We start from the raw sequence: 57,671 nt of genomic DNA, 5'->3' as shown, positions 1-57,671 counted from the left end.
GTTGAGGCCCGCAATCGCCGTCGCGTCGGCGGCGGCATCCCACGCCACGAAGCCCGTCGGCGCGTCCGCGCCCGAGGCGTCGTTCGCCAGCACGTTCCCGGACACCAGGCCCGCGCCGTCCTCGGTCACTCCGGACGGCCCGTCATTGGCCGCCAGCGGCACGTCGTCCTGCACGGTGACGTTGACCGTCCCCGTCGTGATGTCGCCGTCAGTGTCGGCGGCAACCACGCCCACGCTGCCGATCGAACTGATCTGCGCGCCATTCGCCAGAACATGCTGCAGGTTGTCGCTCAGCGTCGCCGTCACCGTGACCGTGCCGGTTGCTCCCGCCGCAATCGAGGCCGGCGCACTCAGGTCCAGCGTCACCGCAAGCCGCGCGTGACCCGCGTCGAGATAGCCCTTGATCTGCGTTGTCGATACCAGGTTCCAGAAGATGTCCTGGCCGCCCGTCCCGTTCAGGTCAGTCACCAGACCGGCCGTGCTCGTGAACGCAAACGACGTCAGATTGTCCGAACCCGCCGTAAACGACAGCGATGGTGTGCTGTCCACTTCCGACGTCAGCCCCGGATTCGAGCCTGTCGCACCTCCCGTCAACAGCGCAGCCTCGTTCAGCTCCAGCGTCACCGCCACCGGCGTCGCCGCAACCGCCCCGTCGTTGATCGTGATCGCCTGCGTCGCCGTCGAGGTGTCGCCGTCGCCGTCCGTGATCCGGTAGGTGAAGCCGGCGCTGATGCCGGAAGCATTGTTCAGGTTCGCGTTCGGATCGAACGACCAAGTGCCGTCCGCCTGGAACGTGTAAGTGCCATTGGCGTTCGACAGCACGGTCGCTCCGATCGCCGCTATCGCCTGGAAGCCGCTGCCGATATTGACCGCGGTCACCGTCGCGCCGTCCGCTCCCTGCGTGTCGTTGGCCAGAAGATTGGTTCCGGGAGTGATGCCATCGGTCTCCACGACCGTCAGCCCAGGCCCCGCTGCCGCCGTCGGAACGTCGTCCACGATGGCGATATTGACCGATGACGTCGCAGAGTCGCCGTCGACGTCCGTGACAATCACGCTCAGGCTTTCGAGCAAGGTATTGCTACCTTGCACCAACGCATGCTGTTCGTTGTCAAGAAGGGTATAGCTATAGCTTACCGTGGTGCCATCGAACCCGGTGACCGCGAAAGTATTGCCGGTTGCCGTCAGGAAGGACGTGGCTGCAAAAAAGCCGTTCGTGACGATGGCGTGACCATCGATCGTCAAATCGTCCAGCCCGTCCGGGGTCGAAACCGTAAACGTTCCCGTCTTTGTGAGAGTGGCGGAATTCGGGCTCGAGCCGTCCGACTCGCCGACCGCCCGGCTTGCCGACAGATCGTTCTCCAGGACGGTGACGTCGCCGCCCTGCGCGCCGATGCCCGAGATCGTCACGCCCCGATCGGAGATGCTGACTGTCAGCGTCGCGGTCGAGAAATCGCCATCGCCGTCGGTCAGCGTGTATGTAAACACGTCGTTGGCGACGACCGGCGAACCGTTAAAGCGCGTGTAAGTGTAGTTGCCGTTCTCGTTAATGACCAGCGTGCCGTATTGGCCGGTGACCTGGAAGTTGAGCGAACCGTCCGGTGACACATCGGTGGTAACGCCGGCGACCTCGGTGATCTTCGCCCCGTCGGTACCCTTGGTATCGGCATTGCCGTCGGTCGCGTTGGCGTCGAAGCCGACCGCGATATCCACGCCGGTAATCGCGTTGCCGGTCGCGGTGAGCACCGCGCCGTTGGCGGAATCGACGTCGTTGACCGCAAGCGGTCCATCGTCCTGGAACTGGACCTGCAGCGCCACGCCGGACACGACGCTCGTCGAGTCGCCATCAAAATCCGTAAGCGTGGCCTTGATGTGAAGGGCGGCCGTAACCGACGCTATGTCGTCGTGCGTGGCTGGGCTCGATCCGTCGAGACTGTGGGCGATCGGCTGATACTGGCCGATCCAGACGAAACCGTCGCTATCGACGTAGACCTTGAATATTTCGGTCTGGCCGACGGAACCAACCACGGCCCCGTTTACGTCGGTGGACAGCATGATGTGGCTGCCGTCCAGCGTCGTCAGGCCGGAATCAACCGAAGTGATCGGATTCCCGGCGCTGTCGGTAATCGCGAACGAATAGGTGCCCTCTTCGTCGGCGCCGACGCTGCCTGCGAACAACGAGCCGGTAGCAAGCACGCTGGTCGGCGATTTCGCGTAACCGATGGCATTCGCTTCAGCGATCGCGCCAGGCGGAACATCAACCAATGGATTGACGTCATTGGCGGCGTTCGGATCGGCCGCGGTATTCACTCCGGGGCTCTCGTCTTCACTGATCTTGAACGTCTCGGTGACTACGGTTGTCGTCGTGATCGTCGATTCGATTCCGAAGACCTTGAACGAGCCACCGTCGGTGAACGTGACGGGGCTGCCGAGCGATGTCGTGTTGAACTGATAATCGTCGTAATTTCCGACGTTCAGCGTGTCGAAAACCGCGCCCCCCTGGCCGGTAGCGACAACCGTCGCAAGATCCGGCACGCCGTGCAGGACGTAGCCCACCTGCACGCCGCCCTGAAACACGGCGGTCGCCGCGAACGGCGAGCCGTCCACTGTGAAGTTCAGCGCAGCGAAATTATCGCTCACGCCGTCCGTTGCCGACACGAACACAACCGCGCTTTCGATGCCATGGGCTTCCGCCACATCGATCTTGAAGCTGGCGGAGCCGACTTGGTAAGTATTGGTATTTGGAACACCGACAACAAAATTGCTGAGGAATTCCATTGTCAGGATCTCGGGGCCGGAATCCTGCCCCTGCGACTCGAAGCCGTCAACGCTCTGAGCATCGCCAACACCGATCTTGATGCCGGTCGTGTTGACGCTGTCATCATTGTCGTTCAGATCGACGCCACTCAGCCTGATATCATGATCGTTCTGGCCATCCATGCCGCGGACATCGGTGTTGCCCGCCTGCAGCGTGTAGCTAAACGTCTCAGTGGTAGTAACCGTCGTCTCATTCGGCGCACGCGCGGTGATAACCGGAATATCGTCGAGCACTGAAACGGTGAACGTGCCAGCACCGAGAGAAACGCTGTCGCCGTCGCCGTCTGTCGCCACCACATAGGACGACAGGTCAATGGCCTGGGTGTTTTCCGTGTTGTCGCCGACTTGCGCGCCATCCAGCGTCGGGTGGTCGATCTGGTCCTTGAGCGTGAACGTGTAAGATCCGTCTGAACCGACCGTCAGTGTGAACACTTCACGATCGCCGCCGTCGAAGCCCGGCGTAAGGTTATCGACATAGCCGTGCAAGCCGTCTGCGTCGGTTACGATGAGAATTGGCTTGCCGCCCGAAGTCAGCCCACTATCGACCGGTACGGCGATGGGCTTGAGACCGAAACTGCCAAAACCATCGGTGCCGAAATTGATCAGCGCGCCGAGTGTTCCAAACACAGCAGAGGTCGCGACGGCGGATTCGTTGCCATCGACTTCGCCGTCGCGGGAATTATCGAGATTGGAATCCGACAGACCCGGCGCATGCAGGCCATCTTCGTCAACGTTCGCAACAATTGTCCCGGACGCGACCGTAGTCGGACCGTCATCATCGAACGCGATGAACGAATTCTCGTTGCCGATCAGATTGACCTGGACTGATGAACTGGCCTGATCGCCGTCACCATCGGTCGCCGTCGTGGTGAGCTGCAGGTTGAGCGTGCCCTCACCAACGAGGCGCAGGAACGTCTGCTCGTCGAAGACTGATGGATTTTCCGAACCGCCATGGTCGATCGCCAGGAACTGGTCCACCGTAATCTTGGCTGTCGCCGGATCGCTGCCACCCTCAAGGGTGATGCGGAAGGCGACGAACTCGTCGCCAGCAGCGGCCGTGCCAGCAATCCGTCCCTCAACCGTGTTGGCGTCTATTTGGACAAGTACAATCGCGCGTTCGGCCGCGGAAAGGCCTTCGAGCTGAGTGCCTTCCAGCGCCGTCGCAGTGAGATTCGTGGCAACGCTTTCATCCGAAAGAACCAGCGTCAAAACGTTGCTGATGCCACCCTTCGCCCCGGCACCGTCCGTTCCAAAATCGACGTTTGCGGCCGCGAACAGGTCGCCCAGCGCACCCGCCGAGGTCGACAACTCACCGATCGCCTGGCCCTGAACCGGCGTCGTCGACACCGTGATCGTGGAGATGCCGGTGTCGTCCAGACCGCCGTTCGACGGCCCGCCGTTCGATTCAGCTTCGGCGCTGGGCAGCAACGCGGCGTTGTAGTGATCGGCGCCGATCGTCTCGTCGAGATTGAGTGTTGCCAGAGACGACGTCTCTCCTCCACCCTCTCCATGTGTGATCGTCGGACCGTCATCATCGAACGCGATGAACGAGTTCTCGTTGCCGATCAGATTGACCTGGATTGATGAACCGACCTGATCGCCGTCGCCATCGGTCGCCGTGGTGGTGAGCTGCAGGTTGAGCGTGCCCTCGCCGACCAGATTCAGGAGCGTCTGCTCGTCGAAAACCGATGGATTCTCCGAACTGCCATGGTCGATCGCCAGGAACTGATCGACCGTGATCGTGGCTGTGGCCGGATCGCTGCCGCCCTCGAGGGTGATGCGGAAGGCGACGAACTCGTCGCCGGCAGCGACCGTGCCGGCAATTCTGCCCTCGATCGTGTCGGCATCCACCTGAACCAGTACAATAGCGCGTTCGGCTGCGGACATGCCGGCGAGCGCGGTGCCCTCCAGCGCGGTTGCCGTCAGCGTCGTGGCAACGCTTTCTTCCGAAAGAACCAGCGTTAATACGTTGCTGATACCACTCTCAGGCCCGGCACCATCCGTTCCAAAATCGACGTTCGCGGCCGCGAACAGGTCGGCCAGCGCACCCGCCGAGGTCGACAACTCACCGATCGCCTGGCCCTGAACCGGCGTCGTCGACACCGTGACTGTGGAAACGCCAGTGTCGTCGAGACCGCCGTTCGACGGCCCACCATTCGATTCACCTTCGGCGCTCGGCAGCAACGCAGCGTTGTAGCGATCGGCGCCGATCGTCTCGTCGAGATTGAGTGTTGCCAGAGACGACGTCTCTCCGACCTCTCCATGTGTGACCGTCGGACCGTCATCGTCGAACGCGATGAACGAGTTCTCGTTGCCGATCAGATTGACCTGGACTGATGAACTGGCTTGATCGCCGTCGCCATCGGTGACCGTGCTGGTGAGCTGCAGGTTGAGCGTGCCCTCGCCGACCAGATTCAGGAACGTCTGCTCGTCCAGAACTGACGGATTCTCCGAACCGCCATGGTCGATCGCCAGGAACTGGTCGACCGTAATCTTGGCTGTCGCCGGATCGCTGCCACCCTCGAGGGTGATGCGGAAGGCGACGAACTCGTCGCCTTCGGCGGCTGTGCCAGCGATACGTCCTTCGAGCGTAGTGGCGTTCACCTGAACCAGTACAATCGCCCGTTCGGCTGCGGACATGCCGGCAAGCGCGGTGCCCTCCAGCGCGGTCGCCGTCAGAGTCGTGGCGACACTTTCTCCCGAAAGAACCAGCGTTAGTGCGTTGCTGATGCCGCCCTGCGGCCCGGCGCCATCCGTTCCAAAATCGACATTCGCGGCCGCGAACAGATTGGCCAGCGCTCCCGCCGGGGTCGACAATTCACCGATCGCCTGGGTTTGGGCCGGCGTCGTCGACACCGTGATTGTGGAAACGCCGGTGTCGTCGAGACTGCCGTTCGACGGCCCACCATTCGATTCACCTTCGGCGCTCGGCAGCAACGCAGCGTTGTAGCGATCGGCGCCGATCGTCTCGTCGAGATTGAGCGTTGTCAGAGACGGGGTCTCCCCGCCCTCTCCACGTGTGATCGTCGGGCCGTCATCGTCGAACGCGATGAACGAAATCTCGTTGCTGACCAGATTGACCTGGACCGGCGAGCTGACCTGGTCGCCGTCGCCATCGGTGACCGTGGTGGTGAGCTGCAGGTTGAGCGTACCCGTACCAACCAGACGCAGGAACGCCTGCTCGTCGAAGACTGATGGATTTTCCGAACCGCCATGGTCGATCGCCAGGAACTGGTCGACCGTAATCTTCGCAGTCGCCGAATCGCTGCCGCCCTCAAGGGTGATACGGAAGGCGACAAACTCGTCGCCGGCAGCGGCCGTGCTGGCAATCCTGCCCTCGATCGTGTCGGCATCCACCTGAACCAGTACGATCGCCCGCTCCGCTGCGGACATGCCGGCAAGCGCGGTGCCCTCCAGCGCGGTTGCCGTCAGCGTCGTGCCGACAGTCCCGTCCGAAAGAACCAGCGTCAAGACGTTAGTGACACCGCCGTTTGCTCCCGGGCCATCGGTCCCGAACGCAATATTTGCAGCGGGAAACAAAGCAGCCAGTGCACCCGCCGAGGTCGACAGTTCACCAATCGCCTGACCCTGGAGGGGTACCGTCGACACCGTGATTGTGGGAACGCCGGTATCGTCGAGGATTCCGTTCGACGGTCCGCCGTTCGATTCGGATTCACCCGAATTGTAGCGGTCGGCCTGCGGACTCTCGCCCTGGCCGATTGTTTCATCGAGTTCAAGAAATCCCGCCGACGAAGGCCGCTCACCGCCGTCATCGCGGCTGATGCTCGGGCCGTCGTCGAGGAATGCCACGCCCAACGAATTGGACGACACCGCCGTAGCGGTAAGTCCGAGACTGTCGGTAACGGTCTGCTGAACGAAGACCACGTTGGCGAGTGAGGCGATGTCGTTTGGATCTGACGTTCCGCCATGCTGGATCGCCTCGTACTGGGCGACATTGAGGAGGAGCGTGTCGGGATCCAGATAGAGCTGGAATGCGACCGCACCGCCCGCGTTGGCGACGTTGCCGTTACCTTCGCGACCAACGATCAGATTGCCCTCGGTGAAGAGGAAAATCGTGTTTCCGGTTATCGTCGCCTGTAGCCCGGAGGCTACGCCATTGAACGCTCCGCCCGACGCAGTTGTCAGCGCATAGGTGACGGACCCTGCTCCGTTTGTCCCGAAGTCTACTGTCGTAGAGGCAATCTCCGAAACAGAACTCTGCGCCCAACCGATCAGTCCATTTTGCTGGAATACCGAAGGCAGCGCGCTTCCCTGATCGTTTGCGCCAAACGCGGTTTGAACATCAAAGGTTTCGTCGTGTATCAGCAATGCATTCGAGAGCGTGAAGCCCGCAGAAGGCGCCGTTGTCGGTGTCGGCGTATCATTCGGTAGTCCTGCAAACTGCTGCAGAGCCGAAGCGAAATTGCCGAGCGACTCCTGCCCGAGGAGGTCGAGCGGACCGCCCGTGCTCAGTTGATCAACAGCGCTGTTGTTGAAGTTCCCGCCGCTCGCCTGAGCATTGCCATTGCCTTCACCGGCCGCAGGCAAGACGGACTGATCCGTCGTGATCGGAAACAGGCTCGCGAATTCGCTGACCGAAACGTCCCGGCCCGGCGCCACCTCGACCGAGAGATTGTTAAGGGCGTCGTGCCTTGAATCGAAGAACGGCTCAACCGTCACCGTCGACTTGTTGTCGAACAGGATGATCAGCTTTTCGCCTACACGTACGAGCGTGATCTTTTCGTTGGCAATGCCGGAGAAGTCGACTTTGACCTTCTGTTCGTATCCGAGATTGACGACGACGGCCTGATCACCGAGCGGTTTCGTTAGCGTGAAGATACGAGGCGCCGCGTTGTTGTTGCCGATTCCCACGCCGGAAGCCTGAGCAACCTGAAAAGGTCCGTTCATGAAATATCTCCGAAGCGAAAGGCAGACGTTTGAATCAAAGATCTAGAAAACTGGCTTCAAAATTGAGCGTTAAGGTATTGTTAACCGCAAGGAGGGTCAACAAAACTGTTTGGTTAATCAATGCTTTCGGTGGGAATGTGGTAAAGACAGCGCACCCGAGGCGAGTCAGCCAGCGGATCGGGAAAAATCAGTAAAACTACGGATCAACGAGGTGCGGTCGCTCACGCCCTTAACCCGTTGTTTTTGTTCAATGGAGAGCTTGCTGGCAAACCCGACGTGGCGTTGGCGTCCCCAATGTCGCAACCAGCGCACGATCTACCAGTCGAAACACGTGCCCATGGACACAGATGAACCAAGGACTGCACGACGGTGATCCTGCGAGCGCCTCGATTGGCCTTCTCCAAGACTCGGGAAGGATGACGGGCTAAGTCTGCGATTGTTCAGGCTGCGGCTACCAAATCGATCGTCGCCAAAGCAGACAGTCAGGCTAAATCAGCGAACTATGACCGGGTAAAACTGGCAGAACAACGAGTCGGCGGAGTACTTCGTTTCCGCCTCATGGAGCCCCCTCGATGCGCACACTATCGCTGGCACTTGTCGCCAGCGCGCAGACTCAAATGGTCGAACGCTCGGTCAAGGCGTTGTCAACAAGGACGCGTAAACGCGGGATCTGCCTAAACGTCCTCCCCGACTGCACGTCGGGTACCTTGCCGACCATTCGGCTGGCCAGCCCCCAACCTCGAGAAAGGTCACGGTCAAAACTCCGGAAGTGAAGGCCACCAACTACAAAACGTGCCTTGCGCTCGAAGTGCCGGCCGACGTCACGTTCTACAAATCACCGCCGGAATTCGCGGGCGACGATGTTTTGACGATTGAAGTCAAGTACCCGGCGGGCGAACGCAAATCCAAAAAATTACAGTGAGCGTATCTGGGGTTGGGGCACAGCAGGAAATCTTACCGTTAGGTGAGCGATGGATCTGGCCCTTGCGTCGGTCTCGGACTGGACCTGAGCCAACACGCACACCGGGCAGACTGCCGAAGATACGTTTGACCTTTTGAGCGATTCTTGCTCTGTTGATCCATATTTTACAGCTAGGGGGCAGCGATGGGCGCGGGATTTGGCAAGTTTGTATTGATTGCAGCCTGCTTCGGATTTGCTGTTGGCATCGGTCCGCAGCCGAGCGCCGCTGCGGACCTCGGCTTGATGACGACGGGCCGAGGCGGCTGTTCCGAAATTGTCTTCGCTTGCGAGAACGGCCGGGAGTATCCGCTTTGTCCGATCGCCGTAAGTATCGTTGGTGAGGTTGTTACCGCTTCCCTGTTCACTTCGCCACGCCGCTCGATGCATGTGCGGCTTGTCCCGATGGGTGTGGGGTATCGCTATGCAGGCCGAGGGCTCTGGTTGGACGGCTTCAGGGAAAACGCGCTGCTGAACTTCGGCAAGCACAACCAGGTCGCTTGTACAATTCAGCGTTCCTGATCTGATCAAGAAAACAACTTCCAGAGCGAACTGAGAATGATCAGACGCGCAATCTGGCATTAACCCCGTGTTCGCAAGACCACGCGACGCGATCGCGGATACATGTATGCCTTGGGATTAACATAGACCGGACAGTGATTGTCCCAATGATATTGCTGCCAATTCCACTTCCAGCACCCGGGTTGTATCTCGGGGTCATATCCCCAATTCAGGCGATACGGTTCATCTCCGAAGGGATAGGTGCCGCAGTAGGCGCCGCTGCTTGAAAGAACAACAATCGAAAAAGCCGCGCCGATGATTGCAAAGAATGATTTTCGCATAAAAAAACCTCGATGCTGGAGGGCGCTCACCAAAGAGTGCCAAATGGCTTGACGCTTATCAAGCGCTTTAGTGATACCTATACCGCCGTTGTGATACCTAGACCGCCGTTCTAAACGCTTTGAGACTTTCGAGGAGCTGTCTCGATTGCTTATCAAACGCATCTGCAAATCGGCGCGCAGCACTAGGACCGAGCCGCGGTAGAAGGCGAAGGGAATGTCTAGGTCGAAAAAGGGGAGACGAATGTAGGCGAAGCCAAATTGGCTATCGGAGTGCACGGCGCCTCCGATAAAGATGTCCGGTCTTCGAGAGCTGCAACCACGTCGATGGCAGGAATTGCGAAGGCTTTGATGTTCCCTCGCCGATCATTCGCCGCATGGTGAACACGCCGCCCGGCGAAGTGGAATGGCTTACTCTTGCAGATCTTCGATCGATGGGAGCGAATGTCAGTCGCGCCGAGCCAGAGCGATAAAGGAGCCAGGTGACCGGCGATGAACACGCTAACCGCTGCAGAGACGCTTACCGTTCCTCACCCTAGGCGCCGCTGCCGTAGCTGCGTGGATCACCTACGTCGTTTTTCCAATCCCGCCACAGCTTATCGAAGCAAATCAGCAAATGCCGACTGCGTCTAAATCGACAGGTCGTCAGGATTCGGCGTCATCGAGCGTTCAGACACCCAGCACAGAAGACGACGTGACCGCCTATCAACGAGCCGCGGAGGCTATCCTGAAGGCATGCCAGGTTCCGCCATTTGCGGAGCTAGCGCGTCGCCGCCTCAGTGGCGGCCTCTTTCGCTAACCGACTCTTAGGTTTTCCGCGGATGTTTTGCCGCGGTTTTCGGTTTCCTCGTAGCTAACCTTTGCCCTCGTTGAGGCTGCTTAAACCGGCTCGCTCCACAGCCGAGATGTGCACGAAGACATCCTTGCCGCCGTTGTCCGGCGGAATAAACCCATAACCCTTGGCCGAGTTGAACCACTTCACAGTACCAGTGGCCACGTCCGCACTCCCCGTTTGAACCAATGGCGACAAACCTAGATTGGTTGTGGCGCGCTGCAAGAAACTAAGCAACCGCGGAAGGCCGCATCCGGTCCCGCGCCCGACGACGTCGGCCGCGCCGGTTTACGACAACTAGCCTAACCGGCGTCAACGCCTGCGGCGATACCGGCATGGCAACAGCGGCTTCTGTCGGCTGTTCGTTATCCGCCGTCACCTGGATCGGGGTTTCGACCGAAGCGAGAAACACTCGACCGGCATCGGTGATTTGCCAGCCCGCATCATCGCGCAGGACGAATGATTGACTGAATATTTCGAGGCCTGGGGCGCGCGCAGCAAGGCGTTTTGTTCGGTCGGTCCAGTCCCGTCCGCTCGACATTAGAATGGCGACCGCGCGCGTGAGCTCGGCGAGTGAGGCGCGTCCGCCCGGGTGACCGGCTAATACCTTCAATACTGTAATTTGAAAACTCACCACACGCCCCGAGACGCAACGGAAGTTTTGTAAGAAGCAAAAGCTATCTCGCGCTCTCCGCCAGGTCTGCCGAATTGTGAACTTACACCCGACGGGCGAACACTTTTGAGGCTGGTGTGCTAAGTACGCAACACCGGTAGTATTACCAGGTTTTCCCGAATCGCCTTTTCCGCAAGGGAACCGGCTGGTAGCTTTCGGATGCGCGCTCCCGCAGAGCGCGGGGTTTTATAAATCACGCCTCCATCAACCCTAAAACGCCGGTGGCGGTTGGACGGTGCAGCCGATGATCCGCGATGATCGGGGAACCAACCGATACTTTGAAGTCGGTCTGCTTGTTGCCGCCCTCGTTGGGGTTGGCATGATGGTATATTGGGGCTTGACGTAAGACCGCCTCAGTTGTCGGCCTTCCGGTCCAAGGCTCGCCCCTCGTCCGGCTGCTTAATCTGACGCTCCAACCGCCATAGTGCTGGGGCCGTTGCCTAGCTGCTAAGACCGCGCCTCAATGGGTCATGACAAACCCGCCGCCCTCAGCCCGAACGGTCTGACTGCTGGCACGTCTTTTATGGTGACGTTCAGGTCGGCACGAGCCGGTCAAAGCCAAGCGATGGCGATGGGACTGCATTTTCTATTCGTCATCACATCGTGGCCACACCCGCAGCGGCTACGCATCATGCTTCGATGAGGCGCGAGCCGGCTTCGAAACCGCGTGACCGTGTCACGTCTACGAAAATATCCTCTGTTTTCAGATAGTTAGCCGTTTCAATTCGCACAATTTACACTTTATGCGAGCATTCACTACTTTTTGCCTTTTTGCCGTTTTGACTTTTTGGGAGCCTCGATCTGTAGCGTAGGGGCGTTCTTCAACTGCTTCTCGCTGGATCCCGTGACTTGCTTCATGAACTTCATTTGAGCGAGCCTACGCATCGCGCGATCGACCATCGCGTCCAACCGCTCTTCCAGAGCGATGTCTTCGATTATTAGATCAGTCGTCATAAACTCTGCAGCCTTAGCGGCGAGATAATCGGGACTATCCATCTCAGCGCGCGCGCGAGGCAGCAATACGTCGTCTACTTCGCGCTTTACTGCCCGGACCCATTCTGGGGTTGTTGAATATTTCTCCTTTGGTACCTCACGCTTCAAATGGTTCGAGAACTCGTCGCCAACCATGCTTATCTTCAGTTCGAGCAATCTTTCGTCTAACGTTCCATACAATGAAGAACTAAAGCCAACGAGATGTTGAACTTTGCCATCGTAGCGCGGGCGACCATCAGATTTCGGCCTATGCTTCAAAGCGTATATGCTGCCCTCTTGCTTGGTATCGAAAAACGGGCGAGGCATTTCGGACAGCAGTTCTAATTCTTTGTGTTGCAAAGCCGCTAACGTATCTAGGTTGCGTTTATCGCGGATCCGACGCTTCCGCCAAATGCATGTCAGGATAGTATAGACAGCATCTTCCTCAAGCGCGCCCGTCGGATCCCACTCCTCCCTGAGGCTGCGGTGCAAGGCGTCGAATTCGTCAGCATCCTCCCACGGAAACAAGACAGTTTTGGAAAAGCCACCATGCTTGTAGGCGCTGGGGGGGCGAAACGGTTTCTTTGCCAAATCTCGTTCCTAACAATGTATTCGCATTTGTGAAAAACCATTTTCATGGCAACCTTCAGAAGGCCGGTTCATTAGGGAGCGTAGGATCGCCACGCTAAAGAAGAATTCCAAAAGCCGGCTGAAGAAAGATGTGACAACCAACAGACGCCACCTCAGCGGTAAGAAAACCAAATCGCCAGAAAAGCCAAGCCTTAAAAAGGCCCGGTACAACGTAGCGCAACAGATCGTAAGTAAGCGATAGAAATGAAATCTGTTCTGAAGAAATGGCGAACGTGTTAATGTCGATTGACCAATTGCGCCACTCCCACCGCGGTGACTATCAATGATGGAGAACTTCTTTTCGGACCGCCCGCAAAGAAATCAGATAAAGCAGGCGGGAGAAAACAAACGGTCGATAAATTACTTTTTCGTTGAACGCGCGCAACATGAAATAGGTCATGCGTGTTGGCAGGGACGACGTCTGCAGAAATTTCGTATGTTCAGCAGACAGCAGATGTCGAAACAGGTAGCAGTCCAGGGCAACGACATAGGCAGCCATGATAAGCGCCATCATAATACCAATTAGGGCCCAGCTCGACTGGCTACAGACACCTGATCAGTACCTCTCGCCAGCCAACGGGCCCGCCGGCGGCGAACGAACGCGTTTTCCGCTCTCGCATCGACAAAGTGTGTTGGCCCTGCCGGAGCCCCTACGGCTGCGCGACAAGCAGCACCTTGCATTTCGTCGTGAGGCAGCCCTGCCTGGTGTGCGGGCGGCGGCCCCACGATCCCCATCACCTTTTGCCAGCCCCGCGGGCTGGCCCAGAAGGTTTGCGACGAATTCACCGTCCCACTCTGCCGCGTCCAACACCGCGAGCTCCATTCGTGGTCCAGGACGGGTTTGAAGCCACTAGCGATCGCGCCCGAACCGCTTATATCGAGAACCAATTTGCTGACGCAGCAACTGATCTTGTAAGAGCAGCCGGTCCGGGCTAAGCGAAACCCACGGCATGTTAAGGAACGATTCCAAGTGGCAGAGACTGCAGCATAAATATGCAGATCAGTGCCGCTGCCACAGACGGCGCGAACGGAATGCGCCGGCGACCGCCGGCGGCGACTTGACTTTTTACCCAACCGAGCTTCGCGGCCAAGCTGTGGGCGGTGCTGAAGAGCGCGAGCAGAATTGCAAACGGCAGCGCGCCGGACAAACCGGTCCATAGAAACGCGACCGCCAGGATTTTCACGTCGCCGCCGCCCATCCAGCGCCGGCTGTAAAACGCCAGCAGGAGCGCGAACATCAAAGCGGCGAATGGAACGTTCCACTTTAAATCAGCCCAGTGACCTGTCAGCGCCGTGTAGAGCACAAACAGCGCTGCGAGAGCGAGGATCAGTTCGTTGCGGATCTTGTATTCCCGCAAGTCTGTCCATGCGGCCCAAAACAGCAGGGCGCTGGTGACGACCAGAACGAAATAGGCCCAAATCGGGGGAAAAGCCGTCAAATTTCCGAACGCGCGGCGCGCAGGTAAAGCAGATGCGAAACTGCGAACGACAGCAACGAGGTACCGAGGATGCCGGCCAGCACATAGAAACCTGCCCCTGACGGCACCGCGATAGAGCCCAGGGAGGCCTGGGTGGTAGGCGCCCCGGGGCTTTGCCAGCACAGAAGAAGCAGAGCCGCATATCCGAGGCCGAGGTTACTCGCCACCGCCAACGGAAGTCTGCGCCTTGCGGCAAGCCCATAACATGCCAGCAGGAATATCGGCAGCGCGATACCGATGAGCTGAAAGCTCTGTATGCTAACAACATCGCTCAGCACGTAATAGCTGCGCTGGAAGATCCCGAACATCTTGAGATTGACGAACCAGAGCAGCTCGGAGCTGGGCGCATAAGCCAGCGCCCGGACCGCAAGCTCAGCACTCAGGGTGGCGAGAAACAGCGCCAAGGGCCCAAGAAACTGCAATTTGAAAAGCCGGCTCATGCGAAAGACCTACGCCAGAAAAGTTTACCTTGTCTTAAAGGTTCCAACCCAGCGGAGAGCCAAGTCGAGATAGCGAGGGAAACCGTGCTGGCCCTTCGACTCGACGCAAACTATTACTTTTCAGATGCTTGGAGTGTCAGACGCTTAAAGTTGATTCGGCGGTCTGTCGATCAATTTTCTGCTTAGAGAGCGTTCGGCGATCTTTCGATGAATTTTCGACTGCCATTAAGCAACTGGAGGTTGTTGGCGATCGTGGGATTGCCAGGGTCCAGCTCGTACGCCTTGGCGAACTTCCTGCGCGCCCGGCTCAGGTCCCCGCGCAGCATATAAGAGTATCCTTGATTGTTGAGGATCTGAACGGTTTCGCCCCCCAGGCGGATCGCCTGCGCATAAGCCTGATCGGCAAGGTCGAACCGCCGCAACCGGTCATAGCTCGCGCCCAGCCCGACCCATGCGGTGACATCCTTCGGCGCCTTTTCGACCGCGTCCTTGAAATAGCGCTGAGCGATACCGTAGCTACCGCGGTTGAAGTGCTCCAGGCCCATACGCAACGGTTCGTCAGAGGCGTAGTACTTGACGTCGGTGGGTTCCTGCACGGGGTCCGGCCCCGCCGGGATCGCTGGCGCCACGACGGAGGCGTCCCGCACCGTCGGCGGTGCCTCGACAGCGGTCTCACGTACGGTTTCGCAGGCCGTCAATGCTGTCGCCAGCCAGACGCATACCAGCGATAAAGGAAGGCGCCGCATACCCGTTATCCCCCGCCCCGCCCGGGGCTACTACCCCGCGTTCGAAATATCGTCCGCCAGCTTTACCATGAGCAGGCCTTAAGACCTGTTACCAGCCAGCAACAGGTCGGCATTAGAAAAGGCGCCACATGACCCGATCCCCCCACCCTGGCCCCCAGGCACGAGTTCACTGCACTGTTCGAAATACGGTCATCAACTTAACCATGACCGGAAGCAAGATAACCAAGAGAATTACCGGAAAAATGCAGGTTCCCAACGGAATTACCATTTTTACCGGCAGCTTGTTGGCCTGCTCCTCGGCGCGTAACAGGCGTTTGTCCCGCATCTCGTCGCCGAACACACGGAGCGCATCGCCGACGTCGCTGCCCAGCTCGATCGATTGCCGGAGCGTGCCCACAAACGCACGCGCTTCATCGAGGCCCAGACGATCCGCGAAGGACGCGAGCGCATCGATCGTGCTGCGGCCGGCGCGGGTCTCTGCACCCAGCAGCAGCAGGTTCATGCCGAGCGCGCGACTCTTCTTGATGATCTCTCCGCTGATCCGATCGAGTGCGGCCTCGAGACCAAGACCGGCATCGACGCAGACAACCATCAGATCCAGCAGATCAGGAAACGCGGTCGCATATTCATCGGTCAGGACCCGCTGGCGCCGGGCGATGTAGGCATCCGGACCCAGAATGGCGAGCACCACCATAAGCACCACAAGCCCGAGCTTGGCGAGCGGACCATAGCCAGACAGCAGGATCACTGCGATCGCATAACCGAGCAGCGGCAAAGCAATGACGAGACCAATCCGCCAGAAGATGTAGTAGTTTATTGCGTTGGCGTGGAAGAACCCTGCCCGAAGCAACTCCTGGCGCAGCTTGGATCGTACGGGTCCATCGACCTTGAACCTCTTCTCGTCGAAATATTTTACAACGATCGAATTAAGGCCTTCGAGGAGCTTGGAGCTCGAGTCGCGCTCGCGCAGCGGCGCAGCTATCCGTTGCTGAACCTTGATTTCCCTCACCAGATATTGGCCAGCGACGAATACCAGGCCGCTCACAGCCGCAAAGGCCATGAAAGCGATCAGAACTGGTGAGACTTCGACCATGTTCAAAACTTGAAGTTGACCATCCGGAAGATCACGAAATTTCCAATTCCCAACAGCATCAGACCGGCCACCACCGCGGGCACGACCAGAGCATGATCTCTCACCTCTGCGAAATAATTCGGACTGATCAGGCTTACGATCACGAAGAGGATAAACGGCATCGCTGTCATGAAAATACCCGACAACCTGCCCTCCGAGGTCAGCGCCCGGACTTTCAGCCGCAATTTCGAGCGGTTGCGCAACACGCGTGAGAGGCCTTGCAGTATCTCTGCGAGATTACCGCCAGTCTGACTCTGGATATTGATGGCGATGGAAACGAAAGTGAGATCCTCCTGGCCGACGCGCGCCGCGAGGTGATCGACGGCAACCTGCTGATCAGCACCGAGACTGATTTCGTCGATCAGAATGCCGAATTCGGTCCCTATCGGATCGGGCAGTTCGCGCGCCACGAGCCCGAGCGCGACACGGAATGGATGCCCGGCGCGGAGGCCGCGAACGACAATATCCAGCGCCTCGGGAAGCTGTTCGCTGAACCGGCCGATCCTGCGCGCCCGCGCCCTTCTTAGAATCAGATAGCCGGTCAGCAACCCGGCAGCAACAGCCATGACGATCGCCAGCGGGCCGAGCTTAAGCCAGAAGGCCAACGGCAAGTAAAACACACCGCTCAGCACCGCAATCCAAACAAAAATACGGACCGGATTGACCTTCCATCCGGTTTGCATCACCAGTTCATCGAGCCACTGCAATCCCGGCACATTGCCGAGGTTGCCAAGTCCTCTTTCGCGACGGAGCACGTCCAGTACTGCGACCGGGTCAGAAAGCTCGCTGCTCAGCGCCAGACGGCGGTTGATGATTTTTCGTTCCGCACGTGACCGGAACACCAGCCAATAGAGTGCCTGGAAGCCAAGCAGCGCCGCCCCGAACACGAGGGCGTAGATGATCCAAAGTTCGTTGTTGACCATGTCGCTACAAAGGCCGAGTTGGATCGAAGTAAGTTGCAGGCAGATCGATGCCGGCGTGTTTCAGATCGGCAAGGAACGTCGGTCGAATGCCGGTGGCTCGGAAACTTCCCCGGATCATGCCGCGCTCGTCGGTGGATTCCTTGACGTACTTGTACAGTTCCTGCATCTGCAGGACTTCGCCTTCCATGCCGGTGATTTCACTCACGCTGGTGACGCGACGGCTGCCATCCGGCAATCGCTGCAACTGGACGATGATCCGCACCGCCGAAGCGATCTGGTTCCTGACGCTCGCTATCGTCATCGATGCGCCGGCCATGCCAACCATCTGCTCCAGGCGCTTGACCGCGTCCCGCGGGGTATTGGCATGAACTGTTGTCATCGATCCTTCGTGGCCGGTATTCATCGCCTGCAGCATGTCGAAGGCTTCTTCGCCACGACACTCACCGATGATGATGCGGTCGGGCCGCATGCGCAGAGCATTCTTCACCAATTCGCGCTGACGCAGTTCGCCCTTTCCTTCGGCATTGGCGGGGCGGGTTTCGAGCCGGCCTACGTGCGGCAGTTGCAACTGCAATTCCGCGGCGTCTTCAATCGTAATGATGCGCTCATCGGCTGGAATGTGGCTAGACAGGGCATTGAGCAATGTCGTTTTGCCGCTGCCCGTGCCGCCGGAGATGATCATCGAAATTCGGCCATGAACCGCGGCTTGCAATACCTCCGCGATCGGAATTCGCAGCGCGCCCAGTTCGATCAAACGATCCATTGAGAACGGTCGTTTGGAGAACTTGCGGATCGACACCAGAGGGCCGTCGACGGCAATCGGCCGGATTGCGACGTTGACGCGTGACCCGTCGGGCAAGCGGGCGTCGACCGTCGGGGAAGACTCGTCCACGCGGCGGCCGACTGCGGCGACGATCTTGTGAACGATGCGAAGCAGGTGACCCTCGTCCTTGAAATGAACCGTGGTCTCCTCGAGCTTGCCGAACCGTTCGACGAAGCATTTCTTGTGCGTGTTGATCAGAATGTCGGTGATCGTGGGATCCTTGAGCAACGGCTCGATCGGGCCGAATCCAATCATCTCGTCGACGAGATCTTCGACAAAAGCCTGCATCTCGCGCTGATTGAGCGGGATCTTCTCGGTCCGAACGTATTCGCCGACATACACGCGGAGCTCTTTGACCAGCTCTTCGCGCGGCATCCTTTCCAGCACAGCCAGATTGAATTCGTCGATGATTTTTGCGTGGAGCTTGACCTTTTCATCCAGCAGGGCGGGGCGTTGCGCGATCAGCTCGTGATAAAGCCGTTCGTCCTGCTGCACAGGAGGCGGAGCGCTAACACGCGTGCTCAAATTAGAGCGCTCGCGCGCGGCGGTGCCCGTAGAAAAAAAGTTACTCATCCAAATACTCGCGACTGACGCTGTGACGCTAACAAGTCGGCAATATTAATATTTACGTTACCCAATCACTACGCCGATGTCACGTAACTCAATGAAATGAGGTAAACGCGCCGGCTGGCGTCCGCAGCGGGAACTCCTGCTCCTATCGTGGAACTGCTGCAGGGACCGGCTTGGCCTCGGAGGCAAGCAGCGTAATCGGCGCGATATCCTTGCTTACCTTTCCATGTCCCTGGACAGATATAGGTATTCCCGTATTGACACTTTGCACGGCATTTTCGACATCGTCGCGCACATAGAACACTTCCTCGGAGCCAAGCAGATTTTTCACGTGCTTTCGCCGCGCGATCCCCCCGACCAAGCGGTACTCACACCGGTTGAGCACGACGGCGACCTTTGCGGGGACACGCTCCACTGCCCTCACAGCAGTCAGCGACTGCGCCACCTGGCGCAGGCCCGGAATGGTGTTCAGCCCAGAGACAAAGACGACCTCCACTGCCGACAGCAGTTGCCGAGTCCAATTGAACCACGGCACCGGCAGGTCTAGCAAAATCAGATCGTACCGCGCAGCGATCATCCGGAACAGCACCTCGAGTGTCTGAGCATCGAGATCGGGTGCATTATCCTTGTTTCGCGGCGCAGCAAGAACGTCCAGTCCGCTCTTGTGGTGGCTGACGAAAAGATCAAACAATTGCGCGTCCAGCCGCTCCGGGTTGGCGGCGATCTCGTCGATCTGCATGCGCGGCTCGATGTCGAGATAATCGCAGACATGGCTGCCCTGAAAATCGAGATCGAGCAGGCAGACGCGGCGACTCCGCGTTCGCTTGGTGGTCTTGATCTGAATGCCGACCTCGATAGCCAGCGTGCTGTTTCCCACGCCACCGGCGCTCGGTAAGAACGCCACCATGACCGGCTCTGTCAGCGTCGGCTCGCCGACATCGGCAGTGCTGACACCCCTGCCAACCCGCGCGATAATATCGACGATTTCTTCCGGCGCGCCCCGCGTCGAGGCCCAATCGGCCCCGCCGGTTTGCACCAGGCGCTTGTAGTCGCTGGCCGGGATGTCGTCGCTGATGAAGATGAAAAACAGCGAGTCCCGGTATTCCGTCGCGATCGAGACCATCCGATCGAACGACCCCGGCGCGCTCAAGACGACCGGAAACAGGATGCACGCAAGCGCAGTGTCACCTCCCGCGGTCTTCGGCAAGGCCCTGGTGATCTCTTCCATCCGGGCCACGGACTGCATTTCCGGCAGTTTCGTCCTGATGCGTCGTTCGAGGTCTTTCGACTGGTTCGAATCGACATCCGCATTGAACAGAAATATTCTCATTGTTCCAATAACGCCGCCAAAGCACCAGCGCCTGTGTGGCGCGCACATCAAGCAAAAACGCTCGACAAATATCGTCCCTCACAATCATCATCGCAGCAAGCAAAATCGAGGCCGTGGTCGCGGCAGAGGCAATTAGCGTTAAAGCCATTCACTGAGAATGTCGGGCCGTTAGAGGGTCCGTGAGTCTATCGGTACAGTTGCACTTGGTTCATGATCCTGACCTCATCCAGCGAGCCGACGAGGCCGGACATTTCGCCGTAGAGAACGCCAGCGCCGTCGGCAGCTGTCGCGTCTACCGGCTGTGTCATAAAAAACTTACCGAAGTCGGCGACCGGAATATTGTTAGCCGTGGAGCCGCCGGTAATCAGGCCGCTGTGCGCCAGGCAATTGATGATCGCGGCGTGAATGATGCGACGCTTGGCGACGCCGTTATTGGGGCCGGCACAATAAGGCGCTCCCGATTCGCCATTGCCCTGGGTTCCTCCGCCCGTATTCGGCAGACCGTTCCCCGACCAGTCGCCGACGAGGTTGTTCGCGATTTCATAGTTGTAGACATCGTAACGGCTGGTCGTGGGCGGGGTGGTGTAGCAGCCGGGCGGGGGATTCCCAACCTGAGCAGGATGGTTCAGCTTCCAGTAATTTGTGCAGTCCCAGTTGCCGTCTCCCTCAATACAACTGCCATCGGCGCAAATCCCGGTCCAGCTTTTGTCTTGCGGAAAGCCGCTGGTTTTCCATTTAATGGTCAAGGGTGCGCTCCCCGCCGTCGCTGCTACTTTCGACATCAGCAAAGACGTTGTTGGAGCGCTCCCAGGGCCATCAATGTCTGTATTGGGTTGGATATTGGCACCGGAAACCATCTGCTTGTCGTCGTTATTCCCTCCGGTCGTGAATGCATTGCTGACATCCGCGGCCGGTACTGACGTGATCGTCTTCTTCTCTGTCGCGTTACCACTCGTCGTGGTCGTTCCTGTCGTCTCGATGATCGGCGGACGCGGGTTGGTCGAATCAGGATAGTCGGTCGTATGGTAGACGGGTGATGAAGCTGCGGCGGTGCACCAGTTGCCGTTTTTGGGCAAATAACCCTTCCGCACATTGACGTCAGGAGCATAATCGACGCTGTAATTCAGGCTGCCGCTGTAAATGTCGAAGCGGACGTTGAAGGCGTCCGAGACGGCGGTTTTGTTTCCGGTGTTCAGATCAACACCTGGAGTCTGATAGCAGGCGGGCGGATGGGTTCTGGCGATCCAGTCCTTCAGGCAACTCGCACCATTGCAGCTATCCGGCGGGACGAGATAGCCGAAGTGGCCAGGGCTGGTCTTCGACATGTTCATGCGCAGCATGCGCTTCGTCGCCGGCGCCCCCGGGACGTCCAGCGCCGCCCGCAGCGCGGCGGTCGCCGCACTGTCGCTCATCCCCGACGTCTCGTAAGGGTTGCAGATGAACACTGGCGGCATGTCGCAAACAGCCCTGCCGAGAAACCCGGCGATCGCGCGCGCGCCGGTGCTGATGTTGTTCACGCCGGCACTCTGAAAGAATCTGATGGGCATGATGGTCGGGACCGTTACCGGGTTGACGGTGACCGCCACGAACTTCGCATCGAGGTCGGATGTCGCCGGCGTGCCGGTGAAGCCGGCGGTCGCGACCGGCAGCGCGCTGTAGAATACCGGCGCGGCATGGGTGATCGCACCGCTATAGCCCATCCCGGTGAGGCCATTGCTGACGAGAGTGTCGATCGCGCTGGCGGCACGCGCGCGCGCGCCGGATCGCTGATTGAGTTCGCGCGCACCGGCGAGAGCAAGTCCGTCGGCGACGGCCTGCATCTGGGTTTGCATGCTCATATAGCGTCCGCCGTCCAGCGCCAGCGCGCCGAAGCCGACGAAGACGACCAGCATGATCGTCACATAGGGCAAAATGGCGCCGCGGGTATCGTCGCGAAAGGTGGTGACGAGCCGGCGCAAGCGCATGATCAGGGCTGTCATTGGGAAATCCTCTTACTCTACATACGACCTCTACATACGAACCAAATCTCTATTGAGTTGCTGCGGACGACAGCGCTTCGCCGGTGAACGTCGTCGTAAACGCCGGCATGGCGAGATTTGCGAAGCCGCTCAGCCCGTTCAAAAAGAAGAATTGAAATGTCAGGTTCTGCAACGACACGGCGATCGTCGGCACCGGCCCGGCGACGCGCCCGGCGAAGCCGAGCCCGGTCTGGTCATAGACGATCCGGACATTCGCCGCGGTGAGCCTCGGAAAGATGTCGCACATGCCGGCATTGTAATAGTTCGTTGCATCGGTGCATGAGGTGCTGCCGCGGCCAAACAGGATCGTGTTCATCGCCGCTGCACTGTAAGCTCCCATTCCCGTGCATGTGCCGCGCGTGCAGGTGCACCCCCCCGATCCTCCGTCGTTACATGTCACCTGGAAATCGGGCATGGGGTCTCCGGTAAAGACCGTGGTGCCATCAACGGCGGATTTGGCAATATTTGTGGTGCCGGTCATACCGGTAGCGACCGGATCCGACACCGCTGCGAGACGGGCACCAACTTGCATCGCCTTGGTGGCCGCGGTCCATTGATAGAAGGCGTGGAGAAAATCCACCGATCCGAGCAGGAACACGAACAGGATCGGAATCAGGACCGTCGCTTCCACAAGCGCCCCGCCCGCCTCGTCACGCCACAAATGCCTCTTCGCCATGATCGGCCCCCTAACCCGGACCGATCGAGCGCTCGCTATGCGACGCCGACAGGTTCGGTGTGGTGAGTCCCAGGAGCCCGAAATACCCCAGGGCCGGATCGACGAAATTCGTCGTGGCGGTGATGATGTAGAGGGTCGAATAACCCTCATAGGCCCCGCCGCTGTTGTTGAACGGGGCGCATGAGATAGTCACTTGTCCGGTGGTCCAGCCGGGCACGCGCGCCGTGCCTCCGGTGGCAGCGCCGGTTACCGCGATATTTTGTGCTCTCGCCCTGAAGTCGACGGGGGTAGTGAGCGTGCAGGGATCGGTACCGTCGTCGGGCGCCGTTCGAGCCAAATAACGCGCGGCATCGCGTACGCCACTCTCCACGAGCTGTTGCTTGTGGAAGTACCAGGAAAACTCAAATAACCCGAACATCAGTGTGACGAGAAAGGGCATCAGGATCGTTGCCTCGACGAGCACTGATCCCTCGGTATCCCGCCATACCGACGCGACTGATCGCGTGAACATGGCTTGCCTCGAAATTCAACTAAAACTCTCGCGCTCAAAAATTCCCTATTAGCCTCTACTTAATCGGCACCGATACCCCAGCAGACCCTGCCCCGGATCCACTGATGTTGATATTCTGGTTGCTTGCGGGCGGCTGACCCATCGCCTTCGTCGGATCCCCCAGATCGGGAAGCTGATCGACGGGCCTCTGGGTGTTGCTATAACGCGTGACCGCGCTGCCTGAGCGGCGAGCGTCGGTGATGATCCTGCGGTCGCCGACATTGCGCGGCCATGGATGGATGGTATGGGTTACGGCGTTGGCCTGTTTGGCGTCGCCCGCACTCAGGGTGATGGTCTCGGAGCGCTGGAAGTAACGATCCATCTCGTCGTGGCCGGCCAATCCGTTGCAGGAACCGAGCGTGAAGACCGCAAGTAGCACTGTGCAGGTCATTTCCGAGATCCTTTAATTGAGGGTCCTGACGACGGGCTGGCCGGGTGCGACCGGCGGTGCGGACACGCGGACATCGGGAGCGATGATGTGCCCGTAGGGTCCTTTGATATCGCCGCCGCTATCGACATAATCGTTATAGCGCTTGCGCACTTCCATCTGGCCGTTGAGGAAGAAATCGACATCGTTCGCAGGCAAGCGGGAATCCAACGGCGAAGCCAATACCTGACCCGGCGCCGCCGGGGCCACCAGGCGCGGCGTCACGATGATGACGAGATCGGTCTCGCGTTGCTGATAGGATGAGCTGCGAAACAGGGCCCCGAGCACCGGAACGGAGCCGATCCATGGCAACTGAGAGACATCCTGCACATTGCGGGTTTGCAGCAGGCCGGCAATGGCAAAACTCTGGCCGTCGCGCAGTTCAACCGTGGTCCGCGCATCGCGGCGCGTGAGCGCCGGGATCGTGGTGCCGGCAATGGTCACGGCGTTGGTGAAATCGAGCTCGCTGACCGAGGGTTCGACCCGCAGATTGATGACGCCGCGCGATAGCACGGTGGGAACGAACCCCAGCTCAACGCCGAACTTCTTGAATTCGATGGTGACGGTCTGGAAGTTGCCGTTAGGCGACGAGGCGACCGGCACCGGAAATTCGCCGCCAGCCAGGAATCTCGCCGCGTCGCCGGAGAGCGCGATCAGATTCGGTTCGGCCAGCCGGCGGACCAGGCCTTTGGTTTCGAGCGCGGTCAGCAGCAGGTCGACCGACATACCGTTATTCAGTCTCAAGACGCTGGTGAGGAGGCTGCCGAACGGAGCCGCTCCGCTTACAAGCGTGCCGACCGTGCCAAGCAGGGGAAGGCTGCCCGTAGGATTAGCGCCAACATCAGTCCTAGGCGGCCCGCCTTGGGGATTTATGCCGCCGATGGGAAACCGCCCGACCGTCGTAGCTCCACCAAGACCCGTGTTACCAACGTTAGTGCCGTTCGCATTGGCGGCGGCGAGATTGACCCCCAGCTCGCGTCCCGCCTCCCGATTGACCTCCAGGAAGCGCACCTCCAGCATCACCTGCTGCGGCGACGCCACATTCATGGCGTTGACCACGATGGCGCCCTTGGGGACGGAGCCTGTGGCAATGGCCATCGCTCGCTCGGCAGCGACCGCATCCACAGCCGTTCCGGTCAGTACTACCTGGCCCTCAGCGGCAGAGACGCGAATACCGCGGGCGCCGGTGCTGGACTGGATGTTCTGCTGCAGATTGCTGGTGTCGATCGTCACCTGGACATCGAGGACCCCGATCTGCCGCGCGGCGTCATCGAACAGGACGACGTTGGTGGTTCCGGTTTGCTTGCCGAGGATATAAATCGAGCGGTCGCCCAATGCCTTCACGTCCGCGATGTCAGGCGAGCCGGCGACAATCGTTGCGAACGGCCGCTCGACCTTGAACGTGCGCGACTTGTTGACGATCACGGTCACCCGGCGCACGTCGGAAACTTCGCTGATAAACACGCCGTCCGATTTCCGGTCCGCGGCTACGGCGCGGTCGGCGGCATGGTTCCATGTCAGCGCGGCTGCGACGATTGCACCGAGGGTGAACAGCTTTCGGCAGGTTTTCCGCGAACCGCGCACTCCAAACATGCTCCCCGCCCCCATTTGTCGCTATTTCCGGCGTCCTGCACCCGCGTCCGCCTCAGAAACAGCAGCCTGCTCTTTGGCCTGGTGCATCACCTCGTACTTCTTTTCGTCGGTCCCATGGTAGATGGTAACCTTCACGGTGTCCGATTTAAACGCCTGAAGTAGCGGCGACGTCGCTTTTTCGGCCACTGGTACCTTTTCGGCAACAGGCAGCAGCTTGGCTGCCGCCTCGCGCCGGGCAAACCCGGGGCCCAGATCGCTGTCGGTGATACGCCCGCTCTCGGCTAGGCGAGCCTCGCCGGGCTGCCGCAGCACCAGCGATAGCTTTCCGATATTGCCGGCGAGCAGAATCTTCTGTGCCTGCGAGGGGCTGACCTGCAAGGTGACCGCCTTGGCAACCGTAGCCACAGCCGGCTGATCCTGACGCTCATTGACAAGCTGATCGATCGCCAGAACCTTGACATACTCGATCAGGACATTGGCCGAGTTTTCCGTCTCGCCCTTCTGTGTCTCGGTGCGAAGCAGCACGACGTCGACGCGATCGCCAGGCAGGATGAATCCCGCCACACCCCTGATGTCGTCGACGCGCACCGTGACCGCGCGCTGGCCTTCCTCGAGCAGGACGGAAAGCGATGCACGCTGGCCGGGCGCGGTGACCTTCGGCCGGACGATCATTTCGCTGCGTTCCATGGCGGTCAGTACCACGCGGCGGCCGTCCTTCAACAGATCCGTCTTGGTTGCGAATGCGCCTTCGGGCAGTTGCGGCTCGGTCCAGGGAATCTCCGAGACGTTATCGGGCGTCAGAACGGTCCCGAAAGGCAACGGGGCCGTGGCCACCACGATGGTGCCGGTCGCTGACGCAGCCTGGGGCGAGCCGTGCTGCGCGATCCAGCTGCGCGCCATCAGCGCAGCAACAAGGCCCATCGCCAGCGCGAGGAACAAGATAATCAAATTGCTTCTGCGCATCGCACAAATTCCCCACGTTGATCAGAGCCAAGCTGGGGTCTGATTGAATAAATGGTCAGCAACGAGGAATGCCGTATACGGCTGAGGATACGTCAGCTTCGTGAAGCGCACGAAGCTGACGTTCAACAATCAATTTGCAAAACCGATTTAGGAAGTATTCTTGCGCGACCCGGTTGCCCGGGAGCGGCTCATGGCAGCGCGGCTTGAAGGGCCGTCCACTGAGTGCCGATCCATCCGCCTACGAGAACGATCGTCGCAATCACGGCAACCAACATGATGCCGAGCAACACGGTGTACTCGATGAGTGCCGCGCCTTCTTCGTCCTTAGCGAGCTTCTTCAGAGTGCCAAGATTCTTCAGGGTGCCAAGAAATTTACTCATTTGCTTCACGCCTCCTAATAATGTTTACTTTCAATTTTCCCGTTCGCGATGGGGCACAAAATTTGCGATCCACCATAAAATGAATTTTCGGTTAAATGAGAGACCGAGTCAATGATGCGGCGATTTTTAGGCGACTTATCGTTAATTGCTTGGGGGTTACCCCTTTGTAAGTAGAGGGGTCATTTGCCCCGTAAAAATACGGTCATTCCTTCACGGCGGATTTTGAACCTGAATAAAACCCGGCAAGTAGTGCAGGCGCCACGCGAGGAGTCCGCGCAGCATAGGCGCGGTATTCTGGAAATGCCGAGTTCAAAACAGCTTCCTCGTTGATCATGCGCCGAAATTGAATCAGCGCAATGATGAGCGTCATCGCAACTGCTAACGGTGAAATCACCTGGAGCACGACGCCGAGGAGTGCAACTCCCTCGCAGAGGTAGAGCGGATGGCGCACGACCTTGTAGGGTCCGGTCGTAACCAGCCGCCGCGCTTCCGCCAGGATACTGAAGGATTTACCCAGCCATCGAAGCACGATGAACGACAACACCGCACCGGTGATGATCAGCAAAGTGGATATGATCGACAAGACCGGACCGAGTTCCGTCTTCGGAAGCAGAACAAGCCCCGCGGAAATAAACGTGCCTAGCAACGCCGATACCCGCGGCTCGATCCCCTTTGCTTTCAGTACCGGCGACAGCCGAGTCAGCGCCGTTGCCGCAACCAAAATCAGAAACATGAAGTTGGCAAACCGTGCAGCAACCGCTAACAGCCATTCAGGGCCATCAAGCGGCGCCATATGATAGATACCTGCCAGGTTGAGGGCGGCCAGCGCGGTAAATATCGCAACGATCGCAGCTCGGGCACCCCACTCAAGCACGAACGCCGCGCGCGAGCTAACAATCACCTGCTCGCCAGACGGTCGTTCCGTCATCGCTTCATCTGCACCCATAAGGATTGAACCTCGCTGATCTGCCGCCGCATCCCGCCACGATAGATTATTGGCGAACGGCTTCAAAGACGGAATTAACGGTTGGTTAACCGCGCGCGGACTGCGGACGAACGGCGCTGGCGCGCTCCGACCCCGGGGTGGCGGGCCCCGGCTGCTCCTCGTCCGTCGCCGTTGACGCCGGCACCGATTGACGCACCTGATCGGAGAGAAATGGGTACAGCAGTTGGAAAGCGTAGCGGTGAGGGATCGGCTGGTCCAACCCATACGCTGTCGGCATTTGCCCCCGGGGCATATGCAAAGTCCCGAACAACGCATCTAGGCATGACAGCTGCCCGGCGAAATTCCGGTCCCTCGCCTCGATATCGCTGCTGTGATGCCAGTGATGAAACTCCGGCGAAGCAAACAGCTGGCGCAGTGGGCCAAATCCGACGCGGACATTGGCATGAATCAGAACCGACTGCCACTGATAGAGCAGCGCATAGGCGCCGATCGCCCATTCGGAAAACCCTAGCGCAACGACCGGTACCAGCGAGACTCCCTTGGTCACTATCTGATCGACGGGATGAACCCGCGCTGCCGCCAGCCAATCAAGCTCTTCGATGCTGTGATGAATGGCGTGGAACCGCCACAACCAGGGAACCGCATGAAACATGCGATGGGTCCAATAGAATCCCAGATCGGACAGCACGATGACCAGCGGAATTTGAACCCAGTACGGCAGGCCGCCGACCGTGCCTTGAATGGACGCGGGGACGATCGATGCGGCGGCAAAAATGCTCAGCGCGATAACGGCGAGAAGGCCAAGCTTTATCAAGATGCCGTTTACGAGCAGGAAGACGAGATCGTTCGCCCAGCCCCGCCGAAAAATTTTCTGCTCCTTATGCAAGGCGAACAGGCGCTCGAGCGGCACAAACACAAGACAGGTGATCAGAATAACTTTCAGGCCTAGCGGGTCCATATCGGTAACCTCAAAGAAGGCTAACCTATCAGAGCCGACGCATTTCGGCCACGCAACAAATCACCTGCGCGGCGCGCTCAAGCGGCCTTGGTTGTTGCGCGGGCCAATATGGCGGCTACGATGGCTCGGATGATCTGGTCGCTACAAATCTTGCGTTTTGTCGCCGCAGCGATCGTCGTCTACGTCCACGCAGCGCAAACGGCTTTTGATGTCACCGGCTCCGTGGGTCTTGTTCCGTACCCGATTGCGGGACTGGGGCTTACTGGCGTCGATATCTTCTTTGTTATTTCGGGCGTCGTCATCGCCAGAACGGCGCCCGGTCTGACGCCGGCCCAATTCGCGTGGCGGCGAATTCGGCGGATCGTCCCACTCTATTTCGTGTGCTGTATCCCCGCCGTGCTCGTCGCAGCGCCCGCGGGCTTCGGCTGGCGCGAACTAGTGGCAACATTCCTGCTATGGCCCGCCACCGACGTGATGACCGCGCCACTACTGGATGTGGCATGGACACTCAGTTTCGAAATGCTGTTTTATGCGTCGGCAACACTGGTCCTGTTCAACCGGTGGTGGGTATTGGCGCTGGCAGGCCTTTACGTTGCGGCCTTTTGCCTTCGATCTTTTGGGCCGATCTTTCAGTTTCTCGGCAATCCGATCATCATCGAGTTTCTGTTTGGTGTCGCGATAGCGCGCGCGCCGAAACTGGGCGTCGGCATCCCGGCCATTTTCGCCGGAGCGGCCCTGCTGCTTCTCGCAGGCGTCCTCGGACTTGCTCCGGTTGGGGGCACTATGGATTTTCTGCGCGGCGACGACAATCTGCGCCGGGTCGTCGTTTGCGGAATCCCCGCGACGATCATTGTCTACGGCACGATGCAGATCACGGTCGCTCGCAGCGTCTGGACATATCTCGGCGACGCCTCATACGCGCTCTATCTGGTCCACACCTTCATGGTTACGCCGCTGCAAGCGCTTTGGACAAGATTCCCGATTCCGCCCGACGCAATCATTGCGATCGGCTTGATTACATCCGTGCTTTTTGCCTGGCGGGTCCACGAACTGGTGGAAAAGCCGATGCTGAGCAGATTGGGGCGTGGGCCGACCAAAAACAAGGCCGCCATGGAATGAAACGAGGGATTCCAGCGCCCGAACGAACGACTTCGCCGAGGCTGCCGTCGTTACCTGTACCCACCCCGTCGCAGCGGCTCCAGGGATTGGCCGGAAAGAGCGTTGGCTGGTTGCAGGCGGTCCTTCAGACAGAGCATGGGTCATTCTCGAGCGATTTGAATCCAATCGCCCTTCGTGTTTTTTGTGTCGCGGTGCTTTGCTCCGGAATCCCAATCCACGCAGATTCTTACGTCGTCAGAGCGATTGAACTCGCACACTTCTCTTCGCACGGTTTTGCCGTTCGCATCTTGTATGACTACGGCGAGCCCCTGCCTTCCATCCACCAGCAAATATGCCAATCCCAAAACGCAGTTTTTAAGCTCGGGCTGACAAAGCCTGGAAAGAGCCGCATTGCCTTCATTCTGATCCGCTGATAGTTTTGCGGCATTGTCTATGAATTCATTCCAGGCGGAGGCACTTTTTGGAGCTGCTCTCGCCTGCGGTGTCAGCGCCGCCAGCGACGCGAATTCTGCCGGTGTTTGCTGGACCGGCAATTGGTCCGTTGCAACCGGTCTTGCTTGCGCGGGGGGACCTGCCATCTTTACCCCCATGGACTGAAGATCCCCCGAGCTGAGCCACACGATCTTTGTCGGCGGCGTCATCATCATCCGAGTTATGATTGCGGATGGAACGCCAAGCTCTTTTGCGAAGTGGGCCATCGAGACGGTCGCCACGCCCGACAGCACGGTCTCCCGGCCGCCTTCATGGGAGGCTTTGTGCACACCGATCTGTGCGCTGTGGTCTACGAATTTCGGATCCCCTGCGGCGAACGCCAGGAAGCACGCTGATGCGCAAACCGCCCCCTGCCCGACCGTGGTTGAAATCTTCCCTTCCCTAATTGCTCCTGCCAGCTTTACGCCTTCGAGGAGTTTGCCGCCGGCCGAATCTAACTGAACGTTCTCGATGTACTTGCCTGCAGCGGTCGCCTGCTTCACTTCGCTGATGAATGCATCGGCGTCGCCCGTTGTGAACCGACCGGATATCTGGATGGTCACACCCCCGTGTTTGCCCGGAAGACTCTTTATTGTCGCTGACGAGGCCGACGCGCCCCAACAAAGGGCGGCCGCCATTCCCAGAAAAATCGCGCTGCCTGAGGACATCGTGGCGTTCACCAGATCCGTTGCGCCAAGCTTTCCGCAAGCTTCAGGCGAGCGCAAGAGATTTTTCCGATGAGGGATTATCGATTGGGTTCACCGCCCGCGGGATATGCTATGCTGCTACGACCGCCAAATGGCTAGTCCATCGGCGTTAGGAGTGAGCGTTTTTGGCCAAGTATTGCTCAATATCCAACCACATGAGTGTTGGCGTCAATTGACGAGGTCGCCGGCAACCGGAATGTGAGCAATGCGTCCGCGCTCTTCGTGAGCGCCTACGATCGCTGCATTACGAATTTGAACGGCCTTACGGAAACAAAGGCTGGAACTATTCTCTCCAGAACTTCCGCCGTGCATCCTCCGTCGCGAGGGTGGTCGACGTCACTCCGCCTCGAGACCGGACGAGTTGGCACGCGCCAGTCATTGAACTGGATGCAATGCAGCAAAATTCCTGCGAACACGCTTTCACTCTCCCGAATATTGAGTTTGATGCCCTCATATTTCTTGATTGAAAGACCGCCGCATTGAACAGCAATTTGTTTCTGGAGTTTTTCCCCATCGTGCTGACCGTCGATCGATGGTTGAAGCGAAGGCGGAGGATCGAAGCGCATCCGCATGAAAGTGCAGAACATTAGCGTGGACTGATTGGTTGGATCGGAACGGCTATCGCCTTGCTGCGCACGGAATGTGGCGCACCCGGCCTGAAAGCTTAGTGCCGAAGTGACGGATCGGGCGCGCCGAGCGGGCCTTGCCCACGAAGCCTTTAGCTCGTGGGGTCCGGATACGTCAGCAGCCTGGTGATGGGCTCACGACCATGTTCGGAATTGGCGCGATCGACGCCTTGCACGGTGATCGCGAGCGTGCCGTTTTCAAGTTTTGCGATCCAGCCTTTTGCTCTCAGGTACCAGAGATGAAATTCCAGATGCTCCCGCGGACAGCCTGACAGGCGTTCAAGTTCGAACTCGCCGATGCCGGGATCGTTGATGTTTTGCCGGCGTTTGACATAAAGCATCGACAGTAGCTTCTCCTGAACGACGACATCCCGTTCGATGCCTTTGGTGTCGCTGGCTTCTTCGACCAATTTCCAGCGGACGCCCAGATGGTCCCTGTGCTGAATATCGTACTGGGCGCGTTTAACCGGATCCTTGAGCGTATTATGGGCCTCCACCAGTTCGCTGAAGCGGGCCAGATCGCCAGTACTCTGATTGTCGGGATGGTAGCGCAGAGCAAGAAAACGAAAGACCCGTTCGATCGTTTCCGAGTTGGCGTTCGGGCTGATTTCGAGAATTTCGTAATAGTCGGTGAACATAGGGGTTTCCAGAATGTGAGTGCGCGTGCACGCTTAACCTTGCCCCTCATTGCGCAGCGAGAACGGCGTAAGGCGCCTAGTCATGTGCCGCCCAACGATGCCGATTGTAAAGCACTCGCGCAACGTCTCTAAACGGCTTGCAATATTGCCGCCCGGCGACAAACAGCCGTCGGGGTTGGATAGCGCTTCGCAGTCGCTCTATTTCGATCGCGCAGGCCTCTGTGCCTTCCGCAGACGAACGCCCGGTCCCCCACCATTCTCCTCAATAAACTCGACGCCGGCGGTTTCCAACGCCTGTTGAATCGCTTCGAGGTTGTTCGTCACAGGTATACTCCTGCTTGCCTCGAAATTTCGGACGGTACTTTCGCCGACCTTTGCTCTGGCCGCCAACTCGCTTTGGGAGAACTCGATAAGGGCGCGCGCGGCGCGGCATTGGGCTGGTGTCATCCCTCCATTTAATTCAGGCAACGATTTTCTACAAGATGAACGAATAGCGTTGACGAGGAGCAAAGTAACGATTATCGTTCTGTCTAACGAAAATCGTTATTTCAGAGGAAGTCACGTATGTCCCAGGCAGCACCTACTTTTCAAAGACGACACTTCATCGGCGGGTCCGACGCCCGGATCATCATGGGCAAAGATGAGAAAGCTCTCGTTCGCCTTTGGAAGGAAAAGCGAGGTGAGAGCGCTCCGGTCGATCTTTCGAGGGAATTGATCGTTCAGCTCGGACTCGTAACCGAGGACCTCAATCGACGTTGGTACGAGTCCAGTTCGGGCTACCGGATTGCCCAAGTCCAACGCCACGTAGTTCACCGGACAATCCCCTGGATGGCCGCCACCCTCGACGGCGTCATCAAAGAAACGGGCGCCGTCTTCGAAGCCAAGTTCATGCTGCCCTGGTCGTTTTCAGAGGTGGCCGCAGCGGAGAAGCACATGGCCCAACTCCAGCACAACATGCTGGTCGCCAACACCAAGACCTCCGTGCTGTCGATCATTACCGGAGGCGGCAATTGGGTCGAACTCACCATCGAGGCCGACCCGATCTACCAGACGGTCCTGATCGCGGCAGAGAAAGCCTTCTGGCAGGCCGTCAAGACCGGCGAAACTCCCGCATTGTTCGATTGCGAGCCGCCGAAGCCACGGATCCAAGCGGTTCGGGTGGTCGATATGAATGCCTCCAATTCGTGGGCGGAATTCGCCGGACTGTTCCGGGACACGCAACAAGCCCACACCGACCACGAGCGAGCCAAGAGCGAACTGAAAGGTCTGATGCCGGAAGACGCCAAGGAAGCCATGGGCCACGGCATCCGAGCGAAACGGTCAAAATCAGGAGCTATTAGTTTCGACCGCGTCGAGATGGAGGCCGCCCATGCATCGGTCCAGTGAGAATGTCGCGGCCATCGCCACCGCGTTAGCGAAGGCTCAGATTGACCTCTCGAATCCAGAGAAGGCATTGATCGGGACGGTCTACAACAACCGATCAGACAGTCCCCAGACCTTTCGCTACGCTTCGCTAGCAAGCGGTCTGGACATTGTCAGAAGGGCCTTGGGCGGCCAGCAGATTGCCATCACGCAGACGACCGATATCGACTGGGCCAATAGCGTGGTCAACCTGACAACCCTGTTGTTGCATACGTCAGGAGAGTGGATCTCCTCAGACTGGCCGGTTTGCCAGCTATCGGAGACATCCGCACCTCGCCGCATGGGAGCGGCCCTCACCTACGCCCGGCGTTACGCCCTCTTTACGATGGTCGGTATTGCCGGGGAGGATGATCTCGACGCACCGCCCGATGTGGCCAACATCCGGGCCGAAGATCAAATGGTCGATGCCGGCCTCCAGCCCAATCTTGGCATCGTGCGGGGGTCCGCTCAGGATAAGCAATCGCGACCCCGTGGCTTCGGCACGATCCCGTTACGGGAAAAGCTTTCAGCCTCTGAGTCCGCATTGGCCGCGACGCAGCTTATCGAAGAAATCGAGACCCTTTCGGAAGAGGATCTGCCCGCCCGAGCGATAGCCATCCTAAAGAGCAAAAATCGCCTCTCGGCCGATGATGCGCGACGGGTCGAGTGCGCCTTCTCGGCCAAGAGCGTCCCCACAGAAGCATTGCCCGAGCCAATCACGGCGGCTGAACCTGCGATCGTTCCTCCTGATCCGACGGTACCTGTGCAACCCTCCGCCAACCCTGCGGCCGAGATGGTGCTGCGACCCAGAGGCCGGCCGCGAAAGATCAAACCTGCAACCGAGCAAACCGTTTCTGCGTTCGTGACACAAGAAGGCATCGTCGTTAGCGATATCCCCACTACCTCCGCCGAGGAAACCAAGGTCGAAAGCGGAGCCTTGGCCATCCCCAAACTGCGCTACCTCCGCGACAAGGCCCATCTAAGATTTGTAGCATCTCGTCCCTGCCTGATCTGCGAACGTAGCCCCGCGGACGCTCACCATGTGAGGTTCGCACAACCACAGGCACTAGGACGGAAGGTCAGTGACGAATTCACGGTGCCGCTGTGCCGCGCCCATCACCGAGACAATCACCGCTTTGGGGACGAACGAGCTTGGTGGTCAAGAGTCTCGATCGACCCGATTGCGGTCTCACAGAACCTTTGGACGAAGAGCCATAATCGATTAGTTCCGAATCCGATGCCTCGAATGACTGACCCACACGTGTCGGACGGTGACGTGCGTGGCGAATTGCCCGAGGCCTAGGGTTATTTGTTGTTCGCGGAAAGCGATTGGACTAAGCGTGAGTCCGTAAATTCAGGGCGGTCGGCGGACGTCCGCTTTGGTGCGCATTCCGGACTCAAGTCGGACCTCGCGCGAGGTCCAACAGTGCCGATTTTGTTGCGCAAGTCCGCTGTAACCGATGGGTGTCGCTCGGTCACTTCACTATGAGCGACCGGCTTTGATCCGCAACTCTGACGCTACGCAATACACAGAGCCCCAGCGGGTGCGGCCGAGCGACCAGCGATGCGAGCCGCCCAGATTCTGGGCGATGGCGGCCAGAACGAACTCATCCTGGGCGCCTAGTGGACCGCAGTCAAAGCCTGCCGAGCTTCATGATGCGCTTGATGTGTGCAAACCGCATCTCGATCTTCTTGCGCTCGCGCCGACGAACGACGATCGGGCGACGTCGCGGGCATGCTCCTGGATGTTGCGCGGGATCTTGCGTGATGGCTCTTTTGGGAAGTTTGAGCGGGCATAAATCACAGTCGAGCTGGCCGGCGCGATACAGAAGCTTCTTGCCCTCCTGCACGGTGCCACTTGTCCCAAGTAGCTTTCGGGAAACCGCGTCACTAAGATGAAAACCGTACAACAGTTGACCTTGGTCACTCTTCAAATTATTCGACGCGCATCCGTATTGGGCTCACTTGTTTAGTTCGCCGGCAACCGGGGATGCTAGCAATGCATCCGCGCTCTTGGTCAGCCCCGCAGCTACTTGTCGTGCGGCATCCGGAGACAGCGCATAGCCTTCCTGGTTTTCCAGCCGGTGATTGAGAATAAGCAGGACCAGGCCCCTGCCTTCGGTGTCCGCCGTCACGGCGAAGGTCTTCGGGATTTCAAATCTGACTTCATTCGGGTTGCCCCCCGATCGAGCACTCAGCTTGGGAACCACGGCGGAGCCCGCGCCGGGACCTGCTACTGACCCAAGCGTGCCCCGCGCGCTGACCAGGGCGTCGATAAAATCGTCCAGGCACTCGCGCGCGATTTTCAGCTCCACGTCGCCAATGTACTTCCCGCTTCCATCGACGATGACTTCCTTCTTGTCATCCGAGAGCCTGGACGACTTTACCTCGCCGATCCTGATCGCCATTTATGAACGCTCCGGGCCAAGCCTACCCTGCCCTGATCATACTCTTTCTCACGTTCCAGGACCATCGTCGGGCATCGCCCCATCAGCTCCGCACTGTATCCAAAGCATTCTGTCGGTTAGCTAGATCAGATCATCACGGTATGACAGAAGTGTGCCCGTAGTGGCGTCTGCCGAGAATACGAAGCCGTCCGCCGAGTAGTCGCCGAACAACGAGATGTTGGCGGTGTGAACGCCGTCGCTCACCGTCAGGGTTCCGCCGGTCTCCTCCGAATTCTCAGCGTAACTTACGCTGGTGCCTTCCCCAAATGTGACATCGAGCAGATCGATCTGGTCATCCTCGTCAAATCCCGAAACAATTCCGCTGAAGTCGAAGGAGTCGCCAAGCTTGAGCGTCCCCGTCGCCTCGGCAGCAAACGTTACGTTAGCTGATGACGCTGCTTCGAACTCGATCGTGGCTACACCATCGATCAATGCAGTGCCGCTGCCAGTTACGGTGCCGTTGAAGGTGATGTCTCCTCCATTCGCCCACAGCAATCCGGAATTATCAAGGTTGCTGTCAATCACCAGCCCGCCGCTACCGGTCGCTTCAAGTGTTCCGGAATTCACGATGGTATTCGCACCGGTATCGATCTCGAGGGAATTGGTGCCGGTGGCGATGATCGTGCCTTCGTTAACCAGGATCATCTGCCCTGCGCCGAGCTGTCCGGCGCCCGAGATCGTGTTGTCCACATTCGTCAGCGTGACGTCCGAGACCGTTCCGGTGATCACATTCTCGGTGCTGTCGGACAGAATGACCTGCCCGTGCCCCTCGAGCGTGATGCCATACTGGATCAGCTGGAGGTCGGTTTCGGCGCTCGTCGAGTTCAATTGGATCGTGCCGGTGTTTTCGATGATGCCGCTCAGCGGCATGATCGCCCCGTCTCCGATCACCATGTTGTCGGCGTTCTGCACAACCGGAGTTTGATTGAACACGAAATCATCGGCCGAGAGCGAGTTCGCATCGACGCCATGCAGGGTGATCGATTGGCCCTCTCCCAGCGTAATCACTGCATCGCCGAGATCATTGTTGATCGTGTGCGATTGAACATCGACGAAGGAGGTGAATCCGGCGTACCCGATGAGGTCAATTTGGTCATGTGCGGTGTCGAAATTGTAGATCGTGTCAATGCCTATCGGTTGCGAGAACACCAGCAGATCGTCTCCGCTCGAGGCGGTCAGGAAGTCGTCGCCGGACAGCGCAAAGATCGGTGAGCCTTGCGCATAGGCTTCGACATTGCTGGAGACATACGCACTGTCGATACTGCCGTCTGCATTGGTCCAGCTCATACTGACGCCGAGCACCACAGCGCCACAGAAATCCGCCGGCGTGGTAACCGTCAACGCGCCCGGATCGTTTGTCTGCACGGTCCATGTACCGTCGCCGTTATTGGTGCCTGCGTTAAGGATCCACCCCGCCGGAACGTTGGCTACCGTCGCCGTAATCAGGCCATCGACCACCGACGGAGTAGCCAGTGCCAGGTTGATCGGCGAGCCGGCAATCCCGGCCGGATCGACCGTGTTTGAGCTGATCAATGTCAGCAGGCTTGTGCCGCCGCTCGTTAGCGTAACACCAACAAGGTCTACGAGGATGTCATTCGCGGCATTCGCCGTCGCTCCGAGTTGATCATAAATGTAAGTGTGAGCGGTTCCGCCAATGGTTGCCGTGAAGGCAACCACGTTATTGCCCGCGCCGAAGTCTTGACGCTGCAGATAGTCGACCACGGCTGCCACTTGGGCAACGGTTGTTATGTTAAGCGCCGACGCATAGCCCAGCTGGTCATCGAACGTGATGATGCCGTTCGATATGGCATGCGACTTGATCGTGGCGCCGCCAATCGTCAAGACGGAGGCCGAGCCATTAGTCCCTGCCGTATTGGTCGGTATGTTTGCCGGGGTTAGCGTGGTGGGCAGATTCAAGATGTCGGTGGCTGGATCGAAGTCGGTGATAACGTCGTAGCCGGAAACCGTGCCGGCGTCGCCTGCCCCCCCGATGATGCCGAGTGATTCACCACTGCTGAGAGTGAACGTGTCGACGCCGGTTCCTCCCGTCATGGTGTCGGCGCCTGCTCCGCCGGTGATGCCGTCAGCGCCGCCGCCACCATCAATGGTGTCGTTCAATGCACCGGTCGTAAGGGTGTTGACGCCACCTGTGCCCGTTAGATTGTACTGAAGGCGAGCTTCGAAGTTCGCTTCGGTCAAAGCAACCGACGGGCTGGCGAAGGTCACTGCGATATCACTCGCATCAGTGACGTCTCCGTCATTGTTGAGATTTACCAGACCAGTGGAAGTCGCAAAGGTGCTCGTCAAGCCCGCGCCGCCCCCTGTTCCGATTGCAGTGTTAGTGCCATGGACAAAGGCGTTCACATTAGAGGCGACAATTCTCAGAGTGTCGCCACCTCCTGACGTCAGATCAAAACCTGTGATCGTATCTTGGGCGGTATCATCGCCAGCCTGCACAATCCGTATCGAATCACTCGAAGTCCCTACAACGGCGTTTACAATGATCACATCATTGCCGGCACCGCCGTTGATGGCATCAACGCCTGCCCCGCCTGCAATGGTGTCGTTGCCAGAACCGCCCGTGATGTTGTCGGCGCCGGCGCTGCCCGTGATCGTGAAGCCCTCTGTCTGATTGCTCAGATTGATCGTGGCTGCCGCGCTGGCCGTGACGGCCTCAACATTGACGATCCGTGCATCGGTCGCAGCATTCAAGTCCGCTGATGTCCCGGTCAGGGTAATCGTGTCCGATCCGCCTCCGCCATCAAGCGAGTCAGCGCCGACAAACCCGACTAACGTGTCGTCCGCCGCTCCGCCCTTCAGAACGTTCGCGCCACTCGATCCGGTCAACGTCAACGCCCCGGTCGAGCGGCTCCCGTCAACATTTTCCATGCCGGTAACGACGGTATCGGCAGCAGGTGCTTGGTCGACCGCATTGGACAAGTTGATAGCGGTTGACGTCGTCTGAATTAGAATAAGTGTGTCGTTGTCAGTGCCCGCCGCGGCCGCAGCAGCGTCACCATGGATCGTTACCGACCCCGCTCCGCTATTCACACCTGAAAAGTAAACGATTTGGTCGTCTCCGGTGTTACCGATGTAGGTTCCACCACCTGACTTACCAATGATGATATCGTTGCCTCCGGCTCCATCGAAATTGTCTTTGTTGCCGGTACCTATCATAATCTCATTATTGGCGGTGCCTGTGATGCTGTTTCCAGAGCTGCCGCGGTTATCAATCGTCACCGTTGCCGACGAACCAGGAGTCGTTCCGTTGGTTGCTCGATACTGGAACGAGCCTGCTGCGGTAGTGTCGTCGGTGAACGTGACAAAACCGTTTGAGCCTGAACCGGCGGTATGATTGGCTGATCCGCTGACAGCACTTCCAACACTTCCGTCGAGCACATCGAGCGGTGCGTTGTTCGGATCGGTGTCATTCGCGAGAATGGCCCACTCTGGAATATCAAATAACGCGTTATTGCCGGCACTTGTAATAACGAACTGATCGGCGTTCGTCGTCGGCCCGTCATTGCTGCCGGTGATGGTGATGGTGACGGTCTGATCGTCGAACGCCAGGCTGTCGTCGGTCGCCCGCACCGTATAGGTCAGCGTCAGCGTCTCGCCGTCGTCGAGATAGTCGAACGCCTCGGTTCCGGAATTGAAGGTCCAGGCCAAGTTGTGGGTATCGGCGGGATCCGCGGCAAGACCCGACGTCGGCGCGACGCCGAGCATCGCCAGCAGCTGTACGTTGTTCAGCCCAAGCCCCGTGGTGGTGCCCGAGGCCACCACCGTTGTCACCGACGAGCTTACGGTGTTGGACAGGTCCGCATCATTCACCGTCAGCGTGCCGTTGGTGGTCAGACCCGCGTTGGTCTCGGCGAGCGTCATCGCCGCGCTGTCGGGTGTTCCCGTCGCGACTAAAGCGATGACCGGGGCGTCGTTGGTGCCGGTGACGGTGACCCGCACGGTGGCGGTATCGTTGAGCGGCACGCCGTTGTCGTCGGTGACCGTGACGGTGAACTCTTCCACCCTGGTCTCGCCATCGGCGAGGTAAGCGACATCGGCGGCATTGACCGCGTAGGTCCACGACACGGTGCCGTCGCCGGCGCCGGTGGCCGGATCGGAAACCGAGAGCGCCGAGAGCGTGCCGAGGGTCGTGCCAACCGGCACGAAGCTCACACTATGGGCGTCGGTCAGATCGGCGTCGTCGAAGGTGAAGGTGCCGTTGGCGCCGATCGAGCCGGTGTCGACGTTGGAGCCGAGTTCGGTGACGGCGCCGGTGAACAGCTCGCCGGCGATGACCGGGGCGTCGTTGGTGCCGGTGACGGTGACGGTGACGAGCTGGTCGACGAAGCCGCCCTGGTTGTCGTTGATGCGGATGGTGAAGCTCTCGGTCGCCGTCTCGGTCGCCGCCAGATACTGCGTGGCGCTGTTGGCGACGGCGTAGGTCCAGCTCACCGTTCCGTCGGTCGCACCTGTGGCGCTGTCGGTCACGGATGCGGTCAGCGTGCCGCCGAGGGTGTTGCCGAGGGCCGGCGTCACCGCCGTCGAATGGATGTCGATCAGATCGACGTCGTCGAAGGTGATGGTGCCGCTGTCGGAGAGATAGCTGCCGGTCTCGACCGTCGGGGTGTTGGGATTGTCGGCAACAATGGCGGTGTCTTCGGTGACGGCGCCGGAGCCGTCGGCGAGCGAAATCGTCGGGGCGTCGTTGGTGCCGGTGATCGTGATGGTCAGCTGCGCGGTATCCGTAAGCCCGTTAGGATCGCGCACGGTGTACGTAAACACCTCCGTGACCGTCACCCCGTCAGCCAATGCGTTGGTGTCGGCGTCGCTGTTGCTAAGGGTGTAAGTCCAGGTGCCATTGGCGTTCAGAGTTAGTGAGCCGTAAGTGCCTACCAGTGCAGTCCCTACGGTGCCGCCGGTTCCCGAGCCGGATTCTGGTCCGGTCCGCACTGCGGACACCACGAGCGACGCCTGGCCGTTGTCGGAATCCGTATCATTAGTGAGCACATTGCCTATGGCCGAAGAATCGCCGGCAAACGGCGTATTACCCGGGCCCACGCCCGCCTCTCGGACAAGATCGAGCCCGTTGGTATCGTTCACGCCAACCGGAGACGTGGGATCGAGAGCGAAAGTAACCTGCTCGATCGCTGAGACTTTGAGATTGATACTCGTAAACGTAAATTCTGCCTGGCCTGCTTGGCCGGTGTTTCGATTTGAGTTGGCGATAATGAAGGCCTGAAAGTTAGCCATGTCATTATTAAACGCAGTCATAAACGCGGAGCTGGCTAGTTGTGCGTTGCTCAAATAGATAACGAGCCTATCGATTTCGGCAGTGCCCTGGGCAGCATTGCCGTTGCCGCCGTCGTAGATGTCGTAGCCGGAAAAGGCGGTTTGTGTGGCCGTTGTCCCTACCCCGTAGACTTGGCTACCGATCTTGTATTGGTTTTCCCACGCTCGATAGATAAGCGTATCCGCGCCTGACCCACCGAGGACGGTGTCAAAACCACTGCCGCCATCAAGCGTATCGGCCCCTGATCCGCCGTTGAGGCGATCGCTGCCAGCGTCTCCCGAGAGATAGTCATTGCCCGACCCGCCGACGTAATTGTCGCTGCCACTGGTGCCTGTGAGGGTGGTAGTGCCGCTGGCGCTTGCCATTGATGCTCCAATATCGAGTTCGTGAAAAATCCTGCTTGTGAAAATTCGCGCGACTAACGGGTGGTTTGCCCCTGCGACAAGTTGGATGTCGCGATTGCGGCCTGGCAATTTCGAAGGATGTCTTGATGAGACGACAACGAAACGACGGAGTCGTCTGAAGCAAATGCCGACGGATCATTTGTTGGAGCGATCGACGGTCCGACTGGAGAACCAGAAAAACGGCAAAAACCTGAAATTTCCTGGCGACGCGATTCGATCTCGAACCAGTCGACCCACTCTGCTTTTTTAGTGAACGCAACGCGACCCACGGCTCACTCCTCAACTCTGCTAATGCAGAGCAGGTGCGATCGCACTCGAAAAGCAACTCACAAGACACCGCCGATATTCGGCGAGCGATCAACCCAAACGCGCTGACACTGCAATCTTGAACTATTGTGAAATTACCCCGAACGCCATAATCCCTGCCCTATTCATGTCGAGTCCCTAAGGACCGCGCATATTCTAAATTTTTTGTCGCGTCTCTTGATTTGATCAGAGACAAAGTCGCAATTTGATCAGAGACAAAGTCGCAGACGTCATTCATTCGTGCTGCTATTCGCGAGGCCGTCCCTTAACTCAGTGACTGCAACTTGCCGCAAATTCTAACTACCGTCCATATGCAACGCCACATAGATTGATTTAACTATGAATCGATAGCGTCGCAAAATTGGTTATGATTCATCCGGTTAGAAGTCAAAGCTCTTTCTTGGATTGAGAGACCGTAAGACTACGGACATCAAGCGGCGAAAGAGGTACCTCGAAATAGTGATTGAGAGCGGCACAGCTCGTACGTGCCAGATTCTCCGCGGGCCCCTCCGGGAATTGCCAAACGGTCCAACGAGGGATTTTCACTTTCCTTGCAATAAGCGAAGATTAAACTTCGTCACGCCCACCATGTGAGGTTCGCACAACCACAGGCGTTGGGTTGGAAGGTCAGCGACGAATTCAGGGTGCCGCTGTGCCGCGCCCATCACCGCTTTGGGGACGAACGAGCCTGGTGGTCAAGAGTCTCGATCGACCCGATTGCGGTCTCACAGAACCTTTGGACGACGGAGTCATAACGGATTAGCGCCGAAGCCGATGCTCCTCAATAGCCCCTCCCAGAGACTGCTCCTGGCATCGACGAGTGTGGATCCAAAATTGAAGTTCCCGCTGCGAAACACATCGAGTGTTGCGAAACCGAGACACAAAGAGGATAGCCGCAACGGCACCGGCAGTTCCTGTGAAGACCTACTGCTCGCGCCAACTTCAAGAACAATCGTGCGCGCATCAGTCGGTTTCCAAGTGGGTTAGAGCATCAAGCGGCCGGTAGAGGCATGTCGAGAATGCCCGCGCGGGAATGTTGTCCCTACGAAAGCTCATCCCTCTGGTTGCGCATTCTGCTCTCCTCCTTTGTCCGCCCTATCGCAGCCTTGAGGTCATCCAATTCGAGGAACGTATCCGCCTGCCGGCGCAATTCGTCAGAGACCATCGCAGGTTTCGTTCGCATGCTTGATACGACTGTGACGCGAGGGCCGAGGCGCTGGATTGCTTCCACAAGGCGTCGAAAATCGCCGTCTCCGGAAAACAACAATATGTGGTCAACGTACTTCGCAATCTCGACCGCATCGACTGCGAGTTCGATTCCAATATTGCGCTTGTATTTCCGCCGGCCCTGACCATCATCGAACTCTTTGACCGAGTTCGTACGCACTGTGAAACCGTTATAGTCGAGCCAATCGATGAGGGGCCGGGTCGTTTGAAACTCTTCAGCGATGATCGTGTAGTAATAAGCACGCACAAGCACGCCGCGCGTCCTGAACTCGGCGAGAAGCCTCTTAAAATCAATGTTGAAGTCCAAGGCTTTCGCCGTGTAGTGGAGGTTGAGGCCGTCGATAAAGAGCGCCAATTTTTCGGAAGGAATCATCACCCCAAGCTCCCTTCATTACCCATAGGACTGCGGTGCATTATGGTGCAACTAAGATTGCCAGGCGGGGTTACGAGCCTTGTCCACCGCTACCGCGTCGCGGCGTTGACGTCCGCTTTGGTTCGCGTCGATTTGACCGCGTCCCGCTCACTTCCGGTCTAACTCCACAAGAAGACGCAATCGGGGCCGTGAGCGTGCTCTCAAAAATGGGAACGCCCCTACTTCTTACCCAGAACCTGCTCCACGGCTTGCATAACAGGCTTTTTGGAATTCTGTTCTTGCTGGCAGAAGCGGTCTAGCTTGACCGATTTCTCTTGGAGGGCGTTGGGAAACAATAACGGGATTGCTTGCTTACCTCTGTCACCCAACGAAGATACTCAACGAAGTTCGAATAGTACGCCAAGGACATCGAAAATCGCAGCGTCGCATGTGGTTCTTGAGTGCGCCTTCAAAGATAAACGACGTGGATTGCGTCTGGATCAGTCGCCTGAGCTGGAATTTCATATCCTGGTCGACATAACCCTCATAAATGAGGCCTGGTTCATTCAAGCCATCAAATGGTCCGGGACTTTTCACCACTTGCGCGGTCTTATCCGGAAGCGCCAATAACTGCTCGATCAATTCAGCAACCGTATTGCACCCTCCCGGGGGTAACCCTGGCCTTCACTTCTCCGCCAAACCGGCGGCAACCAGCGATTCTGGCCCCCGCCAGCCCGGACGTCTGTTTTAAAACCCCAACGAGGCCGCGAGCAAGCCTCAATCAACCGAACGGCTGCCTTCGGCGGGGTTTGCCAAGACAGGGCTGACATGAACCTCTTGACGTTCTTTAGACTTTGCATTCGGTTTATTTATGTCGAGCAGGGCTTTGTGCCTTCCGAAGCCGGACGCCAGCACCTCCGCCGTTTTCTTCGATGAACTCGACGCCGACCTTTTTTAGCACGCTTGCGATTGCGGCCGCGGCTTCCTCAGACACCTTGATTCCCCGGTCAGCTTCAGCTCGCTTGATTGTAGGAACTGATAGACCTGCAGCCTTTGCGATCTCGCTCTGCGACCATCCGACAAGAGCTCGCGCTGCACGAAGTTGAGATGGGCTAAACAAAACTCTTGATCCTTTTAGATCATCATGTATGATCTTTTTGTATCAGAAAAATCAGATTCGGAGTAGCCAAATGACCAAAGGCACCGTTTTGGTGAACGGCGGAGCTATACCAAAAATTGATGCATTGCGTGACCGACGCCACTTTATCGGCGGGTCCGACGCCCGGATCATCATGGGCAAAGATGAGAAAGCCCTCGTTCGCCTATGGAAAGAAAAGCGAGGTGAGACCTCCCCGGTCGATCTTTCCAGGGAATTGATCGTCCAGCTCGGACTCGTAACCGAAGACCTTAATCGACGTTGGTACGAGATCAATTCGGGCTACAGGATCGCCCAAGTCCAACGCCACGTCGTTCACCGGACGATCCCATGGATGGCCGCCACCCTAGACGGTGTCATCAAAGAAATGGGCGCCGTCTTCGAAGCCAAGTTCATGCTGCCTTGGTCGTTTTCAGAAGAGGCCGCAGCGGAAAAGCACATGGCTCAGCTCCAGCACAACATGCTGGTCGCCAACACCAAGACCTCCGTATTGTCTATCATCACCGGAGGCGGCAACTGGGTCGAACTCGCCATCGAGGCCGATCCGATCTACCAGACGGTTCTGATCGCAGCAGAGAAGGCCTTCTGGCGGGCCGCCAAGACCGGCGAAACTCCCGCGTTGTTCGATTGCGAGCCGCCGAAGCCACGGATCCAAGCGGTTCGGGTGGTCGATATGAATGCGTCCAATTCGTGGGCGGAATTTGCCGGACTGTTCCGGGACACGCAACAAGCCCACACCAACCACGAGCGAGCCAAGAGCGAACTGAAAGGTCTGATGCCGGAGGACGCCAAGGAGGCCATGGGCCACGGCATCCGAGCAAAACGGTCAAAATCAGGGGCGATTAGTTTCGACCGCGTCGAGATGGAGAGCGCTTTTGCATCGGTCCAGTGAAAATGTCGCGGCCATAGCTACCGCGTTAGCGAAGGCTCAGATTGACCTCTCGAACCCTGAAAGGGCGACGGTCGGAACGGTCTACAACAACCGATCCGACAGTCCCCAAACCTTTCGCTATGCTTCGCTAGCGAGCGGTCTGGACATCGTCAGAAAGGTCTTGGGCGGCCAACAGATCGCCATCGCGCAGACCACCGATATCGACCGGGCCAATGGCATGGTCAACCTGACAACCCTTTTGTTGCATACGTCAGGAGAGTGGATCTCCTCGGACTGGCCGGTCTGCCAGCTATCGGAGACATCTGCACCTCGCCGCATGGGAGCGGCATTGACCTACGCCCGGCGTTACGCCCTGTTTACGATGGTCGGTATTGCCGGAGAGGATGATCTCGACGCACCGCCCGATGTGGCCAACCCTGCTGACGATCAGAAGGTCCTCAATGCCGGCCGCCGGGCCAATCCTGACCCCGTGCCAGGCTCCGCTCAGGGCATCCAACGGCGAATGGTTGGCCTAGGTACAATGCCGCCACGGGAAATGTTTTCGGCCGCTGAGTCAGGATTGGCCGCGACGCAGCTGATCCAAGAAATCGAGGTACTTTCGGAAGCGGACCTGCGAACCCGGGCGATAGCCATTCTTAAGACCAAAAATTGCCTCTCAACGGAAGATGCCCGACGCGTCGAGGACGCCTTTTCAGCCAAGAGCGCCCTGCCAGACGCACTGCCCGCCCCCATCACGGCGGTTGAACCTGCAATCGCTCCTCTAGATCGGTCGGCACCCCTGTGTCCCTCTGCCAACCCTGAGGCCGAGAAGGTGCGGCGACCCAGGGGCCGGCCGCGAAAGGTCAAACCTGCAACCGAGCAAACTGCTTCTGCTTTCGTGCAGAAGGCACAAGAAGGCATCGTCGTTAGCGATGTACCCGGGGACTACCTCCGCCAAGGAAACAAAAAGCGGAGCCTTGGCCATCCCCAAACTGCGATACCTCCGGGACAAAGCACACTTAAGATTTGTGGCATCTCGCCCCTGCCTAATCTGCGAACGCAGCCCCGCGGACGCCCCACCATGTGAGGTTCGCACAACCACAGGCGTTGGGTCGAACGAGGCCGCCAAATGAGGCGGCCTCTTAGTCCCGGTTTGCGTACGGCATTTACCGATGTGCATGCTCATCGTCTGCCTCGGCGCCGGCGGGTGTATGGCGTCCATCAAATCTTACCCACAGCAGCCAGGTACGCATCGACGATTATGTCGTAAGTACTCTCCAATCCTAAGGGGGACCGCTAACCATTCCGCTTAAGGAAGGTGCCAGCGCCAACCATCCGGTACTGGCCGAAATAGGCCACTCGTAGATTCAATACGCCACTCGAAGCGAAGTAAGTATAGTATAGTTCCTTACCTCTTGCTCGGCATCATCTTGCAGTAGAGCTCAAGCCATCACCTCTCGCGATCGTTGGTCGGTTGCCCCTCGAACCGCCACGCGAGATTGCCCCTGTCGTCAAATGGAGGGGTCGCATCCAACAGATTAAACTCGATGGTCTCTTCGACAGTGAGGCCAGGCAGCCGCTTCTGCGAGAGACGGTCGCTTAGAACAATAACGCTACCGTAAAATGTGCAGCGCGGGGAATGCGACACGGCAACGCTCCGCCACTAAGGGCGGAAACAGACCAGTACCTTCTCGTGACGGACTGCAATCAGCCCCGGTGAACAGGGATAGGACAAGCGGGATGCAGATCATATCTGCCGAACGGTATATTTGACATTTGGCTCGTCTTCTTCAAAACCGAACCTAGGCCGGCCGGCGCGTTAGCCAAACTTTAAGCGCGTCTGTAAGTTCCCAGCCCGCTTTACGGACGCTTTACGGATTGGGCCCACCGTTAACGATTAGTTTTCACAGGTGAGCCGATGCCAACCATCGCAACAGCCGATACCGAAGCACGCAGCACGCCGCGCCGCAAAGTCCTCGATAGCGGTTTGATGAGGTTCGGCGACTTTTCTGTCCCCTGCGTTATCCGCAATCTTTCGGAAACGGGCGCGGCGTTGGAGGCAGCTCCCCAGAGTTTTGTCCCCGATCAGTTCACTTTGATCGTTGTTCGAAAAAAGAAAATCTATTCCTGCACTGTCGTATGGCGGAAAGGGACGCGGTTTGGCGTGTCGTTCTGCTGAATGACCTCGATGATCGACGAGCGCAGAAAGTCGCTGCGGACTAACGAATGGCCTACATTTCGGCGTCGGGATCGAGCACGCGGTGTCGAATTACAAATATGTCCGATGACGGTGCGGCCCTGGATGTTCCCGATGCCTCATTTATCCCGAATTGCTTCCAATTGATGACAGAGCGAGATCGGATCGTTCGGACCTGCAGGATTGTTTGGATCAAACAGAACCGGATCGGCGTCGAGTTTGAGGTCAAAGAGCAGCTGCAATCACGCATCGAGAACGGCAGTTTCTACAGTATTTGCGTGACACTAATTGGCAGCGTGCGGCGACTTTGCCGAACAGCTCGAAACTAATATCGAAACTGCTTGGAAACGGCTGGGTCGAACGCAGGGGCGAAGGAAACAACGTCGCATACCGCATCACGTCAAAAGGCTTGGCTGCGAAAATGACGCCGGTCAAATTTAGATGAAGCCAGGCTGCCGATTTTCGCAGCGGCGACTTTCGGTTTCCTTGGCAGCTCGCGGATACGAAGATGCGCGAAGCCGCGCACCAATGGGCGAGCAAAAAATCGCTGGCCGGAACTAACTTGCGGCACTTATATGGCTCGGAGCGATCGACCGCGCCAACTCCCGAGGCACGATTAGTTCCCAACCCTCAGCCCGCTACCGGCGCGCGACCCTGCGCGCAGCGGCGTCCACCGAAGCGACCTTCAACCGCGAAAGGAGTGCCTGATTTGTCGCAGCATCGCCGTAGTACCGTCAGTGTACCTGCCGTTACAGAAATAATGATCTAGCTGCGATGCACCAAGCATAAGCAAGACTGCAATCACGAAGCCCTTGAACATAATGGGCCTCCTATGGAGACCTGCCAACCGGGCTGGTCAAAGCGTTCCAGAAGTTCGCTATCGCTCGTTGTGACCTATCTGCAATGGCGAAAGCTTGACAATGACCAGTAACTAATTTCTTAAGGGCAGCACAGTACGCGTTGGCATCGCAAAGCCCGGGCTGCCGTTTGGGCCGGCCACACGCTCCGCAGAGCTGGTCGAAATCGATCTAGCCACACGAAGAAGAGAGACCAGCGCCTCGTTAGCATTTTCAATGCCGAGCGCGACCAGTTCGCGATCCTCAATTGGCACCTCGATTTTGGTTTCCCATACTCAGCGGCCATCCTCCGACCAAATGATGGGCGTGAACCTTAGTCGCCGTCGGTCCATTTCTTCGCGAAGCTTATCCGCGTATGCGCGGACGCCCTCGCCTGCGAAGCGATAGCGGCTTCCTGCATCCAGGGGTCACTTGCTGACGGACGTTCTCGTAAACACAGGCGTTCGTCCTCCATTTGGGAATAATTCATATGTGGCCTCAAAATAAGCAGACCAAAAAGGGAAGCTTAGACACCAACCCGGCCATGAGCCCCCGCTCCGTTGCCTAGATAGCGTCCAAGCATCACTTGCGCCTGGCCACGGCCTCGTTCCGACGCGGCGCGAAACCAACTCTCCTGCGGCAATTGCGACCTGACCTCCAGGTGTGGCCGCCGCCGTACATCGCGCCCATCGCAAACATTCCGCCGCTATGCCCTTGGGCTGCGGGGCTGCTCACACAGCTTTTGCGCCGCGGCGACAGCGGTAGGCCCACCGCGCCCGTTGACCAGCATTCCGCCAAGGCGACTTGAGCGTCTGTGATCCCGCCTCTGCGGCGCGTGTAAACCATTGGCGCGCCGCCTCCAAGTCTGCCGTCACACCACGCCCTCCACTTAGAGGCGGCCTAACATGAATTGCGCCGCTAACATAACTCAAATTTGGTTGCAAGCCCCCCGCGGCGATGGCACGGTTAGCATTGATGAGACTTTCGACTGCCCCGCGCGGATCGATGCAAACACAAACATTTGAGCATTGAAGGGCTGACTGGCCAGAGGAGCTTAACGCGTTGCCCTCGGTTCCCTGACCAAGACGGACGCTAGGGTCATTATCATCTAGTGATAGTCTCGGCATGCGTGCCTACGGCTGTTAGCGGCGGACAGATCCGTTCCAACGGAAGACGACAGGCAACGAATGGAAGCTAACGCGCGATTTGCGTCCCAGAAAACATAGAAGGGATCGCCGCACAGGAAGGTGTGTTGTCAATGACCATGAAGTCGATTGGCCTTTGCATGATTGTCAAGAACGAGGCAAGCGTCATTGTCCGCTGTCTCGACAGTGTACGACCGATGATCGATTTTGTCTTAATAGAGGACACAGGCTCGACCGACGGAACGCAGGAAATCATCCGAAATTGGCTCACTGAAAAGGGCATTGCCGGTACCGTCGTCGAAGAACCCTGGCATGATTTTGCATACAATCGGTCCCATGCGCTGGCCTGCCTTCGAAAAACGGAGCATATCGACTACGCGTTCATCATCGATGCCGACGATACGCTCACCCTCGATCCCGGGTTCGACGTCGTCGCATTCAAGTCCACTATGGAAGCGGACTTCTATGATGTCCCGATCAATCACGGTCCAATCAGGCATTACCGACCGCAAATCTGCAGCAACAGGAAAGACTTTTATTTTCGCGGTGTCTTGCATGAATTTCTGGAAACCCCACCCGGACTTCATAGCCGTGAGACCGCCTCAGGGTTTGCCATCCACATCAACGGAGGCGGTGCGCGTAGCCAGGATCCGCAGAAATTCCGAAAAGACGCCGAGTTGTTAGAACGAGCATTGCAAAACGAGACGGACGCGTTTCTCCGCTCCCGCTACACATTTTATCTCGCTCAGAGCTATCGCGATTTCGGCGAGAAACAGAAAGCGCTCGACCTATACCTGTCTCGAGCCGAGATGGGCTTTTGGCAGGAAGAGATCTACGTAGCACTATTGGGCGCAGCACGTCTGAAAGAGGAACTCGAGTTTCCTGAGGACGATGTCATCGCTGCGTATCAGCAAGCCACTGAATCGCAGCCTGCAAGAACGGAAGCATTGCACGGTGCGAGCCGTTACTGTCGGTACAAAGGCAGAAACCAATTAGGCGCCGAAATCGCTCGTCGCGGGATAGACTTGCCGTTACCTCCTGGCGCTCTCTTCTGTGAAGGCTGGATCTATGAATGGGGCCTCCTCGACGAACATGCCATCAACGCCTATTGGGCTGGCGACTACCACAGCTGCATCGCCGATTGTCTGCGCATTCTCGAACACGCGAAAATAGATGAAGCCACGAGAAAGCGCGTCGTCGCTAACGCCCGTTTCGCGCTGGACAAGCTTCGGGAAGTCAAACCTTCGTCGTTTGTTGATGCGGGCAAGGCGCCATTCGCGACAACGTCTCCCCCAAAAGTCCTGATCGCAATTCTGGCAAAGAGTAAGGCCGGCCATTTGCCTTTGTTTCTCGAGTGCATCGAGGCGCTGGACTACCCGCCGGAGTATATCTCGCTGCACATCAGGACCAACAACAATAAAGATGCGACCGCAGACATCCTGCGCGAATGGGCGGCTCGGGTTGGCGCGCGCTACGCGCATGTCGAGTTCGATGAAAGCGACGTTGCGGAGCGCGTTCAAGACTTCGACGACCACGAATGGAACGCCACGCGCTTTTCGGTTTTAGGCCGAATCCGCCAGCACAGCATTAGCCAAGCCTTAGCGCTGCGATGCGACTTCTATTTCGTCGTCGACGTCGACAATTACCTGCGTCCCCTCACCTTACGGAATCTAGTCGACCTTAACCTGCCGATCGTAGCGCCGCTTCTTAGATGCGTCGATACCGACAGACCCAACTATTCCAACTATCACCAGATCGTCGATGCGAACGGGTATTTTCTAGACAGCGTCGAGTACCACAAGATTCTCGAGCGCGCCTCACCGGGTCTCCATGAGGTTGCGCTCGTCCACTGCACCTATCTCGTCCGTGCCGATACGATACCTCGCCTCACGTACGATGATGCGTCGTGCCGCTATGAATATGTGATTTTTTCCGCCAGCGCGCGAAAAGAGGCCATACCGCAGGTGCTCGACACCCGCGAAGTCTATGGATGGCTGACCTTCGGCTCCGATGGTGAAGCAATAAGGCCGCTGCTGGCGGCCGAACTTGCCGAACAATCGCAAAAGAGAACGCTCGCGAATAAAATTTATCCACCATCGAAGAATGCAGAGCGAATCATACGATTGAAGAAATATCCGCCTCTCGCGTCGATTTCGAATAATACGCCGTCGGACGACGCCTGATCGACACCTTCCATTCATTACGCAGCTTGTCGACAAGTTCGCGCTTGCGGCCAGGCCTCAGAGCTTTTTTGACAGAACGTCCAGCAACGCCTTGTCCAAAGACAGGTCCGCCACGATCCGCTTCAGCTTGCTGTTCTCGTCCTCAAGCTGGCGCAGCCGCTTCATCTCCGAGGGCATCAGCCCCGCATACTTCTTGCGCCAGTTATAAAACGTCGCCTCGCTGATCCCGGCCTTGCGACAGACTTCCGCAACTGCCGAGCCATCCTCAGCTTGCTTCAAAACGAATGCGATCTGAGCCTCTGAAAACTTTGATGCCATGATGAATCAAGCCTATCCGAAGCTAAAGGCATACGTGTGCATGCCTCCGCTAGCAATTTCTGAGAACCGGCATGAGACATCAAATACTCGTCTGGATCCGTAAGCGCTAGTGATCCGTTCGCTGAATAGCGCCCAGATCAGGGCGGCTCGGGCACTTGTCCGATGCGCGCGGAATCTCGCACAGGAGTCGTCAGAGGCGTTGCAACGATCCGCTGAGCCGAGTTGACTGAGGGCGAGACTTGCATGAAAGCGGCGAACGATCTCGCTGTTCGCCGGGCACTGGAAGCCGCCGGCGTCGAGTTCATCGACCAGAACGGCGGTGCCTCCGAGTGCCGCGAAAATAAGAATGATGGATCGCGCCGCTTCGGCTGGCCCGGCTAAATGTTGTCGGAAGCCGTAGATCAAACTTCGCTGGGCATGATAGGAAAATGAGAAAAGCGATATTCCGCTCGCCATCGTTGCCATTGAGCGGTTGCGCACGCTGGGCCGAGACGAGCGAACGTGCCGTCGGCGAAAAGGCGTATCCATCGGATAAGGCGAAAGCGGATGAGACAGGCTTAAAAAGCAGATGCACGCGCGAATTAGGGTTGGCTTTTAAGGATCGAATACCATGAACTTTTCGAGTCCTGTCAGCTCAAGCCAACCAATCTTTCCAGCTGACTGGGCAACTCCGCCGAGGCCTTCAAGTCCTTGCAGCTTGCCTTCCAGGCCTCGAAATACTGCTCCAACGAAAGCGCGCTGCGGCCTTCCCATCTGTTCAGCGCCCCGAGCGCTTCCACGCCAGCCGGGTTGCGCTCATACTCTGCGAGCATACTGAGAGACGCCGCCTGCGCGAAGGCGTTCAAACCGGGCTGTGCTTCCATAGCGGCACGATGTTGCTTAAACCAAATGCGGAGGTCTTTTGGATTACCCTGTTCGATTGCAAGCTTGCCGTAGCGCTCGATGATGTTCTGCCGGTAGGTGGCCACGGCTGCGCCAAACCCGCTATCGTCCTTGAATGGCGGATCCTTTGACCAACTATCCGCCAAAAGCGCCAGGCCGCGCAGCGAGAATGCCTCGACCAGGGCCTCTTCCAACCATTGGCTGGGCGGCGCCGGTTTTGCGTCCGGTCGCCAGGAGTTGGCTGTCACGTGGCCGAGCTCGTGGCCGAACTGATATGCAAGCCTAGACCAGTCCCGCTCGCCGATAGCGACAATGATCCAACCCGTGGTGGTTCCATCCGGATGCAGCCAGATGGCGGGACCGCCTGAAGTGCGCTCCTCAACCCGCAGGCGATCCGGCTGGTCGTCCGAGACAAGCCGCAAACCATCAAAGCAAGCCGAACGCATCCGCTGAACCACATGCATAGCAGCGTCGGGGATCATGTGCCCCCAATCACCAGCGAGCTCGATGGGGGCGACAAGGAGGGACGGGTGAGCCGACGACATTTGCTTAAATCCCCCCAGTTGTTACCGCTCGCTCGCATGCAACTTTTTAAGCCGTACAACCTATGATGCGATCTGTCGACAAGGAAAGGATCCAAGTCCTTCCTGAAACCAGCCTTTCGAAGCAATCGTTTTTTAACGTAGGGGTGTCCTGGCGTTAGACGGCGCATGCCGCGACACCACAGGCGGTTCGCCTAGACACGCACCCCGGGACTCTTCTGTCAGGGTTCATCGGTAGACATCGGATCGGTGCAAAGAAACCGAAATCCCCCAAGGAAAAAATCATAGTCCCCCGATTTGTTGGGAGCATCAAGAGGCGTCGGGAACAGTTCGTTCGACAGCTCGAACCTTCCAAGATCTCGACGAGCGAAGCTAAGTTCCAATACATCTGGCACAGGAATACCGTGGATCACACACAGAGGGCCCCAGTTGTTGCCATGAACGTGGACACAGGCATGCGTCGCCTCCATCCGGGCAAAAATCCGATGTGCGCGGTCGAGCCAGGCAGGCTCCTCCAGACGTCTAAGGTGATGAACCTCAATCACAATCTGACTGAATTGGCTTAGAGTATCACTGCCGAGGGTGTCCAAAATGTTCCACTCTGCTCCCTCGATATCCATTTTCAGAATTATGTCGCTGCGAGCCGCGTGCCCATTGGCGTGGATAGCCGAGGGAAGTGAGATCATTCCTGCCCCGTCAGCGGCGGCGAGCCCGGTCTTGTGAAAGCGAAAGTTGGGATGCCCAGCGGGCGGTCCATCGACAGTGTGATCGTACTGAAAAACTAGCAACCCTCGTTCTGCCATCGCCAGATCCCAGCTCACATCGCCCCCTATGCCGAGTGAATAAGCGATTTGACAGCCGTGCAATGCATCGAGCATGACATATCCGCCATCGGCGGCCACACCTGCACGAAATTTGGCCAGCCCCTGCACGGAATGCGGACGCAAACAGTGCAAGGCCCGGCGAATAGCCTGTGTCACGTCGCGCCTCCCATCACCATGGAGGGCAGTTTTGGCAGGCCAGTTCGAGTTGAGAGAGGCGAAAATCCTCTGTAATTTTCTACATGTCCATTCGCTGGTAGGGGATCTTGATCGAGCCAGCCCGTCACCATGTACGGCACTTCGTCCGTCGGCCGGTTGTACAAATACATCGGAAAAAGATGGTGGCCAAAATACATTGCCAACACGAGATCGTTATTTTTTCGGCAATGTTCATTAGCTGCAGTAAGAGCCAAATAGGCTGGGAAATCTTTCCCGATACAGTCCGGTGGGTAGAGAACCCCGCCACAACCCTCAAACATCGTAACCTCAGCTTCGCCGAACCAGAAATTCACCGTCCCATCTGGTTTAAGCTTGCCCCCGTAGCGCGGAATGCGGCGCTTGGACGGGTCATGCACCGCGCATAGAAGCTCAAGCTGGTTGGCAGGATAGGCGCAGTCATCGTCAACCGACCAGATATAAGTTTCTTGATCGGCCGTGTATCGCAGCAGAGTCGGCGCGATCTTCGTAATGGGCCCATAATCCTCCGTACGATAGATTATTACCCGTTCAAGTCCAGTGAGCCAGTCCGGAATCTCATGGGTTTGGCCAGTGCGCTGGCAGATATGAGGAATGTTCAACTCGATGGGTGCGACCGGAACGGTTTGAATTAGGACCGCCTCCATGACCGGACGAATGCAGCCGATCCTTGATGGAATGATCGTCATCGACGCGACGATTCTTGGGAAACTCGTCATGGTCCGCGCGCTCCGAACATTTAATTAGGTTCCATTCACCAAGCCCTCCAACTCTCGGGCCCGCAGCAGGTCCGCACGCCGCGGCTTCGGATCTTTCCGCGACGATGGTGGAGAAGCTGTGCCTCTTGCACACGGAAAGCAAGACCTCAAAGCAGGTGGAATGACATGGCATGCGCATGAGAGTGGTTGTTGGATTGCACGCTCGCTACATCTCCATGAATTGCGAATTTCGCCCCCGCTAAGTCATGCAGCTTCATTCTAGATTAGCTTGTGAGGCGATCGCTAACGCCGTCGTCTCGGTGGCCCACCAGGGGAGGACTACAGACATAACTCCGCATGGTGGGTAGACAATGTTCATAGCAGAATCGATCCCCTGATCTTCGATCACAATTGAGGTTCCAGGAAACGATAAACGCTTCTTGAGCGGCAAAAGCTCAGGCAAAAGGCGTTTCGCTCCGCGCGGACTGATTGAGTATGCGAATGAGCCAAAGGCGTGTTTCAGTTCACCGGTGATAAATCGAACGTCTGTTTAATGTATCGTTCCATGTAAAGAGCTCGGCTTGATTGTAAAATCGTAATTCAGAAGACGAAAATGCAAGGTCTACCCATAAAAAGAGTGGATCGTAAGTAATGCAACGGGACGGGGCGCGGAAGCGCGGTGACCAGGCCGCCCTTAAGCATCGGATCAAAGACATCTGCGAGACGCGGGTGCGATACGGCTATCGGCGCGTTCACGTCTTGCTGCAGCGTGACGGTTGGGCGGCCAATATCAAGCGCGTTTATCGTCTCTATCGCGAGTTAGGCCTGCAATTGCGTAACAAAACGCCTAAGCGGCGCTGAAGGCCAAGCTGCGTGAAGGTCGCGTGGACGCGCACCAAGTCAACGAGACATGGGCCATGGATTTTGTCCCCGATCAGCTCGCCACCGGCCGGAAGATCCGGGTACTTACTATCGTCGACACCTTTTCCCGCTTTTCACCAGCCGTTGACGCGCGATTCAGCTATCGAGGTGAGGACGTCGTGCAAACCCTGGACAGTGTCTGCAAGATCGTCGGCTATCCTCGCGGAGTATGAACGCAACCCCGCCGGCATCGAGGCGCTTGGGGCGCTGAACAGATGGGAAGTCCGCAGCGCACTACCGATGGGAAGTATTTCGAGGCCCGGAAAGCAAGCTGCAAGGACCTGATGGCCTCGGCGGAGTTGCCTAATCGTCTTCAGGGCTGCTTGGCGAGAGCTAGGGCACCGCGCAAGGACCGAGAATTTAAGCCGGCCATTTGAATTCCAGGTTTTAAAGTGGCCGATTTTGAGAGGGTGACTTGGCCCGGTAAGAAGATGGCCAGCCTGGGTGTGCGGCCGCGAGGACGCTGCTGACCACGCCCTATCTCGGTTGGACCCAGTTCAGCTTAATGCGCTTCGTCCCGGCGTGTGCGTCTCGCTTCTTATCGCCCGGCTTCAGGAATGGTGCGCCCGTTGATCCAAGCCAATTCGCGGCGACGGTTAAGCATATAGCTCAGGTATCGCCTGTCCCACCGACTACGCTGGTCGGGCCCGTTGTGACCTCTCAGGTCCGGATCGAAGCTGCTGTCGCCTTCTTTGATCGACGTCGGCCCGTCTTCGAGCGTTCATCAATCCTATCCGGAAACGGAAAGCGCGGCGCCGTGCGGCACCGCGCTAGTCTTTGCTGAAGAGCGCAACCAGTTCGGCCGCGCTCCTCTGAAGGTCATACGTGTCAACTAGCCGTTCGGCTTGAACACGCCTTCGACAGTCTTTGGCCCATGCGGATCGTCGAGAGACAGTCCGCCTTTGACCTTCGACACTGGGTCGGGCGTTTGACTGCCCGCGCCTGTGTGGCCAGTTGCTTTCGCGCCGCCCGCCGAGAAGTCATTCGGCTGCAGGTCCTGCACCCCACTAAGGGCAGCGAGAGTGGTCGTCACCGTTGGCCCTTGGGCAATGTTGCCCGGCGCGCCGCCGATGAAGGTCATCTGCCCAGAGGCTTTGGTGGAGACATCGGCCGCACTGATGACCACCTTCTTGTTTTGGCCTGGGTTGCTCGGGTCGGTGCCAGGGGCTCCGGTTTCGCCCCCATCCGGGCCGTTGCCAAGGCCATTGTTGCCGCGCTCCCGCGCACCTGTCGAACCAGGGGCACCTGTCAGGCCAGTCGCACCGGTGGCTCCAGTCAGACCGGTCGCACCCGTGGCTCCCGTCAGACCCGTGGCGCCGGTGGCTCCAGTCAGACCGGT

Annotated in this window: 43 protein-coding genes and 4 pseudogenes (1 of these 47 running past the window's edge); 12 read left to right on the top strand and 35 right to left on the bottom strand. The window is 58.2% G+C overall.

Features of this window, described 5'->3' with window-relative positions; all coding sequences use genetic code 11:
• On the bottom strand, positions 1-7,722 hold part of the coding region annotated (locus tag JQ609_RS31855) for a DUF5801 repeats-in-toxin domain-containing protein (RefSeq protein WP_212276616.1) (this coding region is incomplete at its 3' end). 194 nt of the annotated region lie to the left of the window's left edge; 7,722 of 7,916 annotated nt are visible.
• A gap of 769 nt (positions 7,723-8,491) precedes the next feature.
• Here JQ609_RS31855 and JQ609_RS31850 point away from each other — a divergent pair.
• Together JQ609_RS31850 and JQ609_RS31845 are read left to right on the top strand one after the other, a co-directional pair.
• Complete coding sequence (locus JQ609_RS31850; RefSeq protein ID WP_249128659.1) at positions 8,492-8,644, top strand: hypothetical protein; 153 nt, start codon at positions 8,492-8,494, stop codon at positions 8,642-8,644.
• 183 nt (positions 8,645-8,827) lie between these two features.
• On the top strand, positions 8,828-9,202 hold the full coding sequence (locus tag JQ609_RS31845; protein ID WP_212276615.1) for a hypothetical protein: 375 nt from the start codon (positions 8,828-8,830) through the stop codon (positions 9,200-9,202).
• A gap of 59 nt (positions 9,203-9,261) precedes the next feature.
• Here JQ609_RS31845 and JQ609_RS35395 read toward each other — a convergent pair whose 3' ends face one another.
• The 21 genes and pseudogenes from JQ609_RS35395 to JQ609_RS31740 all read right to left on the bottom strand — a co-directional run bounded on the left by JQ609_RS35395 (position 9,262) and on the right by JQ609_RS31740 (position 28,579).
• Entirely contained in the window at positions 9,262-9,798 is a 537-nt protein-coding gene (locus tag JQ609_RS35395) for a hypothetical protein (protein ID WP_249128656.1), read from the bottom strand.
• 516 nt (positions 9,799-10,314) lie between these two features.
• Positions 10,315-10,516: pseudogene (locus tag JQ609_RS31835) on the bottom strand (cold-shock protein).
• A 64-nt stretch (positions 10,517-10,580) separates the two neighbouring features.
• On the bottom strand, positions 10,581-10,985 hold the full coding sequence (locus JQ609_RS31830; RefSeq protein WP_212276614.1) for a hypothetical protein: 405 nt from the start codon (positions 10,983-10,985) through the stop codon (positions 10,581-10,583).
• 795 nt (positions 10,986-11,780) lie between these two features.
• Positions 11,781-12,587 (bottom strand): hypothetical protein, encoded by an 807-nt coding sequence (locus JQ609_RS31825; protein ID WP_212276613.1) that lies wholly within the window; start codon positions 12,585-12,587, stop codon positions 11,781-11,783.
• Between the two features lie 319 nt (positions 12,588-12,906).
• Complete coding sequence (locus tag JQ609_RS31820; protein WP_212276612.1) at positions 12,907-13,125, bottom strand: hypothetical protein; 219 nt, start codon at positions 13,123-13,125, stop codon at positions 12,907-12,909.
• Between the two features lie 454 nt (positions 13,126-13,579).
• Positions 13,580-14,065: a prepilin peptidase gene (locus tag JQ609_RS31815; RefSeq protein ID WP_212276611.1), complete on the bottom strand. Its 486-nt coding sequence runs from the start codon at positions 14,063-14,065 to the stop codon at positions 13,580-13,582.
• Positions 14,062-14,544, bottom strand: coding sequence for a hypothetical protein (locus tag JQ609_RS31810; RefSeq protein ID WP_212276610.1), 483 nt, complete (start codon positions 14,542-14,544; stop codon positions 14,062-14,064). Before JQ609_RS31810 ends, JQ609_RS31815 begins: the two co-directional genes overlap by 4 nt.
• A 182-nt stretch (positions 14,545-14,726) precedes the next feature.
• Positions 14,727-15,290 carry a tetratricopeptide repeat protein gene (locus JQ609_RS31805; RefSeq protein ID WP_212276609.1) on the bottom strand — a complete coding sequence of 188 codons (564 nt, stop codon included), beginning with the start codon at positions 15,288-15,290 and terminating at the stop codon, positions 14,727-14,729.
• Between the two features lie 166 nt (positions 15,291-15,456).
• The gene (locus tag JQ609_RS31800) at positions 15,457-16,383 is read right to left on the bottom strand and encodes a type II secretion system F family protein (protein ID WP_212276608.1); all 927 of its coding nucleotides are present in this window, start codon (positions 16,381-16,383) and stop codon (positions 15,457-15,459) included.
• A gap of 2 nt (positions 16,384-16,385) precedes the next feature.
• Entirely contained in the window at positions 16,386-17,345 is a 960-nt protein-coding gene (locus tag JQ609_RS31795) for a type II secretion system F family protein (protein WP_212276607.1), read from the bottom strand.
• Between the two features lie 4 nt (positions 17,346-17,349).
• On the bottom strand, positions 17,350-18,741 hold the full coding sequence (locus tag JQ609_RS31790; protein WP_212276606.1) for a CpaF family protein: 1,392 nt from the start codon (positions 18,739-18,741) through the stop codon (positions 17,350-17,352).
• Between the two features lie 142 nt (positions 18,742-18,883).
• Positions 18,884-19,984, bottom strand: a complete 1,101-nt coding sequence (locus JQ609_RS31785; protein WP_212276605.1) for a hypothetical protein — start codon at positions 19,982-19,984, stop codon at positions 18,884-18,886.
• Between the two features lie 269 nt (positions 19,985-20,253).
• Positions 20,254-22,047, bottom strand: coding sequence for a TadE/TadG family type IV pilus assembly protein (locus JQ609_RS31780; RefSeq protein ID WP_212276604.1), 1,794 nt, complete (start codon positions 22,045-22,047; stop codon positions 20,254-20,256).
• 49 nt (positions 22,048-22,096) lie between these two features.
• The gene (locus JQ609_RS31775; protein WP_212276603.1) at positions 22,097-22,762 is read right to left on the bottom strand and encodes a TadE/TadG family type IV pilus assembly protein; all 666 of its coding nucleotides are present in this window, start codon (positions 22,760-22,762) and stop codon (positions 22,097-22,099) included.
• Positions 22,763-22,772: 10 nt separating this feature from the next.
• On the bottom strand, positions 22,773-23,273 hold the full coding sequence (locus JQ609_RS31770) for a TadE/TadG family type IV pilus assembly protein (RefSeq protein ID WP_212276602.1): 501 nt from the start codon (positions 23,271-23,273) through the stop codon (positions 22,773-22,775).
• A 55-nt stretch (positions 23,274-23,328) separates the two neighbouring features.
• Complete coding sequence (locus JQ609_RS31765) at positions 23,329-23,703, bottom strand: hypothetical protein (RefSeq protein WP_212276601.1); 375 nt, start codon at positions 23,701-23,703, stop codon at positions 23,329-23,331.
• A gap of 12 nt (positions 23,704-23,715) precedes the next feature.
• Complete coding sequence (locus JQ609_RS31760; RefSeq protein ID WP_312014920.1) at positions 23,716-25,170, bottom strand: type II and III secretion system protein family protein; 1,455 nt, start codon at positions 25,168-25,170, stop codon at positions 23,716-23,718.
• A 183-nt stretch (positions 25,171-25,353) separates the two neighbouring features.
• A complete protein-coding gene (gene cpaB / locus JQ609_RS31755) occupies positions 25,354-26,271 on the bottom strand; it encodes a Flp pilus assembly protein CpaB (RefSeq protein ID WP_212276599.1) in 918 nt (305 codons plus the stop codon).
• A 212-nt stretch (positions 26,272-26,483) separates the two neighbouring features.
• Positions 26,484-26,675 (bottom strand): Flp family type IVb pilin, encoded by a 192-nt coding sequence (locus JQ609_RS31750; RefSeq protein WP_212276598.1) that lies wholly within the window; start codon positions 26,673-26,675, stop codon positions 26,484-26,486.
• Between the two features lie 202 nt (positions 26,676-26,877).
• Positions 26,878-27,621, bottom strand: a complete 744-nt coding sequence (locus JQ609_RS31745; protein ID WP_249128654.1) for a methyltransferase family protein — start codon at positions 27,619-27,621, stop codon at positions 26,878-26,880.
• Positions 27,622-27,706: 85 nt separating this feature from the next.
• Entirely contained in the window at positions 27,707-28,579 is an 873-nt protein-coding gene (locus JQ609_RS31740; protein WP_212276597.1) for a sterol desaturase family protein, read from the bottom strand.
• Positions 28,580-28,699: 120 nt separating this feature from the next.
• Here JQ609_RS31740 and JQ609_RS31735 point away from each other — a divergent pair, with 120 nt between their 5' ends.
• A complete protein-coding gene (locus JQ609_RS31735) occupies positions 28,700-29,698 on the top strand; it encodes an acyltransferase (protein WP_249128652.1) in 999 nt (332 codons plus the stop codon).
• Between the two features lie 140 nt (positions 29,699-29,838).
• Here JQ609_RS31735 and JQ609_RS31730 read toward each other — a convergent pair whose 3' ends face one another.
• Both JQ609_RS31730 and JQ609_RS31725 read right to left on the bottom strand, forming a co-directional pair.
• Positions 29,839-30,894 (bottom strand): hypothetical protein, encoded by a 1,056-nt coding sequence (locus tag JQ609_RS31730; protein ID WP_212276596.1) that lies wholly within the window; start codon positions 30,892-30,894, stop codon positions 29,839-29,841.
• Positions 30,895-31,594: 700 nt separating this feature from the next.
• Positions 31,595-32,140: a J domain-containing protein gene (locus tag JQ609_RS31725; protein ID WP_212276595.1), complete on the bottom strand. Its 546-nt coding sequence runs from the start codon at positions 32,138-32,140 to the stop codon at positions 31,595-31,597.
• Positions 32,141-32,704: 564 nt separating this feature from the next.
• Here JQ609_RS31725 and JQ609_RS31720 point away from each other — a divergent pair.
• Both JQ609_RS31720 and JQ609_RS31715 read left to right on the top strand, forming a co-directional pair.
• Positions 32,705-33,526: a YqaJ viral recombinase family protein gene (locus JQ609_RS31720; RefSeq protein WP_212276594.1), complete on the top strand. Its 822-nt coding sequence runs from the start codon at positions 32,705-32,707 to the stop codon at positions 33,524-33,526.
• Positions 33,510-34,844 carry an ERF family protein gene (locus JQ609_RS31715; RefSeq protein WP_212276593.1) on the top strand — a complete coding sequence of 445 codons (1,335 nt, stop codon included), beginning with the start codon at positions 33,510-33,512 and terminating at the stop codon, positions 34,842-34,844. The genes JQ609_RS31720 and JQ609_RS31715 overlap by 17 nt, the downstream gene beginning before the upstream one ends.
• 331 nt (positions 34,845-35,175) lie before the next feature.
• Here the strand turns inward: JQ609_RS31715 and JQ609_RS35955 are convergent, their stop codons facing one another.
• The 6 genes from JQ609_RS35955 to JQ609_RS31685 form a co-directional block, all read right to left on the bottom strand.
• Positions 35,176-35,391 (bottom strand): hypothetical protein, encoded by a 216-nt coding sequence (locus JQ609_RS35955; protein WP_212276620.1) that lies wholly within the window; start codon positions 35,389-35,391, stop codon positions 35,176-35,178.
• 111 nt (positions 35,392-35,502) lie between these two features.
• Positions 35,503-35,949 carry a hypothetical protein gene (locus tag JQ609_RS31705; protein ID WP_212276592.1) on the bottom strand — a complete coding sequence of 149 codons (447 nt, stop codon included), beginning with the start codon at positions 35,947-35,949 and terminating at the stop codon, positions 35,503-35,505.
• A 120-nt stretch (positions 35,950-36,069) separates the two neighbouring features.
• Positions 36,070-41,643: a VCBS domain-containing protein gene (locus JQ609_RS31700; RefSeq protein WP_212276591.1), complete on the bottom strand. Its 5,574-nt coding sequence runs from the start codon at positions 41,641-41,643 to the stop codon at positions 36,070-36,072.
• Positions 41,644-41,696: 53 nt separating this feature from the next.
• Positions 41,697-41,951, bottom strand: coding sequence for a hypothetical protein (locus tag JQ609_RS31695; RefSeq protein ID WP_212276590.1), 255 nt, complete (start codon positions 41,949-41,951; stop codon positions 41,697-41,699).
• 1,079 nt (positions 41,952-43,030) lie between these two features.
• On the bottom strand, positions 43,031-43,588 hold the full coding sequence (locus JQ609_RS31690) for an NYN domain-containing protein (RefSeq protein WP_212276589.1): 558 nt from the start codon (positions 43,586-43,588) through the stop codon (positions 43,031-43,033).
• Positions 43,589-44,432: 844 nt separating this feature from the next.
• On the bottom strand, positions 44,433-44,687 hold the full coding sequence (locus JQ609_RS31685) for a helix-turn-helix transcriptional regulator (RefSeq protein ID WP_212276588.1): 255 nt from the start codon (positions 44,685-44,687) through the stop codon (positions 44,433-44,435).
• 70 nt (positions 44,688-44,757) lie between these two features.
• Here JQ609_RS31685 and JQ609_RS31680 point away from each other — a divergent pair, with 70 nt between their 5' ends.
• The 5 genes from JQ609_RS31680 (at position 44,758) to JQ609_RS31660 (ending at position 51,955) form a co-directional block, all read left to right on the top strand.
• Positions 44,758-45,615 carry a YqaJ viral recombinase family protein gene (locus JQ609_RS31680; RefSeq protein ID WP_212276587.1) on the top strand — a complete coding sequence of 286 codons (858 nt, stop codon included), beginning with the start codon at positions 44,758-44,760 and terminating at the stop codon, positions 45,613-45,615.
• Complete coding sequence (locus tag JQ609_RS35375) at positions 45,599-46,681, top strand: ERF family protein (RefSeq protein WP_249128649.1); 1,083 nt, start codon at positions 45,599-45,601, stop codon at positions 46,679-46,681. Before JQ609_RS31680 ends, JQ609_RS35375 begins: the two co-directional genes overlap by 17 nt.
• Positions 46,682-47,512: 831 nt before the next feature.
• Positions 47,513-47,773 (top strand): PilZ domain-containing protein, encoded by a 261-nt coding sequence (locus JQ609_RS31670; protein ID WP_212276586.1) that lies wholly within the window; start codon positions 47,513-47,515, stop codon positions 47,771-47,773.
• Positions 47,774-47,820: 47 nt separating this feature from the next.
• On the top strand, positions 47,821-48,120 hold the full coding sequence (locus tag JQ609_RS31665; protein ID WP_212276585.1) for a PilZ domain-containing protein: 300 nt from the start codon (positions 47,821-47,823) through the stop codon (positions 48,118-48,120).
• 1,765 nt (positions 48,121-49,885) lie between these two features.
• Positions 49,886-51,955 (top strand): glycosyltransferase, encoded by a 2,070-nt coding sequence (locus JQ609_RS31660; RefSeq protein WP_212276584.1) that lies wholly within the window; start codon positions 49,886-49,888, stop codon positions 51,953-51,955.
• On the opposite strand, the pseudogene JQ609_RS31655 reads toward JQ609_RS31660, so the two are convergent.
• Positions 51,948-52,276, bottom strand: a pseudogene (locus tag JQ609_RS31655) (transposase); the annotation flags it as partial. The gene JQ609_RS31660 and the pseudogene JQ609_RS31655 sit on opposite strands and share 8 nt — an antisense overlap.
• 240 nt (positions 52,277-52,516) lie before the next feature.
• Here JQ609_RS31655 and JQ609_RS35370 point away from each other — a divergent pair.
• Positions 52,517-52,654 (top strand): hypothetical protein, encoded by a 138-nt coding sequence (locus JQ609_RS35370; RefSeq protein WP_249128645.1) that lies wholly within the window; start codon positions 52,517-52,519, stop codon positions 52,652-52,654.
• Positions 52,655-52,902: 248 nt separating this feature from the next.
• On the opposite strand, the gene JQ609_RS31645 is transcribed toward JQ609_RS35370, so the two are convergent.
• The 3 genes from JQ609_RS31645 to JQ609_RS31635 form a co-directional block, all read right to left on the bottom strand.
• Positions 52,903-53,700: a hypothetical protein gene (locus tag JQ609_RS31645; RefSeq protein ID WP_212276583.1), complete on the bottom strand. Its 798-nt coding sequence runs from the start codon at positions 53,698-53,700 to the stop codon at positions 52,903-52,905.
• 218 nt (positions 53,701-53,918) lie between these two features.
• Positions 53,919-54,677 (bottom strand): FkbM family methyltransferase, encoded by a 759-nt coding sequence (locus JQ609_RS35845; RefSeq protein ID WP_212276582.1) that lies wholly within the window; start codon positions 54,675-54,677, stop codon positions 53,919-53,921.
• Positions 54,674-55,432, bottom strand: a complete 759-nt coding sequence (locus JQ609_RS31635) for a hypothetical protein (RefSeq protein WP_212276581.1) — start codon at positions 55,430-55,432, stop codon at positions 54,674-54,676. Before JQ609_RS31635 ends, JQ609_RS35845 begins: the two co-directional genes overlap by 4 nt.
• 651 nt (positions 55,433-56,083) lie before the next feature.
• Here JQ609_RS31635 and JQ609_RS35360 point away from each other — a divergent pair.
• Positions 56,084-56,502: pseudogene (locus JQ609_RS35360) on the top strand (IS3 family transposase); the annotation flags it as partial.
• Between the two features lie 662 nt (positions 56,503-57,164).
• Here JQ609_RS35360 and JQ609_RS31620 read toward each other — a convergent pair.
• Positions 57,165-57,671: pseudogene (locus tag JQ609_RS31620) on the bottom strand (hypothetical protein); the annotation flags it as partial.

Origin of the sequence: Bradyrhizobium sp. AUGA SZCCT0169, assembly GCF_018130085.1 — a bacterium.
Lineage (GTDB): Bacteria > Pseudomonadota > Alphaproteobacteria > Rhizobiales > Xanthobacteraceae > Bradyrhizobium.
Note: the sequence above shows the minus strand (reverse complement) of the source record. Positions and strands in the feature narration are given on the sequence as shown.

Excerpts from the sequence above, each read along its gene's own strand:
- JQ609_RS31845 (WP_212276615.1), top strand. The coding sequence starts at position 8,828 with ATGGGCGCGGGATTTGGCAAGTTTGTATTGATTGCAGCCTGCTTCGGA.
- JQ609_RS31820 (WP_212276612.1), bottom strand. The coding sequence starts at position 13,125 with ATGGCTGCCTATGTCGTTGCCCTGGACTGCTACCTGTTTCGACATCTG.
- JQ609_RS31810 (WP_212276610.1), bottom strand. The coding sequence starts at position 14,544 with ATGAGCCGGCTTTTCAAATTGCAGTTTCTTGGGCCCTTGGCGCTGTTT.
- JQ609_RS31805 (WP_212276609.1), bottom strand. The coding sequence starts at position 15,290 with ATGCGGCGCCTTCCTTTATCGCTGGTATGCGTCTGGCTGGCGACAGCA.
- JQ609_RS31800 (WP_212276608.1), bottom strand. The coding sequence starts at position 16,383 with ATGGTCGAAGTCTCACCAGTTCTGATCGCTTTCATGGCCTTTGCGGCT.
- JQ609_RS31795 (WP_212276607.1), bottom strand. The coding sequence starts at position 17,345 with ATGGTCAACAACGAACTTTGGATCATCTACGCCCTCGTGTTCGGGGCG.
- JQ609_RS31790 (WP_212276606.1), bottom strand. The coding sequence starts at position 18,741 with ATGAGTAACTTTTTTTCTACGGGCACCGCCGCGCGCGAGCGCTCTAAT.
- JQ609_RS31785 (WP_212276605.1), bottom strand. The coding sequence starts at position 19,984 with ATGCAGTCCGTGGCCCGGATGGAAGAGATCACCAGGGCCTTGCCGAAG.
- JQ609_RS31780 (WP_212276604.1), bottom strand. The coding sequence starts at position 22,047 with ATGACAGCCCTGATCATGCGCTTGCGCCGGCTCGTCACCACCTTTCGC.
- JQ609_RS31775 (WP_212276603.1), bottom strand. The coding sequence starts at position 22,762 with ATGGCGAAGAGGCATTTGTGGCGTGACGAGGCGGGCGGGGCGCTTGTG.
- JQ609_RS31770 (WP_212276602.1), bottom strand. The coding sequence starts at position 23,273 with ATGTTCACGCGATCAGTCGCGTCGGTATGGCGGGATACCGAGGGATCA.
- JQ609_RS31765 (WP_212276601.1), bottom strand. The coding sequence starts at position 23,703 with ATGACCTGCACAGTGCTACTTGCGGTCTTCACGCTCGGTTCCTGCAAC.
- JQ609_RS31750 (WP_212276598.1), bottom strand. The coding sequence starts at position 26,675 with ATGAGTAAATTTCTTGGCACCCTGAAGAATCTTGGCACTCTGAAGAAG.
- JQ609_RS31745 (WP_249128654.1), bottom strand. The coding sequence starts at position 27,621 with ATGGGTGCAGATGAAGCGATGACGGAACGACCGTCTGGCGAGCAGGTG.
- JQ609_RS31740 (WP_212276597.1), bottom strand. The coding sequence starts at position 28,579 with ATGGACCCGCTAGGCCTGAAAGTTATTCTGATCACCTGTCTTGTGTTT.
- JQ609_RS31735 (WP_249128652.1), top strand. The coding sequence starts at position 28,700 with ATGGCTCGGATGATCTGGTCGCTACAAATCTTGCGTTTTGTCGCCGCA.
- JQ609_RS31725 (WP_212276595.1), bottom strand. The coding sequence starts at position 32,140 with ATGTTCACCGACTATTACGAAATTCTCGAAATCAGCCCGAACGCCAAC.
- JQ609_RS31720 (WP_212276594.1), top strand. The coding sequence starts at position 32,705 with ATGTCCCAGGCAGCACCTACTTTTCAAAGACGACACTTCATCGGCGGG.
- JQ609_RS31715 (WP_212276593.1), top strand. The coding sequence starts at position 33,510 with ATGCATCGGTCCAGTGAGAATGTCGCGGCCATCGCCACCGCGTTAGCG.
- JQ609_RS31705 (WP_212276592.1), bottom strand. The coding sequence starts at position 35,949 with ATGGCGATCAGGATCGGCGAGGTAAAGTCGTCCAGGCTCTCGGATGAC.
- JQ609_RS31700 (WP_212276591.1), bottom strand. The coding sequence starts at position 41,643 with ATGGCAAGCGCCAGCGGCACTACCACCCTCACAGGCACCAGTGGCAGC.
- JQ609_RS31690 (WP_212276589.1), bottom strand. The coding sequence starts at position 43,588 with ATGATTCCTTCCGAAAAATTGGCGCTCTTTATCGACGGCCTCAACCTC.
- JQ609_RS31680 (WP_212276587.1), top strand. The coding sequence starts at position 44,758 with ATGACCAAAGGCACCGTTTTGGTGAACGGCGGAGCTATACCAAAAATT.
- JQ609_RS31670 (WP_212276586.1), top strand. The coding sequence starts at position 47,513 with ATGCCAACCATCGCAACAGCCGATACCGAAGCACGCAGCACGCCGCGC.
- JQ609_RS31665 (WP_212276585.1), top strand. The coding sequence starts at position 47,821 with ATGGCCTACATTTCGGCGTCGGGATCGAGCACGCGGTGTCGAATTACA.
- JQ609_RS31660 (WP_212276584.1), top strand. The coding sequence starts at position 49,886 with ATGACCATGAAGTCGATTGGCCTTTGCATGATTGTCAAGAACGAGGCA.
- JQ609_RS35370 (WP_249128645.1), top strand. The coding sequence starts at position 52,517 with ATGAAAGCGGCGAACGATCTCGCTGTTCGCCGGGCACTGGAAGCCGCC.
- JQ609_RS31645 (WP_212276583.1), bottom strand. The coding sequence starts at position 53,700 with ATGTCGTCGGCTCACCCGTCCCTCCTTGTCGCCCCCATCGAGCTCGCT.
- JQ609_RS31635 (WP_212276581.1), bottom strand. The coding sequence starts at position 55,432 with ATGACGAGTTTCCCAAGAATCGTCGCGTCGATGACGATCATTCCATCA.